Here is a 56,628-nt window from a genome sequence, read left to right as displayed (position 1 = left end):
TGGTGCCGTGGTCTTTCATCTCTATTCCGCCCTGGTTGGTCTGGCGCGCCAGTCTGCCAACACCTATCAGGTAGCCGGTGCCGACCACTTGTTCAGCCTGGCTGCCCTGGTTCAGGCATTCCGCGATTCTGAAGTGGAAGCCCCGGAAATGGCCATCCTCGGCCAGGCCCTGGCCGACCGCGCGGACCTGATCGCCTGGCTGGACGGGGAAATGCAGGGTGCCATGGGTGCCGCTGGCCTGGCCCGTCGGCCAGCACCGCCCAGCGATGCCAACGCTCTCAACCTGATGGCAGAAGACCGCTATGCCCCCCTGGCAGAAGGCGACCTGGAGCGCCTGAGCAATGCCATCCAGCGGGTCAGCGAGCTGGTGGAGCATTGTGTGGGGTATCTGGAGGAGTGGTGAAGGTAGTTGACAGTTGATAGTGGACAGTTGACAGCTCGCGTACAGGGCAATGCTTTAACTTCCAACGTATGAGGCCGCGCCCAGAGCGTGGGCGCGGCCTCATACGTTAAAAACTCAGACTGTATTCAATCGCGTAGCTGTCAACTGTCCACTATCAACTGTCAACTAATTTTGGCCCCTTCAGCATTCCCCTTTCCGCTATCCTCCCTATCATGGTAAACACACTGTTACCCATAACGGTGTGATCAACAACCAACCAAACCGAGGTTTATCATGAAAGTACGCCTGCTGCTGGCCGGTCTGGCTCTGGCCTGTGCCGTTCCTGTTCTCCATGCCCAGACGCCGGAAGAGAAAGGTCTGGAAATCGCCCGCGAAGCGGATCGCCGCGGGGCGGGTTTTGGTGACTTTCAGGCGGACATGCGCATGGTGCTGATCACCGGGCGTGGCGATACCTCGGAGCGCGAGTTGCGGGTCAGTACCCTGGAAGGCACCGGCGAGGAGGGGGACAAGAGCCTGACCATTTTCGATACGCCCCGGGATGTGCGTGGCACCGCCTTGCTGACCTACAGCTACAAGACCCGCGATGATGACCAGTGGCTCTATCTGCCGGCCCTGCGTCGGGTGAAGACCATTGCCTCGCGGAACAAGTCTGGCCCCTTTATGGGCAGTGAATTCAGTTTCGAGGACATGCGTGGCCAGGAAGTGGAGAAATACACTTACAAATACCTGCGCGACGAAGCCTGCGGTGAGCTCACCTGCTTTGTGATGGAACGCTACCCCACCGACGAGAACTCCGGCTACACCAAGCAGGTGGCCTGGATTGATCAGCAGGAATACCGCACCTGGAAGGTGGATTACTACGACCGCAAGGAATCCCTGCTGAAAACCCTCACCATGAGCGACTTCGCCCAGTACCAGGACCGGTTCTGGCAGCCCGGCAAGATGGCCATGGTCAATCATCAGACCGGCAAGGCCACCGACCTGTTCTGGAGCAACTATCGCTATGACACCGGCCTGACGGAAGCGGACTTCAACCAGAACAGTCTGAAACGGGCCCGTTGATCATGGTATGGCGACACAGTCTGGCTGCGCTGCTGGTGCTGCCATCCCTGGCGGTTGCCTGGGAGTTTCGTGGCGAGGCGGGCCTGGAAGGGCGTTACTTTACCCAGTCATCGCCCTATGAGGCGGCGGATTATTCCACCAATGGCTCCCTGTACCTGAAGGGCGAGGTCTTCCACGAGTGGAATAACCGGGATGATCTGTTCACCTTCATTCCCTATTTGCGGGTGGACGAGAACGATAGCGAGCGCACCCACGCCGATATTCGTGAGCTGTCATGGATTCATGTGGGCCGCGGCTGGGAATCCCGGGTGGGGATTCGCAAGGTGTTCTGGGGCGTGACGGAAGGACGGCACCTGGTGGATATCATCAACCAGACCGATCTGGTGGATCAGGTGGATGGCGAGGAAAAGCTCGGTCAGCCCATGCTCAATCTTTCCACGGTGCGGGACTGGGGCATTTTGGACCTGTTCCTGTTGCCCGGATTCCGTGAGCGCACTTATGCCGGAGAAGAGGGGCGACCGCGCACGCCGTTGCCGGTGTCTGACCAGGCCCGTTACGAATCCGGTGCCGAAGACAAACGGGTGGATGTGGCGTTGCGCTACCAGCAGTATTTCAATAATGGCCTGGAACTGGCGCTGTCCCATTTCTCCGGGACCAGCCGTGAACCCTTGCTGCTCCCGGAGGCCCTCAGCCCGCAACAACTGCAGGCCCTGCTGCTCACCGGCAGCCTGCCGGCCGGCAGCGATCCGCAGCTGGTGCCATTGTATAACGTGATTGACCAAACCGGCCTGGAGCTCCAGTACCTGAACAACGGCTGGCTATGGAAGCTGGAGGCCATTACCCGATCCGGCCAAGGCGACCGCTTTACCGCCCTGGATGGTGGCTTCGAATATACCCAGGTGGGAGTGTTCGACGGCCCGGCGGATCTGGGCTGGCTGCTGGAGTACCTGTGGGAGGATCGGGATGAGGCGCTGGCATCGCCTTTCCAGGATGACGTTCTGCTGGCTACCCGGTTTACGTTCAACGATGTGGCGTCCACAGAGATTCTTGCCGGCGTGATTTACGACCTGGAAAACGACGAGAAAGCCATCAATCTGGAATCCAGTCGTCGTTTCGGCAACAACCTCAAGGCCTCCCTGGAAGCGCGTTTCTACACCGACACCGGCAAACCGCTCACTGCCTCGGAGTTGTATCTGTCGGCCCTGCAGGGCCGGGCAGAGAACCCGGGTCTGAGTCCGGTCAGCCGCTCCGACTTCATTCAGGCGGAAGTGGTGTATTACTTCTAAGTTTTCCGTAGGAGCGTCGCTGACGGCGCGATTTGCCAGGCTGGGTTAAAAGCACATTTTCACCACAGAGGACACAGAGCCCACTGAGTAAAAACAGGATTGCTCCGTGGGCTTTGTGTCCTCTGTGGGAAACCGATCTTTTCAGAGCTTGGGCTATCGCGCCGCCAGCGACGCTCCTACAACGGGTTTTTGAATCCCCCCTTGACCCCCTACACACCCAAACGTATGTTTGAAACGTATGTTTTGAACACAGGGCGGGGCGCATGGCACAGGCGGGCACGGTTGACCGGATTCTGGATACCGCAGAGGTACTGTTTGCCCAGAAGGGCTTTGCGGAAACCAGTCTGCGTGCCATCACCAGCAAGGCCGGGGTCAACCTGGCGGCGGTGAACTATCATTTCGGTTCCAAGGAAGCGCTGATACAAGCGGTATTCGAACGCTTTCTGACGCCGTTCAGTGCGGCACTCGGGGCCAAGCTGGATGAAATGGAAGCGACCGGCACGCCGGATACGCCGGAAAATGTGCTCGGCATCGTGTTTCGCCTGGCCCTGGGTACCCACCCGGAAGACCCCCAGCGCGCGGCCATTTTCTTTCGTCTCTCCGGGCAGGCCTACAGCCAGCCTCAAGGGCACTTGCGTGACTACCTGCACAAACACTACGGCGCTGTCTTTAAACGCCTGCAGGAGCATTTGCAGCGAGCGGTGCCGAGCGTACCGCCCATGGAGCTGTTCTGGCGGGTTCAGTTCAGTCTGGGCGCCGTGATCTTTACCCTGTCCGGCATGCAGTCCCTGCAGGCTATCAGCAAGGCCGACTTCAACCTGGATGTGAGCGCTGCAGATATCACCCGGCGCCTGTTGCCGTTCCTGGTCGGAGGCATCCAGGCCGACGTGCCTGAGTGACCTGCCTTGCTGCTGGAACGTAGCGAATAACGTTGCTGGCGGCGGGATAACCTCAACAGTGGCGAGTCACGAGAAGCGAGTATCGAAAATCAAAATCTGAAATAAGGGAAAATCAGGTTTTCGCTTCTCGTAACTCGTCATTCGTGCCTCGTTTATCACGCCGCCAGCGGCGCTCCTGCGGATTGGTCGGTGGCCGTGGGCGCTTACGCAATTGCTTGGTCAGTGCGGTTCGCGGCTGCAAGCGGCCCCGTTGGGTGGTTCAATATGCAGGCTTTCATTGCCTGAAAAGGATGGTATGGAACTGATCATTAACCTTTCGGAACAATGGCTGGAACTGCGCGGCGAGCGTACGGAACGGTTCCCCGTATCCACCGCCCGCAACGGGGCCGGCCAGGCCATGGGGAGTGAAGCCACGCCCCTGGGCCGGCATCTGGTGCGGGCTCGCTTCGGTGAGGGTCTGCCGGAAGGCGCGGTGCTGGCCGGGCGTAAATTCTCCGGGGAAATCTGCGATGCGACCAAGGTTCAGGAGCATCCCCAGCGCGATTGGGTTCTTACCCGTATTCTCTGGCTGGGAGGCATGGAGCCCGGCCATAATCTGGGCGGTGACGTGGATAGTTTTCGTCGCTTTATTTATATTCACGGCACACCGGACAGCGAACCCATGGGGGCGCCCGCGTCCCACGGCTGCATTCGGATGCGTAACGCGGACATAATTCGCGTTTTCGATCAGGTGCCGGTGGGTGCCGCTGTCACCATCACGGAATAACGATCACCAATCAGGATTGCCATGCCATCCGTTTCCCCCCTGCTGATGCTCGATCTGGAAGGACTCCAGGTCAGTGATGTGGAAAAAGACCTGCTGACCCACCCGGGGACGGGCGGGTTGATTCTCTTTACCCGTAATTATCAGGATCGGCAGCAGCTGGCGGAGCTGGTTCGCCAGATTCGTGCCGTGCGCCCGGAAATACTGATCGCCGTGGACCAGGAGGGAGGGCGCGTGCAGCGTTTCCGGGACGGCTTCGTGCGTCTACCGCCCATGGCCGCACTGGGACGTCGTTATGATCAGGCCCCGCAAGCTGCGGTGGCGGATGCCGCCTTGCTGGGTGAGCTGATGGCTTCGGAGCTGACCGAGCTGGATATCGATGTGAGCTTTGCCCCGGTACTGGATCTGGATTACGGCACCAGCACGGTGATCGGCGATCGCAGCTTTCATGGTGATGCGGATGCCATGATCGCCCTGGCCAGCGCGTTTATCGACGGCATGAGCGCCGCCGGCATGGCTGCCACCGGCAAGCATTTTCCCGGCCACGGCCATGTGGTGGCGGACTCCCATCTGGAGTTGCCGGTGGACCCGCGGCCGCTGGCCGAGATTGAAGCGGCGGACCTGCGTCCTTTTGTGGCGCTGGCACAAAAGCTGGACGGCATCATGCCCGCCCACGTGATTTACAGTGCAGTGGAAAACCAGACCGCCGGTTTTTCCCGTTACTGGCTGCAGACCCGATTGCGCGAGCAGATGGGCTTTCGCGGCGTGATCTTCTCCGATGACCTGTCCATGGCCGGGGCCCATGGTGTCGGCGATTATCCGGAGCGGGCGAGGGCAGCCCTGGAGGCAGGCTGTGACATGGTGCTCGCCTGCAACAACCGCGCCGGGGCGGAACAGGTGCTGGACTTCCTCGCCGCTACCCGTTTCAGCGGTCAGGTGCCGGCCAGCGGCCTGCGTGCCCGCCCGCGTCGCCCGATGGAAAATACCAAACGCCGTGCTGCCACGGAGCTGGCGGCGGCATTGACTGAACTTCGCTAAGGACTCTCATGAACTGGGACTGGAACCAACTGTTGCAATGGCCGAACGTGGAGACCCCCACGGATATCTGGCTGACTCAACTGTTCATCATCGTGCTGTGCACGGTGTCGGTGAACTTTATCATGATGCGCGTCATCGACGTGCTCGACCGGCTCATCAACAAGACGGAAACCCTGTGGGACGACGCCCTGCTGGAAGCGGCGCGGATTCCGCTGCGGCTGGTGTTCTGGGTCGTGGGGCTGTCCGTATCGGTGGAACTGCTGCAAGCGGTAACCGAACAAGCCAATGAGTTGTTCGATCTTGCCCCCAAGGTGCGTCAGATCGCCTTTATCGTGATCATCGCCATGTTTCTCAATCGGTTTATCTCCTACACGGAGAAAAACCTGATCGACCCGTCGCGCATGCGCAAACCCATGGACCAGTCCACGGCGGCGGCCATTGCCAAGCTGTTGCGGGTGTCAGTAATCATTACCGCCCTGCTGATCGTGTTGCAGACCCTGGGCTACAGCATCTCCGGGGTGTTGGCCTTTGGCGGCATCGGGGGCATGGCGGTGGCCTTTGCGGCCAAGGATCTGCTGGCCAACTTCTTCGGCGGCATGATGGTGTATCTGGACAAGCCGTTCCGGGTGGGGGACTGGGTACGTTCGCCGGATCGTTCCATCGAGGGCACGGTGGAGAACATCGGCTGGCGACTGACCTGCATCCGCACCTTCGACCAGCGCCCGCTGTATATCCCCAATGCCATGTTCACGACCGTGGTGCTGGAAAATCCATCGCGCATGCTCAACCGCCGCATCAACGAGAAAATCGGTATCCGCTACGAGGACTGGCAGAAAATGCCGGCTATCGTGGCGGAGGTGAAACAGATGCTGATTGATCACGAGGAGCTGGAAACTGACAGCCGTACCCTGATCGTGAATTTCGACAGTTACGGCGCCTCGCATCTGGAATTCTTTATCTATACCTTCACCAAGACCACCCAGTGGGTGCGTTACCATGAGATCAAGCAGGATGTGCTCATGAAGATCATGGCCATCGTCAACGAGCACGGGGCAGAGTTTGCCTTCCCCACCCGTACCCTGCATCTTGTCAGCCACAACGACGATCATCCCGCCACGGGCCTGGAAGACGACAACACCGAGGAAGCACAGCATGTCCATCGCTGAGGAGCTGCAACAGGAACTGATGCGGGTGCGCCGCGACGCTATCGAGCTGCATTCCGCCGATCAGGTTCAGGAAGCCATTGCCAAGCTGGCCTTCGAGGTGACCGAGGCCTACTCCGGCAAGGTGCCGGTGATGCTGACCATCATGAATGGCGGCATGATCTTTGCTGCCGAGCTGGTCAAGCGCCTGGATATTCCTCTGGAAATGGATTACCTGCATGCCAGTCGTTATCTCGGCGAAACCACTGGCGGTGCGGTGGAGTGGATCGTGACTCCCAATGCCAGCCTGGCCGGCAGGGACGTGCTGATCGTCGATGACATTCTCGACGTGGGCTCCACCCTGTTGTCCATTATCGATGCCTGCAAGGCCCAGGGGGCGGCGTCGGTAAAGACCTGTGTGCTGGTGGACAAGCAGCATGACCGCAAGGCACAACCCGGCCTCAAGGCTGATTTCACTGCGCTGGAAGCCGCGGATTATTACCTGTTCGGCATGGGCATGGACTACAAGGGTTTCTGGCGCAATGCGCCCGGCATTTACGCGGTAAAGGAAAGCTGAGCATGTTGGCGTTTATCGGAGGCACCGGCCTCACACGCATGGAAAACCTGCGCATTATCGACAGCCACACCCGTTCTACCCGTTTCGGGGCGCCTTCGGCCCCGATTGTGGAAGGCGAGCTGAACGGCAACAAGGTACTGTTCCTGGCCCGCCACGGGGACCCTCATGTGCTGCTGCCTCATCAGGTGAACTACCGGGCCAACCTGTCGGCCCTGAAAGAGGTTGGCGCGACGGCCATTGTGGCGGTGAATGCGGTGGGCGGCATTACCGCCCAGGCGCCCACCGGTGGTCTGGTGCTGCCCGACCAGATTATCGACTACACCTGGGGGCGCGAGATGACCCTGTTCGATGATCCGGCGGAGCCACTGGTGCACGTGGATTTCAGCTGGCCGTTTGATAGCGTCTTGCGGAACGGACTCAAGGAAACGCTGGCGGCGTCCGGACTCAAGTGGAATGACGGGGGCTGCTATGCCGCTACCCAGGGGCCTCGACTGGAAACCGCTGCAGAAATTGCCCGCCTGGAACGAGATGGCTGCGATATTGTCGGCATGACCGGCATGCCCGAAGCGGTACTGGCCCGGGAGCTCGAGCTGCCCTATGCCATGCTGTCACTGGTGGTAAACCCGGCAGCGGGCAAATCCAGCCACGAGATCACCATGGCGGAAATCGAAGCGGTCATTCACGATGGCATGGCCAATGTGTGCCGGGTGCTGGCAGATTTTGCCGGTAGCTACACTGCCTGATTATTTGGACCGCTGCCTGACAGCGGCTTTCGGAAGGAGCTTCACACAGTGACCCTGCTGATTATCTTCGCGGCCGTTTCCATCGGCTTCTCCTTTCTCTGCTCGATTCTTGAGGCAGCATTATTGTCGATCACGCCGAGCTTCATCGCCGGCCTGCGAGAAACACGGCCCAAGCTCTACGAGACGCTGCGTACCTATAAAGATGATATCGACAAGCCCCTGTCCGCTATTCTTACTCTTAATACGGTGGCTCATACCGTAGGCGCCACCGGAGTCGGCGCCCAGGTGGCGGTGGTGTTTGGCGAAGCCTGGCTGGGGGCGGCCTCTGCGGTGATGACACTGGCGATTCTGGTGTTGTCTGAAATTATCCCCAAGACCATTGGTGCCAAGTACTGGCGCGCCCTGGCGCCCATTCTCCCGCCCATTCTGCAATTCATTATTATCGCCCTGATGCCGTTTGTGTGGTTGTCGAAACTGATCACCAGCCGCATTGGTGGCGGCGAGCATGACGTGGAAGTGCGGGCGGAAATTCGCGCTTTGGCCGATATGGGCAAGGACCAGGATGCGCTAGATGACAACGAGTTTCAGGTGATCCAGAACATCCTGCGTCTGCATGACATCAAGGTCGGCACCATCATGACTCCGCGCACCGTATGTCGCACGGTGACCCCGGAAATGACCGTGGCCGACTTTCTGGAAAAGGAGAAGGACCAGCCGTTTTCCCGTTTTCCGGTGATGACGGAGCAGGGCGAGGGCAAGGGCTATATTCACAAATCCGACCTGCTCGGCTGCAACCCGGACCAGACCATGAGCGCCCTGGCTCACGAGGTCCCTCTGGTCCACACCAGTATGGGCATCGACAAGCTGTTCCATGCCATGCTGGCCCAACGTCAGCACATGGCGGTGGTCTATGATGAGCACGGCACCTGGGTGGGACTGATTACCCTGGAGGATATTCTGGAAAGTATTCTCGGCCGTGAGATCATGGACGAAACCGATCACGTGGCGGATTTGCGACTTTACGCCCGTCAGCGCTGGAGCCGACGGTTGAAAAAGCAGGAAAAGCCGCAATAGGAATCAACGAGAGATTCAGGAGAGGCAACCATGACCGAGATCTACAAGGACAACAGCGAAACCATTGGCAAAACACCGCTGGTGCGCATCAACCGTATCAGCCAGGGCAAGATTCTCGCGAAGCTGGAATCACGCAATCCGGCGGGCAGTGTGAAGTGCCGTATCGGTTCCTCCATGATCTGGGACGCGGAAAAAAGTGGCCAACTGAAACCCGGCATGACCCTGGTGGAACCCACCAGCGGCAACACCGGTATCGCCCTGGCCTATGTGGCGGCGGCGCGGGGCTATGACCTGACCCTGACCATGCCGGATACCATGAGCCTGGAGCGTCGCAAGATCCTCAAGGCGCTGGGTGCCAAGCTGGTGCTGACTCCCGGGGCCAAAGGCATGCCCGGGGCTATCGCCAAGGCGGAAGAACTGGTCAGCGAAAACCCGGAAAAATTCCTGATGCTGCAGCAGTTCAACAACCCGGCCAATCCGGCAATTCACGAAAAAACCACCGGCCCGGAAATCTGGGAGGCCACCGGTGGTGATATCGACGTTCTGGTCAGTGGCGTGGGGACCGGTGGCACCATCACCGGGGTATCCCGCTACATCAAGAACCAGAAAGGCAAGGCCATCACTTCCATCGCCGTGGAGCCGGATTCCTCCACCATGATTACCGCTGCCTTGAAAGGCGAGGAGCCTACCCATGGCCCCCACAAGATTCAGGGGATCGGTGCCGGCTTTGTGCCGAAGAATCTGGACCTGTCGGTGGTGGATCGTTGTGAGCAAGTGAGCAATGACGACGCCATGGCATGGGCCCACAAACTGATGCAGGAAGAGGGTATTCTTGCCGGCATCTCCTGCGGGGCCGCCATGTGCGTGGCGGATCGCATCAGTCAGTTGCCAGAGTTCGAGGGAAAAACCATCGTTGTGGTGTTGCCGGATTCCGGCGAACGCTACCTCAGTTCTCCGCTGTTCGCCGACATGTTCAGTGAACAGGAACTGAACCAGTAATTTCACACGCCCCGCTCTGCGGGGCTTGTTCCTCTTGGCCGCCGCAAATCACGGCTACCGCTGGACCTTATGCTATCCTTGCCGCCCAATCAGGAGGTGGTATGGCAGCAGTGGCAGAGGTGGATGTCGTGGTGATCGGTGCGGGTGCGGCCGGACTGATGTGTGCCGCCACGGCTGCCTATCAGGGTCATCGGGTCAGGGTGCTTGACCACGCCAACAAGGCGGGCAAGAAAATCCTCATGTCCGGTGGCGGGCGGTGCAATTTCACCAACCTGAATACCACCCCGGATCATTTCGTCTCCGCCAACCCCCATTTCTGTAAATCCGCGCTCAAGCGTTACAGCCCCTGGCACTTCGTCGAGCTGGTTGAGCGCCACGGCATTGAGCATGTGGAAAAGGCGCCGGGGCAGCTGTTCTGTTCAGAATCCTCCAGAGAGATTCTCGATATCCTGCTCACTGAATGTGAATGGGCCGGTGCAGAGATTTGCTTGAAAACCGCCATCAGACGGGTGGAACGGGCAGGGGATGGGTTTGTGCTTTCCACCACGGCTGGGGCCGTAAAGTGCCGCAAACTGGTGGTGGCCTGCGGGGGGCTGTCCATTCCCACCATGGGGGCGACCGGCTTCGGCTATCAGCTTGCCGAGCAATTCGGACTCAGTGTGCTGCCCACCCGTGCCGGACTGGTGCCGTTTACGTTGCAGCCGGATGACAAGGCCTGGCTGTCCGCCTTGTCCGGGATCAGCACCGAGGTGGTGGCCGAGGCGGGTGGCGCCCGGTTTGCCGAGCCCATGCTGATTACCCACCGGGGCCTGTCCGGCCCGGCCATGCTGCAGGTGTCCAGTTTCTGGACGCCAGGCCACCCGGTGACTGTGGACTGGCTGCCGGCTGTTGCCGATCCGTTCGCCGATCTGGTCGCCGAGCGCAACCAACATCCCAATCGGGGCATGGAGCGATGGTTGCGCCAATACTTCTCGCAACGGCTGGCCGGGGCACTGGTGGAACGGTTCGGTTGGCAGGGCAACCTGCAGCAGTTCAGTAACGAGCGGTTGGCCGCTGTGGCGGCCACCCTCAAGGGCTGGCAGTTCAAACCCTCCGGCACCGAAGGCTATCGTACCGCGGAAGTGACCCTGGGCGGTGTGGATACCGATGCCATCTCCTCCAAGACGTTTGAGGTCAATACCGTGCCCGGCCTGCACTTCATTGGTGAAGTCCTGGATGTTACCGGCCAGCTCGGGGGTTTCAATTTCCAGTGGGCCTGGGCCAGCGGCTGGTGCACCGGGTTGGCGTTGTAGCATTATTCTGGTGTCAGAGGGGCTGGCAGCTGAGGCTACGCAAACAGGTTTGCCCGTCAGCTGCGGGGCCGGGTCGAATGAATGCCCCCGGTCACCCGGTAGCCCACCCGTCCATTCCCTGACACAATGAGCTCCAACACCTCAGGCAAAACAAGGATGCACGATGAACCTCGAGAAGGTGGTTTTTGGCTTTTTCATTCTGCTTGCGCTGACTCTCAACTTTGGGTTCTTTTACGGCGAGATTGATAACCCGGAACACCATGACGTTTACGAGTTGTTTGCTGCCCTGGTCGTGAGCCTGATCGCCACTGTGCTGAAATTTGGCGAACGCACACAGATTGGCGCCGTGTTACTGGCCTCCAGCCTGGTGGCGGACTTGCAGCTGATTGTCGCGGCGATTGTCTGGGCGGTGGCAGTGCATGTGACGGAAGTGGGACTGACGCCAGCGGTGATGGCGTCCATTGTCTCCCTGTCCGGTGGCGCCCTGCTGGCGAACCTGTTATCCGCCGTGCTTCTGACGGTGGAAACCATCACCCTGCAGCGGTAACTGACATGCCCTCGGTCGTCCCCATGATCCTGCGGCGCATGCGTGTGCCGCTGGTGGTGCTGATAGTCGCCTACAGTATTGCCACGGTAGGCTTCACTCTGATTCCGGGGGTGGATGATCAGGGAAACCCCTGGCGCATGAGCTTTTTTGAAGCTTTCTATGTGGTCAGTTATACCGGCAGTACCATTGGCTTTGGTGAAGTCCCCTACGACTTCTCCGGCGGCCAGCGCATGTGGACTATGGTCAGTATTTATCTGACCGTGTTTTCCTGGCTGTATTCCGTGGGGATTATCATTTCCCTGCTTCAGGACAAGAGTTTCCGTCAGGAGCTTAGCCGGGTGCAGTTGCAGCGGAGCCTGCGCCGGTTTCGAGAACCTTTTTATGTGATTTGCGGTTATGGCGACACAGGCAAACTGCTGACCCGCTCGTTGCTGAGCCGTGGCATGCGGGTGGTCATTGTGGACAAGGATCCGGAAGCCATTGACTCCCTTCGCGTGAAGGATCAGGGGCTGTATGTGCCAGGTTTTACCGTGGATGCGGAAATTCCCGGAAATCTGGTCAAGGCCGGACTCAAGCATCCGCTATGTCGTGGTGTACTGGCGGTGACCGACAACAATCACACCAATCTGAAAATTGCCACCACGGTAAAGTTGTTGAACAAGCACAGCCAGGTGTTCTGCCGTGCCGGCAGCGAAGAGAATGCCAATAACATGTTGTCCTTTGGCACCGATCTGGTGGTCAATCCCTATCAGGATTTTGCCCGCCGATTGTTGTTGGGTATTCGCCAGCCGGATACGCATCGGGTTTACGACTGGCTTACCTCTTTGCCCGGTGCCGCCTTGCCGGAGCGCCCCATGCCGCCCCAGGGGCGCTGGATATTGTGTGGCTTCGGTCCTTTCGGACGTGCCGTCTACGAAGCGCTCAGCAAGGAGGCAGGTATCGAACTGGTGGTGGTTACCCCGCATCCGAAGCAACCGGATGTACCCGCGGGGAGTGTGGAAGGCAAGGGCACCGAGGCGGTGACCTTGCGTGAAGCCGGTATCGACAAGGCGGTAGCCCTGGTGGTGGCCACGCCGGACGATGCTGACAACCTGTCGGTGATGATGACCGCCCGGGAGCTCAATAGCAGTATCTACATGGTGGCCTTGCAGAATCGGCTGCACAATCGTCTGCTGTTTCAGGCGGTCAACCCGGAATTGCCGGTCCAGACCAGCTTCCTTGTGGCCAGCCGTTTTCTCTCCGTCCTCAATGCGCCGTTGTTGAAAGAATTTCTTCAGGAAGCGGAGAAGCAGGGCAATGCCTGGAATGAGCAACTGCTGGCAAGAATGGGGAGCATCACGTCTACGATTACCCCGGAAAGCTGGCACGTGCAGATAGGCGATGAAGAAACCCCCGCAGTGACCCTGGCTCTGCGTCTGGGGGAGCCGGTGACCCTGGGCAATCTGTGTCGCAGTCCCCGCCATCGGCTAACGTGCCTGGATACGATTCCCCTGATGCTGCGTCGTAATGGCCGCAATACTCTCCTGCCCGATGAAAAGGAAAATCTTGAGCCCGGTGACCGGGTGCTCTTTTGCGGCACGGACAAGGCCAATAACCAGATGCAATGGAGCCTGCGGCATCTGAACGCGTTGCGTTATGTCCAGACCGGACACCAGCGCCCGGACGGACTGGTCTGGCGCTGGCTGGCCAAGCGTCGGGCGGCGCCGGCAGACGTACGGGAATAGCGGCCGGCTGTCACCTGCCTGCTTGCCGTGTTTCCCGGCTCTTCCTATGATTGGCTGTGCTCTCTGTGGACAGGATCTTGTGGAAGACGATAACAATCATGATGCGTTGATCGGCAAGATCTACGAAACCGCACTGTCCCCCGGTGACTGGGTAGAATTGCTGGATACTATCGCCGGCTGGACGGATAGCCAGCCACAGGCCAACGGCACAGATTCCTCCCTGGCTCCCCGGCAAAGCGCCCGGGAAGTGGACCGGCTGATTGATCACCTGGAACGGGCGGTACGCAGCAGTGCGTACATGCATGCCCTGGAAGACCGCACCCAGGTGCTCAATGCCATGTACAACCAGATGCCCTGGCCCATGCTGATGCTGGACGACAGCATGCAGGTGCTGGAATGCAATCCGGTGGCCAGACAGGTGCTGGCGGACGGCCCGGTGCAGCTGCGCGAGGACGGCGGCCTGCTTTTTGCCGACCGGGCCTTGAAACTGGCGCTGGATCGCATCAATCGTCTGGCTGAAGGCCGGGAACCCCGGTTGATCAGTTCTCCCGGTGACGGGGTATCCCTGTTATGTCTGCCGGTACAGAAGTCGGATGCACCCGGCACTCTTTCCCAGCTTCGCACCATCGTCTGGGTACTGGCGGGCCACAGTGTGGTGACGCCTTCTCCGGAAATGCTGCGCTCCCTGTTCAATATCACCCAGGCTGAATCGCGGCTGCTGCATCTGCTATGCAAAATCGGCAATCTGAATCAGAGCGCCAGGCTGTTGAATGTGAGTGTTCATACTGCGCGCACCCAGCTCAAATCCACCATGGCCAAATTGAAGGCCAACAGTCAGGTACAGCTGGTCAGCCACGCCATGGGCCATGCACTGGTGCAAGCGGCAAAACTTCCGCAACTCCACACGCAACGGGAATACACCCTGAGCCTGCCGGATCGCCGTGTGCTGAGCTGGTATGAGTATGGTGATCCCGATGGTCGCCCGGTATTAACCCTGGATAATCTGGGAGCATCGCTGCCGGATCATAGCTACTTTGAGGAATGGTATCGGGAAAAAGGGCTGCGCATGATCATGATCGTGCGACCCGGCTACGGCATCTCCACCTACAAATCTGATCTGGAATTCCGTTCTTTTGCGCCGGATATCATGGCGCTGTGCGGGCATCTTGAACTGGATAGGCCGCCAATGGCTGCGTATTGCGGGGGAGGGCCTTATGCATTGTGCGCTGCTGCCCTGTATCCGGATATCTTCGACCGGCTCGGTTTGCTTGCCAGCACCGTTCCCATTGAACACTTTGAACTGGACAAGCTTGATCCACTCCACAATATGTTCCTGCGTTTGTTCCGGCGAGATCCGCGCCTGTTCGTGCTGGTCGGGCGTTTGGGCATTCGTGGAGTACAGAAGGCACCGGAGAAGTTTTTTGCCATGATTGCCAAGGGATTGTGCGATCAGGACAAAGCCGTGCTGGCAAACCCGGACCTGCTACAACGAACCATTACATGTATGCGCCGCAGCCATTTCCAGGGGGCGCGCATCATGATCGACGAGTACCTGCGCATGCAGCACCCCTGGCAGGTGGATTTGAGCAAGATCACCATGCCGGTCATGCAGTGGCACGGTGAGGATGACCGGATTATTTCCATCGGCAGTGCCCGTGGCCTGGCGAATGAGCTTCCCGGAGTACGGTTTCGCAGTTTTCCCGGGCTGGGGCGCTTTATGGTTTACCCGATGTGGAAGGAATTTCTGACCGAGTTGCTGGAGCTGGCTTGAGTCTGGTTGTCGTATAGACCTTTGCAACCGTCGTCGATACTCATTGCAGGTTGGGAAAGCGTTCACGGAATGCAGCAGGCATGGGCATCACCCCGTGCTTCAGGTGATCGAAAAACACAAACCCCTGCTTGGCCAGTACCACCCGTTGCCCGGAGGGCTGTTTGGTCACCCGGAAAATCAGATCGGCCCCGTACTTGTTGAAATCCATCAATCCGACTTCGAATTGCAGATCATCCTGGGCGAAACTCTCTGCCATGTAGGTGGCAACAAGGTCGGTTACGACAATACTTTGTTTGTCGCTATCGAATTGATCAAAACCGATATGGCAGAAAAACCGGTAACGGGCCTCGGAGAGCAGGGAAATCATCTGGTCATTACCCACATGCTTACCGGTATTCAGGTCCGTCATGCGGACGTTGATCGTGTGGGTGTAGAGGAATTGTTCGGGCAGATCCAGTTGAACACGAGCCATACAGCGGTCTCAGAAAATCGCAGAGAAGGCCCGGCAGTGTAGCAACAGGGTGGGACAGATGGGAAACCCGGCTCCTCAGGCGGAAGCCCGTCCCCGTCAGACATGACAGGACAGCACAAGCCAGGCTGAATGGCCGGGCGAAGGTGCGTTACCGCACGGTTGAATAACAACCTGGAGCGGTATTGGCTACCGCTCCAGGGGCCCGCGTTAGACTGTCAGCGAGGTTTCTACTTGCTGGCAGTTGCGGCGCGCCAGGGCCAGGTTGGATTTGGCTTTGTCCAGCACCAGGTACATGAACAGCCCCTCATTCTTCGCGACCGGACGAATGATGTGATACTGGCTGCCAAGCGTAATGAGGATATCCTCAATCGCGTCGTTAAGACCCAGGGATTTCATGGTCTTCATTTTGGCGCGCACCACTTCGGTATTGCCGGCGGCGGCCAGTTCCAGATCGAGCCCTGTGCCTTCATGGCCCAGCATCATGCCACTGTTGGCGTCCACAATAGCAGCGCACATGGCGCCATCGGCCTGCAGCAGGGTTTTCAAACTTTCGTTAACGTTGCCCATTTCATACTCCTAATTTATATTTTTTCCCTTTTTCCAGGGAGTTAACTCACTTTTTTAACTTTTTTGATAACGCTGCACAGCAGTGTTTGGCGCCCCAGAGCAGTTGCCCCAGTCTGGAGGCATCATTGGCCACAACGGCCAATACCAGAGGAGGAGAGCTGTCCGGCACTGTCATGACAGCCACGACACCTTCCTCGGATTCCACGATAAGACGGCGACATTCGGAGATGCCTGCTTCCTTGGCAATGGCAGAGCTGATCGCTGCCAGAGAGCTGCCCATGGCAGCAAGTCGACTGGCCTTGCCCTTGTCCGTTTCCAGAGAGGTCACTTCAAATCCGTCGCTGCTCAACAACACTGCGGAGGTGATTCCGGTGGTGGTTGCCCGCAACTTCTGCAGTTGTTGTTGCGCTATCTCTGTCGCTGCCTGACCCAGGGGGTTCTTGTTAGTCATACTTCCATTAATTCCATCTCGTGAGCTTCGATCTGGCAGAGAAGGGTCTCCACCAGCAGCAATACGTCTTCTTTTTCCCTGACATCGACGGAAATCACGGGAACGAAGAGGCCCATGTTCGCCAGTCTTTCCGTTACCAGATCAACACAGCTGAAATCGTTGGCCGCCAGCCGGCCAATTCCCACCACCAGTGGTGTTTCGCCGTTGTTGGCAAAGGCGTCGGCGTAGATGGCCAGGTGTTTCTCAAGATCCGGGTGCTCACCGTTCAGAAGCAGAATCACGCCCGCCGCATTGCTGGCCAGAATGGGCCACATGAAGCGGAAACGCTCCTGTCCCGGGGTGCCGTATAGCCGAACCCCGAAACCATCCGCCAGGCTGATATAGCCGTAATCCAGTCCGGCCGTGGTCATTTCCTTGTTGCATTGCTCCAGGTCCGTATTCACCACATCGGTGGATACGCATTCATCGTCGCTTAACTGGGCGATGGCAGTGGTTTTTCCCGCGCCCATTGGCCCGGTAAAGAGGATCTTGAATTCGTCATGCGTCATGCTGTCAGCTCAATCCCAGGCGAGTTCTGAGGCCTCGTATCAAGCCTCCAAAACGTTGTGATTCCATCGCAACAGCCGTCGGTTGTGCCGTTGAACGACGGCGTTCACTGACCAGAAGCCCGCTAATTTCACAGGCATTGAGGAAGTGATTGAAGGTGGCTTCATCGCATTTCGACAAAATCTGTAATTGCGCTCGGCCCAACGCGCGTCGGGTCATCAATGCACACAGGGAAAGCAGGGGCCGTGATTTGTTGAGGGCAGCAGCACTGGGCCAGCGGCTTAACTGGAACTGGCTGTCCGGGTCCAGCCAGGGGAGCAAGCCATCGCTGTGTTTGGCGCCCGTCATCCAGGCCAGCTCGAACAGGGGGCGAGCAGCCATCCCTTCGGGAACCGACTCCGAGAACGGTCTCAGTGGTGACAAGGTCACCGTCCCGGCGTTGAGTGCATGGAGAAGGGCGGGGCGGGCATAAAAACGATGGCTTGCGGGTTTTACCAGCAACAGGCCCTCATCGCTGTGACTGCAATATAGCTCGCTGCGTTGTCCGTCTTTGGCGTTGATCACATGATGCAACGACGCGCAGAAGTCCGTTGTTGAATCCGGCGTGGTGGACGTCACTGTTGCGCTGGTGTGGCGCGGGGTTGTGTCCGTGGTCAAGGTCCGTACCACATCGTCAAGCACATCAAGCAGCTGCATGACCCGAAATGGATGAGGCAAGCTAAACGTGGAGGCGGGCCTGTCATAGGTGTTCGGATAAACCACGATGCAGGGTTTGTCAGACAGGTCGGAGCGCCGGGTCTGTTCCTGCTTGTCGCACGCGACCATCAACACATCCGCATCATCGGGGATGCTCTGATCCCAGTGAACCGAGGAGCGCCCGTCGATGATTTTCAGCATCGAAAGGCAGGCACTGACCGTGTCTTCTTCTAATCCGACAAATCCTAGTCGTTGTGTTCGCATTTGTGCCTTCCTGGGTCCGGGGGGGCCGGTCATCGCAGTGGTAACTAAGCCATTGGTGCACTCTCAGTTAGTGAACCATGTCTCACTTATTATTAGTTTCGGCACGGCGGACAGGGCAAAGGGATCGCGACAGGCGGAGAGTTTGAAGGGATGAACAGATTTTGCGATCACGCCGCGTTGACTGTCTTTATGGCCTGAAGATCGAATGACGATTAGCCAGCTTTTATAAAGGTTTGATTATTGGAGATATTATGACCGTCGGGCAACGCGGGCTCAGTTGCCACGCAGGTCATCCCCTGACGTAAGATTTATCTTACAGGCAGGGGCTACTTTGTAGGCAATGGCGTACAACAGCACGGGTAAAGACTTATTTTGCTCAGGCTAGGCCCCGCCCAGTCCGCTATAGCGAACCCCCGCCAGGCTGGCCATGTCCCGATCAAAGGTGGCGAGATCATCCAATCGGAACTGATTCAGATGGTCGTGTCCGCAGGCGCGGGCCATCACTTGCATCAGTTCTGTGGAAGCATGGAAAAAGTTGGCCAGGCGTTGGGCGGCGTGGTCCACGTCCAGTCGTTTTCGCAACGCTTCGTTCTGGGTGGCAATCCCTGCAGGACACTGATTGGTGTTGCACATGCGGGCACCGACACAACCAATGGCCTGCATGGCGCTGTTGGAAAGAGCGATGCCGTCGGCGCCAAGAGCCAGGGCCTTGATAAAATCCATGGGCATGCGCAGGCCGCCGGTGATCAGCAGGGTGACGTTGCCACTGGCGCCTTTGTCATCCAGGAATCGGCGGGCCCGGGCCAGGGCAGGGATAGTGGGCACGCTGATGTGATCACGGAAAATGGTCGGGGCGGCGCCGGTGCCGCCACCCCGGCCATCCAGAATGATGTAGTCGGCGCTGGCATCCAGGGCGAACTGTATGTCCCTTTCGATATGGTTCGCGCTCAGCTTGAATCCCACCGGAATACCGCCGGATACTTCCCGTACCCGATCCGCAAAACGTTTGAAATCATCGCTGCTGTGCAGCTCCCTGAAGGTGGCAGGGGAAATGGCCGGCTGTCCTTCGGGAATCTGGCGTACCTGGGAAATCTTGCCCACGTTCTTGTTGGCGGGCAGATGGCCGCCGGTACCGGTCTTGGCACCCTGGCCTCCCTTGAAGTGGAACGCCTGCACCTTCTTAAGATGGTCTTCGCTATAGCCAAACATGGCGCTGGCCAATTCGTAGAAGTAACGAGAGTTGGCGGCCTGCTCTTCGGGCAGCATGCCCCCCTCTCCGGAGCAGATGCCGGTGCCGGCCAGTTCTGCGCCACGGGCCAGCGACACCTTGGCTTCTTCAGAGAGGGCGCCGAAGCTCATGTCCGAGACCATCAGGGGAATATCCAGGGTTAACGGTTTGTCTGCCCGGGGGCCGATAACCAGCTCGGTACCCACCGGTTGATCGTCCAGCAATGGTTGTGTGGCCATCTGTGCCACCATGATCTGAATATCATCCCACTTGGGAAGGCGGTCCCGGGGCACCCCCATGGCACTCATGGGACCATGATGGCCCATTTTGGCCAGGCCATTTTCCGCCAGCGCATGGATCAACTCCACATTCGGTTCTTCTGCAGTGGCTTTGGGGCTGGGCATGCCGTCCCGGGAGATGGCATCCGGCCCGGGTCCTTCCTTGCCGACCTGATCCTTGTCAAAGCGCGCGTGGGTTCCATCGCAATACGGGAAAGAGGCGCTGTGCTTGCACATGCACAGGTAGCCTTCGTCCTTGTCCGCTTCAAAGCCGAGAGGGGTGATATCCGTGCCCGCATGGGAGCCATCACAGAAAGGTTGGTTGGCAGAACGGCCGCAGCGGCAGAAGTAGTAGGTTTCCCCCGGCTTGAGTTCGGTTTTATGCGGTTTGATATCGGCAATCACGGGTTTGGACATGGTGACTCCTGGCTGGCACTGCGGGCTGGGATAGGTTGATCATGCCAGTGGTGGTGGGGGAGTCAAAGCTTGAAAAGTCAGGGCAGGGGTAGCGCCCGGCCCGCGACACTTCCTGCCGTATAGGAAGTGGCAGGAAATGCCGCGAGGTGGTCTTGCTAGCGATTCGATTCGATATCGCGCACCAGGCGGTGAATTTTATCGCTTCGCGCCAGTAGCGCATCGCTGAGGGGGCTCATCACCCCGCGCAACATGGACAAGGGTTTCCAGCGGGCCGGGGCAATGATGGCGGCGGAACGGGTTGCCAGGCCGGCAACCAGGGCAGTGGCAATTTCCTCGGGTTGCACCTGCTTTCTCAGTACGGCAGGAAAGGCGCTTTCAATCAACTCGGAGGCGGTGGCATGCCCCCCGAAGGCGAGATCGGTGATCGGTGTTGCGGTCCAACCCGGATAGAGCACGCTGGCGCTGGCGCCGGTACCCGCCAGCTCAGCCCGCAAGGCCCTGCCGAGCATTTCCACAGCGGCCTTGGAGGCGGCGTAGGGGGCATTGACCATGCCGTTGACGAACGAATAGATGGAGGAGGTAATGACAATCTGGCCATGATTCCGCTGCACTTCCGGCAGGGCTGCACGCAGGGTGCGCCAGACGCCGAACAGATCCACGTCGATAATTTTCTCGAACTCGTCCTCATCGCAGCTGGCGATGGTTGCGGGATTGTTCCGCCAGGCAATGCCGGCGTTGGCAAAGGCGATATCGAGACGGCCAAAGTGCGCGACGGCTTGCTTAACGACAGCTTTTGAGGCGGCAGCATCAGTGACGTCGAGGGGCACGGCGAGTACCCGGGTGACATCAAATTCTGCGGCGAGCAAATCCAGGGACTGCTGGGATAAATCCGTCAGCACCAGATTCGCGCCTTTCGAATAAAGCGCTCGCGCGCTGGCAGCACCAATGCCGCCGGTTGCGCCGGTGATGAGAACCACCTTGCCATTCAGGTCATACTTCTTGCCCACGTGTTGATCTCCCAGTCAATCGTTGTGCCCGGTGATCATCACAGCCATCACCGGTGGGTCAAAACAAGCACAGAACCATACCACTGATGCTCAGTCAGGGTCTTGTGGATTCACCAGTTGCCGATCTCAGGCTTTCCCTTTGGTGTCACACGATTGGCCCAGCAGGAAGGGGTGGCGATAGCCGCTGCCGTGCACAATCATTTTCATCACAACGACAGGAGAGGTTCTCGTATGGGCAAATCCAGCTGGCGGCCGGAGATGATTCCAGATCTTTCCGGCAAGACGATTCTGGTCACTGGCGCCAACAGCGGTATCGGCCTGGAAGCGGTGAAGTTGTTCGCCGGCCGGGGCGCGGAAGTGATCATGGCCTGTCGAAATGCGGACAAGGCCAACGCGGCGGCGCAGGCGGTGAAAGCGGTAGCCCCCGGGGCCCGACTGTCAATCATGGCGCTGGATCTGGCGGATCTGGCCTCGGTGAAGGCCTTTGCCGAGGCGGTAAAGCAGCGCTTTGCCACCCTGGATGTGTTGCTCAACAACGCGGGTTTGATGGCTCCACCGTTGCAGCGAACCCGGGATGGTTTCGAAATGCAGTTTGGCACCAACCACCTGGGGCATTTTGCGTTGACCGGTCAGTTAATTGAGCGTCTGGAATCCGCCGATGATCCGCGAATTGTGCAGATATCCAGCCTGGCCCATCGGGGCGGGAAATTGATGTGGGGGAATCTCAATGCGGAGAAACGTTATTCCCGCTGGCCCTTCTATTGTCAGAGCAAGCTGGCCAACCTGATTTTCGCCAAGGACCTGCAGCGTCGCTTGCAGGCATCCGGCTCGCGCATCCGGGTCATGGCCGCCCATCCCGGCTATTCCGCAACCCACCTTCAGGATACGGTGCCCGGCGGGGGCCTGTTCAACAAGATCATGGCGCAGTCTGCACAGATGGGGTGCCTGCCCGGTGTCATGGCTGCCACCAGCGATGCGGTAGAGGCGGGTGGCTATTACGGTCCGGATGGCAAACTGATGGAGTTACGCGGCTATCCGGCCCCGGCCTTTGCCCGCAAGATCACTGACAACCAGGCCGTTGCACAGCGGTTGTGGGAGGAATCGGAGCGGTTGACCGGGGTGCGCTATCTGAATGATTAGCTGTCAGGGGGGCATGGCGAGGAGAGGATGCGTCGGTCGTAGGTAATTTCCGGGTTTTCCCCTAGAATCTGCGGCTGACTATCACTCTCGGAGCAAGTATCCCATGGGCCGCGCCTACCAGAACCGAAAAGAATCCATGGCGAAAACCTCGGACATGAAAGCCAAGGTTTATAGCCGCTATGGTCGTGAAATCTATGTCTGTGCCAAGGCAGGTGGCCTGGACCCATCCGCCAATCTGGCCCTGCGTAGTTTGATCGACCGGGCCAAGAAGGATCAGGTGCCGGGCCATGTGATCGAGAAAGCCATCGACAAGGCCAAAGGCGGTGGCGGCGAAGATTTTGCGCCGGCCCGTTACGAGGGCTATGGCCCCGGCGGTTGCATGGCGATCATCGAATGCCTGACGGACAACCCCAACCGCACCTTCGGGGATGTACGGGTGGCGTTTACCAAGACCAAATGCAAGATCGGCACCCAGGGCACCGTGGCCCACATGTTCGATCACGCGGCCATTTTCGTGTTCCGCCACGATGATGAAGAGGCGGTGCTGGAAGCGCTGATGGAAGCGGATGTGGATGTCACCGATCTGGAAAACGAAGACGGAATGCTGACCGTGTTCACCCCGAACACCGAATATGCCAAGGCCCGCCAGGCGTTAACCGCGGCTTTCGAAGGGATCGATTTCGAGGTGGACGAGATCCAGTTTATCCCGCAGAGCTATACCACGGTGAGTGGTGATGATCGGGAGTTGTTCGATAAATTCCTGGCCATGCTCAACGATCTGGACGATGTGCAGAACGTCTATCACAACGTGGATCTGGCTGAATAAAACGGCCCGTGCAGGTGCCGTCAGCAAAGATGGCACCTGCAGCAAGGCTGTTAATGACCCAGGTCAGCCAGTAGCGCGGCCAGAAAACGGGCTGCCTGGCCGCCGTTCAGAGCACGATGGTCAAAGGTGAGACTGACCGGCAGTTGCCAATCCTCGAACCACTCCCCGTTGCGAATACCCGGCTGAGCAAAACGTTTGCCGGCACCCACAATGGCCACCTGGGGAGGCACTACAACCGGGGTGGCATAACGACCGGCCAAGGTACCGAAGTTGCTCAGGGTCAGGGTGGCGCCTTGCAGTTCCCTGGCGGGAATTTTTCGCTGCTCCACATCCCGGCGCAGGCGGTTGAGGCCTTGCCGAAGGTCAGAGGGTTCCCGGTTGGCCACGTCCCGCAATACCGGTACAAAAAGACCGTCCGGGGTATCCACGGCAATCCCCAGGTCCACTTTCTCCACCAATCGCATGCTTAGCTGCTCGCCGTCGAACCAGGCGTTCACCCTTGGCTCTGCCTGGCAGCCGGCGACGATGGCACGGATCAGGCGCAGGGTAATATCCGTGTCCTGCGACCAGTGGCTGACGCTGACCTGGTCGAACAGGCTCACCGGCACCACCTGTTGCCCGGCGCTGGCCATGGCCTTTGCCATGGTGCGGGCCACGCCTTTCAGCGGCGTGCTGTCGCCGTGGCTGTGTTTCAGGTTGGCGTGTTGCTGCACATCCTCGAGGGTAATGCTGCCCGCCGGGCCGCTGCCCTTGATCTGGTCCAGGTTGACGCCCAGGTGGCGGGCCAGGGCGCGGATGGCGGGAGTGGTGCCGCCGGAAGGGCGGGAGTCGGGGACGGCGCCGATCACGAAGCTGTCCGGGTTGTCCGCATCCTCCTGGCTCTGCAGATTGCCCACCACGGTCTGGCTGCCGCTGCCCTCGTCACCGGCAAAGGCCAGCAGCGGTTCGCCGGTATGCACCAGATCGCCGTTGGCCACGAACAGGGTGGCGATGATGCCGTCCCGGGGAGCGGGGATATCGACAATGGCCTTGGCGGTTTCCACGCTGAGCAGCAGGTCATCCACCTTCACGGTGTCACCTTCTTTCACGTGCCATTCGACGACTTCCGCTTCCTGCAAACCTTCGCCCAGATCGGGCAGGGTGAAGTAGGGCATGTTTCGCTCCTTGGTCACTCGCTGGCATGCAACACGCTTGACGCCGACACGCCGGAGACGGTGTCTTTCCGTAGGAGCGTCGCTGGCGGCGCGATAACCCAACAGGAACGAGTTGCGAGAAGCGAGTTTCGAAAATCAAAACCCTGTATCTGGGAAAGCCAGGTTTTCGCTTCTCGTTCCTCGTATCTCGAGACTGGGTTATCGCGCCGCGAGCGACGCTCCTACGGAGGCTCTGTTCCGTGCCAGCCTTCCCTCAATACTTCAACGTCTCCTTCGCCGCCGCCACGATACGTTCCACGCTCGGCATGTAATGCTGCTCCATGGCGAAGTAGGGCATGGGGCAGTCGTAGCCGGTGACCCGCTCTATGGGGGCGAGCAGATGCATGAGCGCGTCGCTGGCCAGGGTGGCGGCAATCTCGGCACTGAAGCCACCGTTGAGGGGCGCTTCGTGGACGATAACCACGCGGCCGGTCTTGCTGGCGGTGGCGATCAGGGTGTCCCTGTCCAGCGGGTTGAGGCTGGCCACGTCGATCACTTCCGCCTTGATGCCTTCGGCGGCCAATTGCTCCGCCGCGGCCAGGGCTTCATGAATCATGGCGCCCCAGCTGATCAGGCTCACGTCCTCGCCGGCACGCAAGGTAAAAGAGCGATCCAGTGGTAGCGGATCATCATCCAGTTCCACCGGTAGCCGTTGCAGGCGGTAGAGCCGTTTCGGTTCCAGAAACAGCACCGGGTCCGGGCAGGCGATGGCGGCGCGCAGCAGGCCATAGGCCCTTGCCGGCGAAGAAGGAATCACTACCCGCAGGCCCGGGATATGGGCAAACAGGGCCTCGGTGCTTTCGCTGTGGTGTTCCGGGGCATGGATGCCGCCGCCGAAGGGCGCGCGGATCACCAGCGGGCAGCTCAGCCGGCCCCGGGTGCGGTTGCGCAGGCGGGCGGCGTGGCTGATCAGTTGCTCCAGGGCGGCGTAGATAAAGCCCATGAACTGGATCTCGGCCACTGGTTTCAGGCCCTGGCTGGCCATGCCCACCGCCAGCCCCGCGATCAGGTTTTCCGCCAGCGGGGTATCCATGACCCGACGGAAGCCGAATGTCTCTTTCAGCCCTTCGGTGGCACGGAAAACGCCGCCGTTGGTGGCGATGTCCTCGCCCAGTATCACCACGTTTTCATCGGCCTCCATGGCGTGGCGGAGGGCCTGGTTGACCGCTTCCAGCAGATTGAGCGGAACGCTGGTGTCCGGGTGTGGTTGGGCGCTATGCATGGTGGTCTCCCGGTTGTTGTTGCAGCAGACGTTGCCGTTGTGGCTTGAGGGCCTCGGGCAGCTCGGCATAGAGGTAGTCGAGCATGTCGGTGGGGGCCTGCGGCGGTTGGTTCAGGTAAGTCTCCACCGCGGTATCCACCCGTTGCTGACACTCGGCCAGCCACTGCGTTTCCTGCTCTGCATCCCAGTGACCGGCGTCTGCCAGGGCCTGGCGCAGCCGTGCCACCGGTTCCCGTTGCCAGGCGGCATGGAGGTCGCTGGCCTTGCGGTAACGGCCGGCGTCGTCGGCGGTGGTGTGGTCGCTGAGCCGGTAACTCACCGCTTCGATCAGGGTGGCGCCCTTGCCGTGGCGGGCCTTGTCCAGGGCGTAATCCACCGCTTCCAGCAGGGCGGGCAGGTCGTTGCCGTCCACCTGGAAGCCTTCGATGCCAGCGGCCACGGCTTTCTGGGCGATGGTGTCGCTGGCGGTCTGCAGGCTGCGTGGCACGGAGATGGCCCATTGGTTGTTGTTGACCATCACCACCAGCGGCAGCTGCCAGACGCCGGCCACATTGAGGGCTTCATGGAAGTCACCCCGGGAGGTGGCGCCATCGCCGCAGGTGGCCAGCACGGCGGCTTTTGCGTGGTCCAGTTTGGCCTTGGTGGCGATGCCGGCGGCCTGGGTGAGCTGGCTGGCGATGGGGACGCAGTTGGGCAGGTCGCGGGCGGCGGGGGTATCCGCCGGAAAGGCGTTGCCGCGCTCGTCGCCGCCCCAGTACTGCAGGATCAGATGCAACGGTACGCCGCGCAGGTATTGGGTGGCGTGGTCCCGGTAGTATGGCACGAAGACATCATCATCTTGCAGGGCCATGCCGCCGGCGGTGGCGATGGCTTCGGCGCCCAGGCAGGAGGCATAGGTGCCCAGCTTGCCGGTGCGTTGCAGATTTACCGCCTTCTTGTCGAAGGTGCGAATCAGCGTCATATGGCGGTAGCCGTCCACCAGCCGTGGCCAGTCCGTGTTCTCCGGCAGGTCCGGTAGTCGATGGTGCATGTCGTAGGGCGTAGACGTGAACATGGCATCCTCCTTGGCGGCGTTCAGGCGGCTTCCCAGGCGTGCTTGCCGGTGTCGTCGTGAAGGCGCTGTTCGGCCTGTCTGTCGGCCATCTGTGCCGGACTGAGATGGTGCTGGTCCGCCTGGTCCAGTAGCTGGCTGAGGGTGCGGCCAATGCCGAGCACTTTCTGCCGGATGGTGCTGCGGTCTTCCTGCCGGTGGCCCAACGCCAGCGATATCAGACCGCCAGCGTTATTGAGGTAGTCCGGTGTGTAGAGGATGTCGCGCTGGCGTAGTCGTTGCGCATCGTCGTCGCTGGCCAGCTGGTTATTGGCGGCGCCCACAATCAACGCGGCGTGCAGGCGGGGGATGGTATCGGCGTTCAGCACGCCGCCCAGGGCGCAGGGCATGAAGATATCGCAGGCCACGTCGTAGAGGCTGTCGGCGGGTACCCACCGGGTATTCAGGCGGTCTGCCAGCCGCTGGGCCCGTCGCGGGTCAAGGTCCGCCAGGGTGAGTCTGGCGCCGGCCCGGGCCAGCATCAGAGCGAGCTGGCTGCCCACATGGCCCAGGCCCTGAATGGCGATGTGCAGGCCCTTGGCCCCGTGGCGCTGGAAGCGGTGGCGGATACCCGCATCCAGGGCGGCGAATACGCCCAGAGCGGTATAGGGTGACGGGTCCATGCCGTCGCCGGAAAAGCCCCACACATGGCGGGTTCGGGTGGCTACCTGGTCGAGATCGGTGATTTCCGTGCCGGCGTCCATGGCGGTGATATAGCGCCCGCCCAGGCGGTTAACGGCGTCGCCGAAGGCACGGTAAAGGGCAGCCCGGTCGTAGGGTTTGTCTGGTTCCATGATTACCGCTTTGCCGCCGCCCAGTGGCAGGCCTGCCAGGGCGGCCTTGTAGCTCATTCCGCGGGCAAGACGGCAGACGTCATTCAGGGCGGTGTGTTCATCGGGGTAGGGAAGACAGCGACAGCCACCGAGGGCAGGGCCCAAGCGGGTGGAGTGCAGGGCGATCAGGGCGCGCAGACCGGTTGCCGGATCCCGGAATTGGTGGAGTTCGGCGGCGTCGGTCTGTTCGAGGGTAACGAACATGGCAACGGCTCCTTTCCCGGTGGGGCGGGTAGGCCCGTACGGGAGCGTATTGTGGGGGCCGGGTAAGGCCCTTGGGTTTACTTTAGCGCGGGAAACGGCGGTGCGCCTGTACGGATCTGTTATTTCTGACAAGCGGTGTTATGGGGTGGGGGAATAAGGTGGCACGGTGCGGGACAGTGGTGAATGGCCACCGTAGGAGCGTCGCTGGCGGCGCGATAGTTCAATCCAGTTGCGAGTGACGAGAGACGAGGAGCGAAGACCGGGCTTTCCCTGCCCCTGGGTTTTGATTTTCGAAACTCGCTTCTCGCAACTCGTCACTGTTGCGTTATCGCGCCGCCAGCGACGCTCCTAGGGCTGGGCCGGGGTTCTAGCGGGTAATTCGCACCAGCATGCCGAACATGGGATGGTCGAAGTAGTAGACTTCGTGGCCGGTGAGGCGGCGGCTTTCATCAATTTTCACATAAAAGCGCTGGCCATGACTCTGGGTATTGAACCAGATGCGGGGCTCCACATGCACGTAGCGGGACTGGTGGAATTGCAGGGTGCCTTCCAGTTCCGGAACCTGGCCGTCATCGGTGCTGAGGATCTGGCCGCCGCGCAGGTAGACCGGCACCGTCTCGCTCTTGTTGCCGATGGGCTGACGCCAGGCCTTGTGGTAAAGCTGGCGATACTCGCCGGTGCCGGCCATGCGCTCCATCATGTACTGCAGCACCGTCTGATCCTCCGGTAAAGGCTGCCAGGCTCCCTGGGACAGAGCATCCGGGTCCGCGTATTCACTGACTTGTGGTTCGCCAATGGTGACCGAGTGAGAGGCATAGCGGGGCTGCAGATCCGCGGGCCAGATTTCGTCGCTGCCGCCGTGATCGCGGGCAAACACCAGCACTTCGATGTTGTACCAGCTCTGGGCAATGGCGGCGTTGGCCACGAGGGCCAGCACGACCAGAAAGAATGCGCGAAGCATCGGAAACTCTCCTTTGATGGCCCGTGCGCAGGCCTTATCGTGATGCTGACGTGGGAGCGGGCCTTTCCTGTTGCCTGTGGAACCCGGCTTGGCGGCAGAGAGTTCCGGTGCCTTCCTGGTGCTGGTCGCCTCATCCGGATCAAGGCGTTTCCCCTTACGCACCCACATCGTTTGTTATTGCAAAGACTATAACCAGTTCACACTCCCGGTTCACGACCAACAGTCTGACCGGTCGGTTTTCACGGGTTAGCTGCCCGTATCCTGTTTGATACTCTGGGCGGACAGGCGCTTGAGCAGGGCGTCGACCACCTGAATGCGTTCCTCGGCACTGTCACTGCCCTCTACAAAACGCAGCGCATTGGCCCCTTCCAGCTTGAAGCGGTTGGGCCCGGACTGGACCAGTTTGACAATGGTCAGCGGGTCCACCGGTGTACGCTCGCCAAACTCCAGCTTGCCGCCGCCGGCGTGAGCATCCAGTCGAGTGATGCCCAGTCGTTCTGCCTGCTGACGCAGCTCGGTCACCGCAAACAGATTTTTTACCGGTTCCGGCAGCAGGCCGAAGCGGTCGATCATCTCTACCTGCAGCTCTTTCAGGCCATCGCGGGTCTTGCAGCCGGCAATGCGCTTGTAGAGTGTCAATCGGCCGAACACGTCGGGCAGGTAATCCTCGGGAATCAGTGCGGGAATTCGCAGGTTCAGCTCCGGGCCGCCGCTGAGGGGCTTTTCCACGTCCGGTTGTTCGCCCCGTTTCAGGGCTTCCACCGCCTGTTCCAGCATCTCCATGTAGAGACTGAAGCCGATGGTTTCGATGTTGCCATGCTGCTCTTCGCCCAACAGTTCCCCGGCGCCACGAATTTCCAGATCCTGGCTGGCGAGCATGAAGCCGGCCCCCAGGTCGGTGGCCTGTTCGATGGCCTCCAGTCGTTTGAGGGCGTCCTTGGTCATTGCCTTGGGGCTTGGCGTGATCAGATACGCGTAGGCCTGGTGATGGCTGCGGCCAACCCGGCCACGCAACTGGTGCAGCTGAGCCAGCCCCAGCTTGTCCGCCCGATCAATGATGATGGTGTTGGCGCTGGGCACATCGATACCGGTTTCGATGATGGTGGAGCAAACCAGCACATTGAAGCGACGGTGGTAGAAGTCGCTCATCACCGCTTCCAGTTCCCGCTCGCGCATCTGCCCGTGGGCAATCCCTACCCGGGCGTCGGGGACCAGCTTGCGGATGTCCTCGGCGGTCCGCTCCATGGTGTCGATGTCGTTGTGCAGGTAATACACCTGACCCCCCCGGAGCAGCTCACGGAGCAGGGCCTCCTTGATGGTGGTGTCGTTGTGCTGCTGCACGAAGGTTTTTACGGACAGGCGTTTCTGCGGCGGGGTGGCGATGATGGAGATGTCGCGCATGCCGCTGAAGGCCATGTTCAGGGTGCGGGGGATCGGCGTGGCGGTGAGGGTGAGAATATCGCACTCGGCGCGCATCTGCTTGAGCCGTTCCTTGTGGCGTACCCCGAAACGGTGTTCCTCGTCCACGATGATCAGCCCCAGGTCGCTGAACGACACGGTTTCCTGCAGCAACTGATGGGTGCCCACCAGGATATCCACTTTGCCTTCTTTCAGGCGTTTGAGGACCTGGGTCTTGTCCTTGGCGCTGCGGAACCGTGACAACACTTCGATATTCACCGGCCAGTCGGCAAAGCGGTCGGTGAAGGATTCGTAATGCTGCTGGGCGAGCAGGGTGGTGGGCACCAGCACCGCTACCTGGGTCTGGTTTTCCACCGCCACAAAGGCGGCGCGCATGGCCACTTCGGTCTTGCCGAAGCCCACATCGCCGCACACCAGCCGGTCCATGGGCTGGCTGGATTGCATGTCGGCAATCACCGAGGCAATGGCGGCCTGCTGGTCCGGGGTTTCCTCAAAGGGGAAGCCGGCGCTGAAGCGCTCGTAATCGCTCATGTCCACGTCGAACTGCTTGCCCTGGCGGGCCTCGCGGCGGGCGTAGGTGTTGAGCAGTTCCGCGGCCACATCGTGGATTTTTTCCGCCGCCTTCTGCCGGGCCTTGCTCCACTGCTCGGTGCCCAGCCGGTTGAGCGGGGCAGTATCGCCGCCGCCGTAGCGGCTGATCAGATGCAGAGAAGAGACCGGCACGTAGAGTTTGTCGCCGCCGGCATATTCCAGCAGCAGGAATTCGTGTTGCTGGCGGTCCACTTCCATGTGGATCAGGCCCAGATAGCGGCCCACGCCGTGTTCCAGATGCACCACCGGGGAGCCTTCCGTGAGCTCGCCCAGGGAGCGGAAAGCCTGCTCGGCGGCGCCATCGTCGCTGCTGGATTTACGGCGCCGGCGTTGCAGGACGCGCTCCCCGTAAAGGTCGTTTTCGGTGACCACCAAGAGTTCATGTTCGGGGGCGTAAAAGCCCGCATCCAGCTCGCCACGGGTCAGGCTCCAGCGCTCCGGCCGGGCGATAAAGTCCGGCCAGTTGTCTTTCAGCGATGGCTGGATGCCGATTTTCTGCATTAGCTCCAGCAGGGCCTCCCGGCGGCCGGCGGTTTCCGCACAGAGCAGAATGCGGGTGTCCGGATGGGCGTCGGCGAAGGTATGCAACAGGGCCAGCGGATTGCTGGCGCGCACGTCGGCGGTGAGTGCCGGCATGGCTGCCACGTCGAACTGGATGGCATGTTTCCTGTCGGCATCACTGCCGGTCTGCCTTGCCCGGGGATGTTGCTTGAGGGAGGCGCCCAGCTCCTCCGGACGCAGGTACAGTTTCCAGGGTGCCAGAATGGGCCGGTGGATATCGTGGCGGCGGGATTCATAGCGCTGTTCCACGTCAGCCCAGAAATGCTCCACGGCACCTTGGCTGCCGGCCATTTCCACCAGCCGTACATCGTCGGGCAGGTAGTCAAACAGGGTGGCCATGTGCTCGAAGAACAAGGGCAGGTAGTACTCCAGCCCCGGCGCCGACAGGCCATCGGACACATCCTGATAGAGCGGTACGCCGCGGGTGTCCACGTCAAAGGTATCGCGGAAAGCCGTGCGAAAGCGGCTGATGCCGTCAGCGCTTAGCGGGTATTCCGCCGCCGGCAACAGGGTGATCTCTTCCACCTTGCCGGTGGAGCGCTGGCTTTCCGCGTCGAACAGGCGCAGGGATTCGATCTCGTCGTCGAATAGCTCAATGCGGAAGGGTTGATCCGCGCCCATGGGAAAGATATCCATGATGGCGCCGCGTACGGCGAATTCACCATGTTCGTAGACGTTATCCCGCTGTCGATAGCCACAGGCCACCAGCCGTTGGCGGGTCGCTTCCATGTCAAAGGTGTCGCCCACCTTGAGCAGGAAGCTGTTGCCGGTGATGTGCAGTGGTGGCGCCAGCCTCTGCATCAGGGTATTCACGGGGACGACCAGGATGCCCTTGTGGCTGGTGGGCAGCTGGTGAAGCACGCGGATACGGTCGCTGATAATGTCCTGATGGGGGCTGAACAGGTCGTAGGGCAGGGTCTCCCAGTCCGGAAACAGCATCACCGGCGTCTGGCTGCCCGCCAGGTAAAAATCCAGTGAGTCGGCCAGGTGCTGGGCACGGCTGCTGTTGGGGGCCAACACCACAAACAGATGGTCCTGGCTTCGGGCCAGCTCGGCCAGCACCGCAGCCAGGCTACCGCTGTCCAGCCCGGCCCAGTCTTTGTAGTGCTCGGGGCCGGTGGGGAAAAGAGGGCTGTCAGGGAGTAACTTCATTAAGACCCGTTTCCTGCGTGTTCGGTGGGGTATCAGGCGGCGTATTGTAGCGGTGAGGGGCTTCCCCGGCCATTGCAGCGTCAACCGGGGCGCCTGCAGGGTGGGGGCTGAACATGCGGGCTGACAGCGGTTAAGATGCGTTTTTGTTTTTTGCGCTGAGGATTGGCTATGAATGCATCGGTTCGGGAACTGATGGCGCTGTTTGACCTGGAGCAGCTGGAAAATAATTTGTTCAGGGGGCAAAGCCAGGCCAACGGCCAGCAAAGTGTGTTTGGGGGGCTGGTGGCAGGGCAGGCGTTGCTGGCGGCGTCGAAAACCGTCCCAGCTGATCGTTCCGTGCACTCCTTGCACGCCTATTTCCTGCGGGCCGGAGATTTCACCAAGCCCATTGTCTACGATGTGGACCGCATTCGGGACGGCAGGAGCTTTACTACCCGCCGGGTCAACGCCATCCAGCATGGCCGGCCGATTTTCTCGCTGGCGGCGTCGTACCAGGTCGAAGAGGAGGGCGTTGCCCATCAGGCGCCCATGCCGGAGGTGGCCGGCCCGGAGGGCCTGGAGAATGACGAGGCGGCCCGGCAGAAGCTGGTGGCCCGGTTGCCGGAACAGTACCGCGAAGCCTTTCTCCAGGATCGGCCGGTGGAATTCCGCCCGGTCACGCCCCGTGACCCGATTTCTTCCCAACCGGAACCGCCGCTGCGGGAGGTGTGGTTCAAGGTGGTCGATTCGGTGGAGGCAGACCCCATGACCCAGCGGGCGCTGCTGGCCTACTGCTCGGATTTCGGGCTGATGGGGACCGCCATGCTGCCCCACGGCATGAACTTCTGGCAGCCCCATGTGCAGTGCGCGAGCATCGACCACGCTATGTGGTTCCACGGGGATTTCCGTATTGATGAATGGCTGCTGTATCGCAGCGAGAGCCCTTTTGCCGGAGGCTCCCGGGGGATGAATTTCGGTTCCATCTATCGCCAGGACGGCACCCTGGTGGCATCGGTGGCGCAGGAAGGGCTGATGCGTCTGCACCGTTCGGACAGCCCGGTGGCATGAGTTCACTGATTTCTTTATTGGAGGAGGTCCGGGCCTGCCGGTTGTGTGAGGCCCATCTGCCTTTGGGGCCGAACCCCGTGGTGCGGGCAGGGCAGAGCGCCCGGTTGCTGATCGTGGGGCAGGCACCGGGCACCCGGGTCCATGAAACCGGCATTCCCTGGAATGATCCATCCGGGGACCGTCTGCGTGACTGGCTGCAGATGGACCGGGAAGTCTTTTATGACGAAAACCAGATTGCCATTATTCCCATGGGGTTCTGTTACCCGGGCCGCGGCAAGGGGGGCGACCTGCCGCCCAGGCCGGAATGTGCTCCCCAGTGGCATGAACGGTTGCTGGCGGAGCTGCCGGATCTGCAGCTGACCCTGCTGGTGGGGCAGTATGCGCAGAAATACTACCTGCCGTCGCCGGGCAAGACCCTGTCGGACAATGTCCGGGATTTCGACCGGGCCCTGCAGTCTGGCTACTTCCCGCTGCCTCATCCGAGCCCGCGAAACCGGCTATGGCTGCGCCAGCGGCCCTGGTTCGAGGAAGCGGTTTTACCGGTGTTGCGTGAACGTGTGAAAGCATTGTTCGTGAAACCGTAATATCCCCGCCATTTGGGTGGATAAACGTGGCGTTTGGCGATATTATTCGCGCCCCAAACTCCACCGCCGGTGAACGCAGAAACCGGGCATTTCGGTGCCAGCCACGGTTTTCTTCACCCGAACCCAACCTGAGAGGGGCATCTCCGTGAACAAACTGGAAGACCACTTCGGACGCTGGAAGAACCGCGAAGAAATCGCAGAAGCCATGATCCCGATGATTGGCAAGCTGCATCGCGAAAAGAACGTCACCACCACTGTTTACAGCCGTTCCCTGGTCAACAAGTCTGTTATCCAGATCCTGAAAGCCCACCGTTTCGTCAAGCAGGTCGAAGATTCCGAGCTGTCTGTGGTGGATTCCTTCCCGATTCTGCAGGAAGTGAACAAGCTGGACCTGGGCCCCTGCCGCATTGATATCGGCAAACTGGCGGTAGAGTACAAGAAAGACAACCGCGGCCTGTCCGTTGAGGACTATGTGCGAGAAGAGCTGGCGGAAGCGGTCAATAACAAGGGGCCGGTGCCCAGCTCCACGGACGTGGTGCTGTACGGTTTTGGTCGTATTGGCCGTATTCTGGCCCGTCTGCTGATCGAGAAAGCCGGTTCCGGTGACGGCCTGCGCCTGAAAGCCATCGTAGTGCGTGAGTCCGGCAAGGGTGACCTGCAGAAGCGCGCCAGCCTGCTGCGTCGTGACTCCGTGCACGGCCCGTTCGCCGGCACCATCGCCGTGGATGAAGAAGAAAATGCCATCATCGCCAACGGCAACTTCATCAAGGTGATCTACTCCAGTGATCCGTCTGCCATCGATTACACCGAGTACGGCATCAATAATGCCGTGGTGATCGATAACACCGGTAAGTGGCGCGATGCGGAAGGTCTCTCCCAGCACCTTCAGTGCAAGGGCGTTGCCCGTGTCATGCTGACCGCGCCGGGCAAAGGTGATATGAAAAACATTGTTCATGGCGTGAATAACGACATGATCGAGGACAGCGACAAGATCATCTCCGCTGCCAGCTGCACCACCAATGCCATCGTGCCGCCGCTGAAGGCGCTGGAAGACAAGTTCGGCATCGAATACGGCCACGTGGAAACCGTGCATTCCTACACCAACGACCAGAACCTGCTGGATAACTTCCATAAAGGTCCTCGTCGCGGTCGCTCTGCTCCCCTGAACATGGTGCTGACCGAAACCGGTGCGGCGACGGCTGCTGCCAAGGCGCTGCCGTCCCTGAAAGGCAAGCTCACCGGCAACTCCATCCGGGTACCGACCCCGAACGTGTCCATGGCGATCCTGAACCTGACCCTGGGCAAGGAAACCACCCTGGAAGAACTCAACGAGTACCTGCGTTGGGTGAGCCTGCATTCTCCGCTGCAGCGTCAGGTGGATTTCGTCAGCAGCCCGGATGCGGTCTCCACCGACTTCGTGGGTTCCCGTCACGCTTCCGTGATTGATGCGGAGGCTACCATTGTCAGTGGGCGCCATTGCGTACTGTACGTGTGGTACGACAACGAGTTCGGTTACAGCTGTCAGGTGTTGCGCATCCTGCAGCAGATCTCCGGGGTGGAATACCCGGCGTATCCGAAGGACTGAACGGCGTTTGAATAAAAAGCCCGCGCTGCGGGCTTTTTTTCGGTGCATGACCGGCTTTTCTTTTGCACCAAAGCAGTTCTGTGCGACGAAAGACGGGTCGGACGGTGCTGGCGAATGGGCAGGTGCGTCTTTATAATGGCGCCGCTGGCAGCTGCCGGCTCCGTGCAGGCTGTTGAAAAGCCCGTTGCATGCTCAGGCTTTCAGGCTGGTTCACAATCTAGGCGCAATTTTGAAGGTGTATGTCGATCCATTGAGAAATTGCAACAACGAGTGTGGGCCAGCCTGAAAGCCCCGGAGGGCGCGGCCTGAAGGGCACATCTGCTGCGTTTTGTCGCTAGGAAAGGGAACCACCCTGTCCGTCGCGACAAAACACAACAGCTGCACCCTTCAGGCCACGCTGAGTACGCAACGGGCTTTTCAGCAGCCTGCCTAGCAAATTCCGGTTTTAGCGAACATCCTCGGCATTTTCCCCGCTTTTCGGGGCTTGCAGGCGGATGTGCCTCGACTTCAGCAACACGCAACGTGGGCGAGAAACTATGATTAAAGTCAGGAAGGGCCTGGATCTGCCCATCGCTGGTGCGCCGCGCCAGACGATTGAGGAAGGCCACCAGGTTCGTTCTGTTGCCGTGCTCGGCGGTGACTATGTGGGCATGAAACCCACCATGGAGGTCCGCGAAGGCGATGTGGTCAAAAAAGGCCAGTTGATCTTCACGGACAAGAAAACCGAGGGTGTGAAATACACCGCTCCTGCAGCGGGCAAGGTGGTGGCGATCAATCGTGGCCACAAGCGCGTGCTTCAATCGGTGGTGATTGAAGTGGCCGAGCAGGAAGACGAAGTCACTTTTGATTCCTACAGTGCCGACCAGATTGGCGGTTTGGACCGTGAAACGGTCCAGCGTCAGCTGGTTGACTCCGGCGAGTGGACCTTGTTGCGGACTCGCCCCTTCGGCAAGGTACCAGCGCCGGGCAGTATTCCGAACTCCATCTTCGTTTCCGTACTCGATACCAACCCGCTGGCCCAGGAGCCTGCGCTGGTTATCAAGGAAAACGAGCAGGCTTTCCGTCATGGTCTTGCCGTGCTGAGCCGTCTCACCGATGGCCCGGTGTGGGTATGTCGTGGCCCCAACACCGATTTGCCAAGCTTTGCCGGCGGTCAGGTCCGTGAAGAAGCCTTTGCCGGCAAGCACCCGGCAGGCAATGTGGGTACACACATTCATCACCTGGACCCGGTTAGCCTGAAGAAGACGGTATGGTCGATCGGTTATCAGGACGTGATTGCCATCGCCAAGTTGTTTACCGAAGGCAAGATCTATTCCCAGCGGGTGGTGGCACTGGCCGGCCCGCAGGTGAAAACACCGCGTTCCTTGCGTACCCGCGTGGGCGCCAGCACCGATGACTTCGTTCAGGGTGAGCTGAAAGAGGGCGATAACCGCCTGATCAGCGGCTCTGTGTTCGGCGGTCATAATGCTCAGGGGCCGGTGGCCTTCCTGAACCGCACCGTGAATCAGGTGACAGTGTTGTCTGAAGGCCATGAACGTCAACTGCTGGGGTATATCTCCCCGGGCGTGAACCGCTTCTCGGTCATGAACATCTACTTGTCCAAGCTGATGCCGGGTAAGCGCTTCAACTTTACCACCACCACCAACGGTTCCGAGCGGGCCATGGTGCCGGTGGGCGCCTACGAGGAAGTGATGCCGCTGGATATCCTGCCAACCCAGTTGCTGCGTGCTCTGATTGTTGGCGATACCGACAGTGCCACGGCACTGGGCGCGCTTGAGCTGGTGGAAGAAGACCTGGCCCTCTGCACCTTTGTGTGCCCGGGCAAGTACGAATACGGTCCGATTCTGCGCGACAATCTCACCACCATTGAAGCGGAGAGCTGAGCATGGGCATGAGAAGTTTTCTGGACGACAAGGTTGCCCCGCATTTTCACGAGGGCGGCAAGTTCGAGAAGTATTACACCTTCTACGAAATGTTCGACACCATGCTGTACACCCCGGATTCGGTGACCCGGTCCTCCGCGCATGTACGTGATGGTATCGATCTCAAGCGGATCATGATGACGGTGTGGTTCTGCGCCTTCCCGGCAATTCTGTTCGGGCTGTGGAACACCGGTTATCAGGCCAACCTGCAGATTGCTGAAGGCTTCAGCCCGATTCCCGGCTGGCGTAGCGATCTGGTCATGGCGCTGGCCGGCTTTGATGCCTCCAGTCTGTGGTCGAACCTGCTGCACGGCATGGTTTACTACGTGCCGATTCTGATTGTGGTCTATCTGGGTGGTTTCATCTGGGAAGGCCTGTTTGCCTGGAAACGCGGTCACGAGGTGAACGAGGGTTTCTTCGTTACCGGGATCCTGTTTACCCTGATTCTGCCTCCAGCCATCCCGTTGTGGCAGGTGTTCCTGGGGATTTCCTTTGGCGTGGTTATCGGCAAGGAAGTATTTGGCGGTACCGGCAAGAACTTCCTCAACCCGGCGTTGGTCGGGCGGGCATTCCTGTTCTTCGCTTATCCGGCAGAAATGTCCGGTGACGCGGTATGGACGGCGGTGGATAACTTCTCCGGTGCGACGCCGTTGGCGCTGGCCGCTGCCGGGCAGCTGGATTTCGCCAGCAACCTGACCGCCGATGCCGGTGCCAACATCTCCTGGATGCAAACCTTCCTGGGCGGTATTCAGGGCTCCATCGGTGAAACGTCCACCCTGGCGATTCTGATCGGTGGTGCGGCACTGTTGCTGACCAAGGTGGCCTCCTGGCGCATCGTGCTGGGCGTATTCCTGGGCATGGTGGCACTGAGCACCCTGCTGAATGCGGTGGGTTCCGCCACTAACCCCATGTTTGCCATGCCCTGGTATTGGCACCTGACCGTGGGCAGCTTTGCCTTCGGCATGATCTACATGGCAACCGATCCGGTATCGGCTTCCATGACCAATACCGGCAAGTACATCTTTGGCGCGCTGATCGGTGTCATGGTTGTTCTGATCCGGGTGGTGAATCCGGCGTTCCCGGAGGGTGTGATGATGGCCATCCTGTTCTCCAACCTCTGTGCGCCGTTAATCGACCACTTTGTTGTACAGGCGAACGTTCGTCGTCGTCTGCGCCGGACCGGGGGAGAAGTGTAAATGTCAGCGAATAAAGAAAGTGTAGGCAAGACGCTGCTGGTTGCCTTTCTGGTCTGTGTGGTATGCGGTGTGGTGGTTGCCACCGCAGCGGTAAGCCTGCGGCCGGTACAGAGCAAGAACCAGCTGCTGGACAAGCGCATGAACATCCTGCAGGCCGCTGGCCTGTACCAGCCCGGCGTGGATGTGAACACGGTGTTCAAAAGTATTGAACGTCGTTTTGTCGATATCGATACCGGTGAATACGTCGAGATGCCGGAATCCTATGACCAGCGTAAGGCTGCCAAGGATCCCCAGCGTTCCGAGCGACTCAGCGGTAAAGAGGATATCGCCGGCATCAAGTCCCAGGCGAAGGTAGCGGAAGTGTTCCTGGCCCGTGGTGATGACGGCGAGCTGAGTCGCATCATTCTGCCGGTTCACGGCTATGGCCTGTGGTCCACCCTGTATGGTTTCCTGGCACTTGAGCCGGATGCCAACACCGTGTCCGGTCTGGGTTTCTACGAGCACGGTGAGACTCCGGGCCTCGGTGGTGAAGTGGACAATCCGAAATGGAAAGCCCTGTGGGAAGGCAAAAAGCTTTACGGTGAGCAGGGTGAAGTGGAAATCCAGGTGGTCAAGGGTTCCGTTGACAGCAAAACGCCGAATGCCGAGCACAAGGTGGATGGTCTTGCCGGTGCAACCCTGACCAGTAATGGTGTCAGCAACCTGCTGCGCTTCTGGGTCGGCGAAAACGGTTTCGGTCCCTACCTGAAGCGCATGCAGAACGGTGAAGCGGTCGTACAGCAGGAAGGAGACGCGTAATGGCGGAGAAAACCAAGGACATTCTTTTTGGTCCGATTTTCGACAACAACCCCATCGCGTTGCAGATCCTGGGTATCTGCTCCGCCCTGGCGGTAACCAGTAACCTGAGCACCACTCTGACCATGTGTATCGCACTGACCGTGGTGGTGGCGTTCTCCAACTTTTTTGTGAGCTGCATCCGTAACTCGATTCCCTCGAGCATCCGGATCATCGTGCAGATGACCATTATTGCCTCGCTGGTAATCGTGGTGGACCAGTTCCTCAAGGCCTACGCCTACAGCATTTCCAAGCAGCTGTCCGTGTTCGTGGGGCTGATCATCACCAACTGTATCGTGATGGGGCGTGCGGAAGCCTTCGCCATGAAGAATCCGCCGATCCCGTCCTTCCTGGATGGTGTGGGCAATGGCCTGGGTTACTCCGTGATCCTGCTGGGTCTGGGCTTCATCCGTGAACTGCTGGGTGCCGGCAGCCTGTTTGGTCAGCAGATCCTGACCAAGGCTGCAGATGGTGGCTGGTTCGTGACCAACGGCATGATGCTGTTGCCGCCGAGTGCCTTCTTCCTGATCGGCCTGTTCATCTGGGCGATCCGGGTATGGAAGCCGGAACAGGTGGAAGAAGATACCTTCAAGATGAAGCCACACACCCGTGTCAGCGACGCGTTTTAACGGAGACGAGGAATGTTTGAACATTATCTGAGCCTGTTCGTCCGCGCCGTCTTTGTTGAAAACATGGCGTTGGCCTTCTTCCTGGGCATGTGTACCTTTATTGCCGTGTCCAAGAAGATCCAGACCGCAATTGGTCTGGGGGTTGCGGTGGTAGTGGTACTGACCATTACCGTGCCCGTGAACAACCTGATCCTTACCTACCTGCTGGACGAGAACGCCCTGGCCTGGACCGGGATTGAGTCCCTGGCCAGCCTGGACCTGCGTTTCCTGGGCCTGCTGAGCTATATCGGCGTTATCGCCGCACTGGTGCAGATCCTGGAAATGACGCTCGACAAGTATGTACCCAGTCTCTACAACGCTCTGGGCATCTTCCTGCCGCTGATCACCGTGAACTGCGCCATTCTGGGTGCGTCCCTGTTCATGGTGGAACGTGACTACACCTTTGGTGAATCCATGGTCTACGGTGTCGGTGCCGGGGTTGGCTGGGCACTGGCGATCACGCTGCTGGCCGGTATTCGCGAGAAGCTGAAATACAGTGATGTGCCGGACGGCCTGAAGGGTCTGGGTATCACCTTCATCACCGTGGGGCTGATGTCTCTGGGCTTCATGTCTTTTTCCGGCGTGCAGCTGTAAGCGAAGGGGTTGAATCATGAGTTTTGAGATTATTCTCGGTGTGGTCATGTTCACCGCCATTGTGCTGGCACTGGTGGCAGTGATCCTGATGGCCCGTTCCCGGCTGGTGGCCAGCGGGGATGTGCACATCAACATCAACAGCGATGAAGAGAAATCCATCGATGCCCCTGCCGGTGGCAAGTTGCTGGGAACCCTGGCCAATCAGGGTATCTTCCTGTCTTCTGCCTGTGGTGGCGGTGGTACCTGTGCCCAGTGCAAGTGCAAGGTGCTGGACGGCGGTGGCGATATTCTGCCCACCGAAGAAGGCCACTTCACCAAGGGCGAAATTCGCGACGGCTGGCGCCTGAGCTGCCAGGTGAACGTGAAGCAGGACATGAAGATCGAAGTGCCGGAAGAGTTCTTCGGTGTGAAAAAATGGGAGTGCGAGGTTATCGCCAACGATAACGTGGCCACTTTCATTAAAGAGCTGACCCTCAAATTGCCGGAAGGCGAGAACGTGGACTTCCGCGCGGGTGGCTATGTGCAGCTGGAAGCGCCGCCGTTCGACGTGAAATTCTCCGATTTCGATATTGGCGAAGAGTACCGGGGTGACTGGGAGCGTTTTAACTTCTTCGATCTGAGCTGCAAGAACAATGAGGAAGTGATCCGCGCCTACTCCATGGCCAACTACCCGGAAGAGAAGGGCATTCTCAAGTTCAATATCCGGATTGCCACGCCGCCTCCGGGTTCCAAGGACATTTCTCCGGGCATCATGAGTTCCTACGTGTTCAGCCTGAAGCCGGGTGACAAAATTACCGTATTCGGGCCCTTCGGTGAGTTCTTTGCCAAGAAGACCGATGCGGAAATGGTGTTCATCGGTGGTGGTGCCGGCATGGCCCCCATGCGCAGTCATATTTTCGATCAGCTGAAGCGTCTCAATTCCAAGCGCAAGATCAGCTTCTGGTACGGTGCCCGAAGCTGGCGTGAGACCTTCTACAACGATGAATATGACATCCTGGCCGAAGAAAACGACAACTTCGAATGGCATCTGGCGTTGTCCGATCCCCAGCCGGAAGACAACTGGACCGGGCTCACCGGCTTTATCCATAACGTGTTGTACGAGCAGTACCTGAAGGACCATCCGGCGCCGGAAGACTGCGAGTACTACATGTGTGGGCCGCCGATGATGAACGCCTCGGTGATCAAGATGCTGGATGACCTGGGTGTGGAACCGGAAAACATCCTGCTGGATGACTTCGGCGGATAACACCGAAAGCGCCGACCAATGGTCGGCGCTTTGTCGTTTAGCCCCGGTTTTATGTAGGAGCTATGCTTGCATGGCGAAAGGGGCGGCAAGTTTCGAGTCACGAGGTTCGAGTTACGAAAAGCAAAACCGGCAGCCCCTACAGGTTTTCGTGACTCGTTACTCGCGCCTCGCTGACCTTCGCCAGCATGGCTCCTGCAGTACGTTGAACCCTCTGGATCATGAGTATGTCCCGTCTCGTCGCCGTTTTTCTTGTTCTCTCCGTTGCGCTGCTGTCCGCCTGTGACGACAGCAAAAACCGCCTGTCCGTTCTCAGCGGCCCGACCATGGGCACTACCTGGAGTGTGAAGTTCAGCGGCACGCCCAAGGAAGGCGTAGACGATCTGAAAGCGGATATCGAGGCGGCGCTGGAGCAGGTCAACGCGGAAATGAGTACATACCGGCCGGAGTCCGATCTGAGCCGGTTCAATGCAGCGGATGCGGGTACATTGATGGCGTTGCCGGCGGATACGGTCAAGGTACTGTCTGCGGCGTTTGCCATTTCTTCCATGACCGACGGCGCCTATGACGTCACCGTGGGACCGCTGGTAAACCTGTGGGGATTCGGCCCGGACCCGGATCGTTTCGAGCCTCCCTCGGAAGACGAGATCACCGCGGCGATGGCGCGGGTTGGTTGGCAACAGCTGCTGCTCAACGACAATGAGCTTCTGCAGCCCGGCGATGTGTATGTGGACCTGTCATCCATTGCCAAGGGGTTTGCCGTGGACAAGGTGGCCGAGTTGCTGGAAAGTCAGGGCTTGAAAAACTACCTGGTGGAAGTCGGGGGCGAGTTGCGCGGTAGCGGCAAAAAGCCCTACGGTCAGCCCTGGCGGGTGGCAGTCGAGCGACCGATTGCCGGTGTCCGTGAGGTGGAAAAAGTGGTGGCCCTCACCGATATGGCGGTGGCTACCAGCGGCGATTACCGCAACTTCTTCGAGTCTGATGGGCAACTGTATTCACATACCCTGGACCCCAGAACCGGGTATCCTGTTAACCATACGCTGGCATCCGTGTCAGTACTGCATGAAAGCGCCATGATGGCGGATGGGCTGTCCACGGCCATGACCGTGCTGGGGCCCGAAGCCGGTATGGCGTTTGCCAAGCAGCATGAACTGGCGGTGTTTTTTATTGTCAGAAAAGGTGAGGGCGTAGAAGAGCTTTCCACGCCCGCCTTCGATGCAATCCTGGAGGAGAAATAGCATGTTGATGACCATTATGGCCGCAGTGATTTTTATCGGCCTGCTCTTCACGGCCATGGCCGTCGGCGTGATTCTCTCCAACAAGCCGATCAAGGGTTCCTGTGGTGGGCTGGCGACACTGGGCATGAAGGAAGGCTGCGAAATCTGCGGTGGTGACCGGGGCAAGTGTGAGGAAAATACCCAGAAAGTTGACGCTGAAAAAGTGGCTGCTCTGGGCAAGGACGTGATGAAGATGTAATGCCACGCCCGCCCAATAAAAAGCCCGCCTTGCGCGGGCTTTTTTGTGTCTGGCCTATCCGTAGGAACGTCGCTGGCGGGGCGACAGACAGCAGTTGCGAGGTACGAGTAGCGAGAAGCGAAAACCTGGCTTTCGCAAATTTCAGGTTTTGATTTTCGATACTCGCTTCTCGTGACTCGTCACTATTGAGGTTATCGCGCCGCTAGCGGCGCTCCTACAGATAGGTGTTGTCTGGGGCTCCCAGAACCACCGCCGTGCGCAACTTGGCCTGGCCGTACTTGCGCATCTGGTCGAACTTTTCCCGGGTGATGGGCACATGTTGGCAGTCCAGCGGAACCTGGTCTTCCCCCGGGTCCGGATCGTGGATGTAGAAGCATTCTTCATCGCTGCCACTGATAGCCACCCAGTGAGGAGCCTTGCGCCCGTCCAGGCGCCAGGTGCTGATCAGAACCAGCACGATGCTGCCAGCAGCGATGGCATCGTCCAGATCCGCAGCGCTGAAATCCTCGTAACAGACCGGCAGGGATTGTGCCTTGCAGGTTTCCACGAAATAGTTGTGCAGGGTGGTGATCACGGCTTTCTTTTCCGTGTCCCGTACCGAGTCGACAAACAAGGGGCCGGTCTGGTTGCACCAGACGCGGGCTTCCAGGCCCCGTTGGCGAGCGGCAAGTGCCAGCCCCATGGGGTGGCAGCCGCCGTGACCAGCCGTCATGAAAATGGTGGTGGCCTCCCGCCACAGCAGCAACTCTTCGGTGGTGCTGGGCGGTTGCTGCTTGAGCGCGGCCAGGGCCATCATCAGGCAGGCCGGACCACAGGTGAACGGTGTGGTCTGCTGAACCCAGGGCAGATGCAGCCGTTCCGCGTTGTCCGGCAGGAAAAGGAGGCGCTTCTGGTACCGCAGGGCGTCCTGGTGGTCTTCGTAGTAATCCGGTGTCTGCGCAAACAGGCGGTAACCGCGCTTTTCATAAAGGGCAATAGCGGCCGGGTTGTCCTTGCGCACTTCCAGACGCAGGTAGGGACGGCGTTGCTGAAGCGCATACTCTTCGGCGGCTTCCATAAGCTTTTCCCCCAGATTCCGACCCCGTTGCTGAGGGTCTACGGCAATGGAATAGAGGCGTGCCAGGCGGGTGCCCGGTTGCAACAGCACCAGGGTATAGCCGGCCAGGGCATCGTCATCATCAACGGCGACGATCAGGCCACTGTGCTGGCGCTTCAGCCATTTGCGAAAGCTGCGTCGGGAAAGACGGTCCGATGAAAAGCAGCGCTGTTCCAGGGCGGTGAGCGCGTCCAGGTCATCGGAGGTGGCGGGTCGGAGCTGAAAGCGGTACATAAACGCGGGTTCCAGAAGATACCCCAGCATACGGCAGGCAAGCGGCAGATCGCCAGTGGTATTGCGGCTGTGGTGACAGAATGTCAGTCACGGCATACTGGTGTAAATTTGGAGGGTGGAAATGCAGAAACAGGACCCGGTTCGCGGGTTGATCTTGTCCGGTGGCGGCGCTCGCGGCGCTTATCAGGTCGGTGTACTGGCTGCCATAGCCGAGTTATTACCCCGTGGGGAGCCCAATCCGTTTCCGATTATCTGCGGTACCTCTGCGGGCGCAATCAACGCGGCATCCCTGGCTGCCAATGCCGGTAATTTTCGCTCGGCCATTCGGGGGCTGGAACGGGTCTGGTCCAATATTACCGCCGAGCAGGTTTACCGCACCGATACCTACGCGTTGCTGAAAGCGATTGTTCGCTGGCTGTTTTCCGGTGTCACCACCGGCAAGACGCCGGAACGCAGCGCGCTACTGGATAACATGCCGCTGCAACGCCTGCTTACCCTGGTGATCAATTTTCGTCGTATTCGCGACAACCTGGATCAGGGCCATTTGCGCGCCTTGGCAATCACCGCTTCCGGCTATGCCAGTGGTGAGTCGGTGAGCTTTTTCCAGGGCGACAGCGCGCTGCCGGAGTGGGTGCGGGCACGCCGCAAGGGCAAGCGCTCGGAAATCGGGGTGCAACATCTGCTGGGGTCGGCGGCCATTCCCATCCTGTTTCCTGCCAGCAAGGTGGATGGCGCCTATTATGGCGACGGCGCGCTGCGGCAACTGGCGCCTTTGAGTCCGGCGTTGCATCTTGGCGCTTCCCGGTTACTGGTCATTGGTGTGTCCGGCAACATGAGCGCCGGCCATCAGCGCCAGTTAAGCGGCTACCCGTCCATGGCCCAGGTGCTGGGCCATGTGCTCAACAGTGTGTTTGTGGACACCCTGGAGGGGGATGTGGAGCGGCTGGAGCGGATCAACCGGACCCTCTCTGCCATGAGTGAGCGCGCCCGGCGCAAGCATGGCATCCAGTTGCGGCAGGTGGATGTGCTGAAGATCTACCCGTCCCGCCCCATTGATGAAATTGCCGCCGAACATATCCGCGAATTGCCGCGGGCCCTGCGTTTTTTCCTGCGGGGGTCGGGTGCCACGCGGTCGCCGGGGGCCAGTGCCATGAGCTACCTGTTGTTCGAGCCGGGTTTCACCCGCACGCTGATTGAGATGGGTCGCAAGGATGCCATGGCCCGCAAGGAAGAAATCCTGGCGTTCTTCGCCGATCAGCCGCTCACAGCAGCCGTTTCCGAGGACGAGTAGCGAGGGCTGCGTCGGAAGTGGCTGACAAAACTGGTGGGGTAGTCCGTGATAATGCCATCCACCTGCAGTTGGGCCAGCCGATCCGCTTCGGTGAGGTCATTCACCGTCCACACCGACACTTTCAGGCCACGTTTGCGGGCCCGGCGCATTAACGCCGGGGTCACCAGCGAGTAATGAGGCATCAGCCAGCTGCAGCCCAGGCCATGGGCCCGGCGGGTGGGTTGCAGGTAGCGGTACTGGCACACATAACCCCGTTCCACATCCGGCGCCATGGTACCGATCATGCGCAGGAAACCGGTATGACTGGAGGTCACCACCACCCGGGATTGCAGGTGCTGTTCATGGATCATATGCGTGAGGTGATGCGCCAGCTGATGCAGCACCACCCGATCCGCTCCCTTCACTTCGAACTGGAAGCGCATGGCCGGGCCGCACAGCTCCACCACTTCCTGCAGGGACGGGATGCCCGTGGGGCTATGCCAGCCGGGGGTATTGCGGCGAGCATCCATGGTGCCCAATTGGGAGCGGGTATATTGGCGCACATTGCCACGCATGCCGGTGGTGCGTGTGACGTCGCTATCGTGCAACACGATCAGATGGCCGTCGGCGGATAGCCTGACATCCAGTTCCATTTCCGTGACACCGGCCTCCAGTGCCACCTGAAAACTGGCCAGGGTATTTTCCGGGGCTTCGCCTCGGGCGCCCCGGTGGCCGACCAGTGTCGGGTGACGAGGCGCTGTGCTGGGTGCTGTCATTGCGATAGTCATGCCGCCATTGTTTTCGAGAAAGATGACAGTGCTGTGACCTGGACACAAGAGGCAAAATTGTCATTTTTATGACATGGGCGGGGCGTAGCGTGCACGCTGCATGGGAATAGCCGGGAGAACGGTTTGGCAGTACTGAAACGCTATCTGCAGTTTTTTCTGATGAGCTGGTTGCCGGTCTACGATGGCCGGGCAGGGCGGTTTTCGCTGCAACGATGGCTGGTGATGGCGTTGTTCTGGCCTGTGTTTCTGCTGGTGCAGGCCATCAATGGTTTGGGGCTGCTGCTGGATTATCTGTTGTTCCCTGATTTTCAGCGGGTTCAGGTTCGTGAGCCTCTCTTTGTGGTCGGGGTGCCGCGCAGTGGTACCACCTTTCTGCACCGTCTGCTGGCCAGGGATGAGCGGTTTACCACCACGGCCCTGTGGGAACTGCTGTTCGCCCCGTCGATTAGCCAGCGGTATTTCTGGACCGCTGTTGCGCGCCTTGATGACATGATCGGCCGACCCGCGGGGCGGGTGTTGCTATGGATAGAGCGGCGCCTGCTCGGCGGTCTGGACGGGGTCCACAAGACCGGGCTGCTGGACCCGGAGGAAGATTACCTGGCATTGATTCCCGTGTGGGGCTGCTTCCTGCTGGTACTCGCCGTGCCGGTGCCAGCCCTGTGGCGTCTCACCTATCTGGACCGGGATGGCACCGACAAGGAAAAGCAGAGGCTGATCGCGGCCTACCGGCGCTTTGTGCAGCGGCATCTCTATTTCCACGGCAGCCACAAGCAACTGCTCTCCAAGAATCCGTCCTTTACGCCCTGGATGGCGACTCTGGCAGAGGCCTTCCCGGATGCCCGCTTTATCGGCTGTATTCGTAATCCCAGCGCGGCGGTGCCATCCCAGATCAATTCCATTTTGATCGGCGCCCGCCTGTTTGATGGCCGTGACACAACCGGTTATTGGCGGCAGGGCTTTATGGCCATGCTCGATTATTACTACCGCCATGTGCTTGAGGTGCTGGAAAGCCTGCCGCGGGAACGTCAGGCGCTTTCGGTGATGGAGCAATTGGCATCGGCCTCGGCGGCGACGGTGCAGGCGTTCTACCGGCGGTTTGGTTGGCAGCCTGGAGCGGTTTTCCTGCAGCGGTTGGAAGCACAAGACCGCCAGGCAAAACAGTACCGCAGCGGCCATCACTACAACCCGGACGAACTGGGTGTTAGCCCCGATGAACTCGCTGATGTCTTCGGCTGGGTCTATGACCGTTTCGAATACCCACTTCCCAACATCGATTAAAAACTGTTCCAGGAGCGCCGCTTGAGGCGCGAATCTGCTTGCGATACCTGTTGCGAGTCACGAGAAGCGAGTTCCGAAAACCGAAACCTGAAACCCACGAATGATTTTTTGGTTTTCGGAACTCGCTTCTCGCAACTTGAAACTGTTTGGGTTCGCGCCTCAAGCGGTGCTCCTACAGCGGCGTTGCAGATGTTACGGAATCGCGCCGCCAGCGACGCTCATGCGGCGCGTTCTGGGTTCGTTACATCTTGTCGCAATTTCACCGTCATGGTGCGGCAATGCTGTCACATTATCGACATGAGGGGCGCTGATACTGGCGCCCATGGATACCAAAGAGCTACGCATACTGTTTGTGGTGGATGCGATCAAGGGTCGGAATGGCGTCGGCGCCTACTTCCAGGATCTGGTCTCGCATCTCAAGGACCATGTGGCCCAGGTGGAACTGGTGCAGCCCTGCATGGAGGAACCGCATCCCTGTCAGGGTGCGTCCATGCCGATCCCCGGTGACCCCACCCAGCGACTTTTCTTCCCCAAGGTCCGTGAACTCAGCGCCCTGGTCTGGGAAATGAAACCCCACGTTATCGTCATTCCCGGCCCCGGTATTTTTTCCATGATCGGGTACTGGATCGCCCGCAAGTGGGGTATCCCGGTCTGCGTGACATTCCAGACGGACTACAACCGCCTGGTGGAGCTGTACTGGGGACGCCGCCTGGCAAGGCTGGCCGGTGGACTGCTTAACTGGGTCAACCGCACCCTGTTCCGGGGCAGTGATACCGCTGCCACTATCTGTGAATCCATGATCGCCCAGGCCCGTGCCGCCGGCGCCCGTAACCCGCAGTTGGTGGGCACGCCGCTGGCCCGGGAGTTTGTTAATACGCCGGTCACGCGGCTGCATGACAGCGTCAGGCGGGTTTGCTATGTGGGGCGGCTGGCGGCGGAAAAGAATATCGAATCCTTCCTGGCCCTGGCGGCTTCGCGACCGGATCTGCAGTTCGAGATAGCCGGCGACGGGCCGCTTCGCAACAAGGTGGAGCAGGCCTGCAAGGCATCCGCCAACCTGACCTTCCATGGCTGGTGTCGCCGACAGCAGGTGGTGGAAATTCTCGATCGCTGCCAGGTGCTGGTGCTGCCTTCTTCGGTGGAAGCCTTCGGCACCGTGGCTCTGGAAGCCATGGCTCGTGAGCGGCTGGTAATCACCACACCGGCCTGCGGCATCAATGAATGGCCGGCCCTGGCGTCAGGACTGTGGATCATGGAACCCCGGGAAAGCCTGAAGCAGACCCTGGATCGCTTGCAGTCATTGAGCCCGGTGGTCCGCGACCTGAAGGCGAAGCAGGCCAGGCAGGCAGCGCTGACCATGAATCGGGATGCCATTGAGCATTGGGCCGCCGTGCTGGGGCAGTGTGCCCAGATGGTGCCGGCAGCCAACCGTTCACTGCCTTCCCCGACCCTGGCGCTGTTGCGTCGCCTGAGCAGTAACTATGCCCGCAGCGCCCTCTGAGTCGTTAGTCGCACCTCGGGCACTGGTTTCCATCCACGATGTGATGCCGGAAACTCGCGAGCAGGTCAGTCGGATTCTGGCGCTGCTACCGCAGCCCCCCCAGGCGGTGACCTTGCTGGTGGTACCGGGGCGGAATTGGCAAACGGCGGATCTGGACTGGCTGCACCAGCTCCAGCAGCAGGGCTACCCGCTGGCCGGCCATGGCTGGTTGCATCGCTGTGACCCCCCGATCAGTCTGTATCACCGCGTGCATAGTCTGCTGCTGTCACGGCGTGTGGCGGAGCACCTCTCCCTGTCGGCCAGTGGTATCGACGCCTTGATACGCAATTGCCACCAATGGTTTCTGGACCAGGGGCTGCAACCCTGCGAGCTGTACGTGCCGCCGGCCTGGGCCATGGGAGCAATCAGTCGCACCCAGCTGGCGGATATGCCTTTTCGCCTGTTCGAGACACTGACGGGCGTCTTTGATGCCAGAGCACAACGGATGCACTCTCTCCCCCTGGCAGGGTTCGAGGCGGATACGCCGCTGAGAGAGTGGTTTTTACGGGGCGTTAATCACGTCAACTGGCGCAGAGGCTGCCACACCGGGCAGCCTCTGCGGTTGGGCATTCACCCGGATGATCTGTCATTGCGGCTGGGTCACCGGGTGATCCCCATGGCAGAGGCGGTCTCGGCCAGCCTGACCTACACGGATATGGCTCGGGGTTACCCGGCGGTCACAGCAAGCGGATAAATACCGGCCGACCGGCGGATGTGGTCTATTGCTGGGGTTGCTGCGCCTTGGCCGTGCACTGGAAGGTCGTGCTCAGGGTCCAGGCGATGCAGTCGCCGTCCTGGGTTTCTGTCTTGCAGGATTTGCTGGGTTTGTCGGAGGGCAGGGCGCCGTTATAACCCCAGCTCAGGCACTGAGCGCTGGCTTTCTGCAGCCCCTCTTGCCAATCCACTTTGGGGCTCTGCATCAGGCTGTAGTCATAGGACAGGACCACGGTACCTTCGGATTGGTTGCCATCGCTGACTACCATGGCGGAAGGGGCCGCGCAGCCGGCGAGCAAGGTGGCGGCAAGAAGCATGGATAGGCGTGTCATTGTGGGCTCCATCTGAGATCGCGGGAAAACGGGCAAGGTACTTTCCGGCAACGTTGCCCTCAAGGGGCTTTCTGTAATGTTGTCGAGCAGGTCAATCCCGGTAGCGCTTGGTCAGGTCGCCGTAGGCATCCACTCGCCGGTCACGCAGGTAGGGCCAGATGCGGCGCACGGACTCGCTGCGCTGCATGTCCACGTCGGCCAGTAGCACCTGTTCGTTGTCATTGTCTGCCTGGGCCAGGAATTCTCCCTGGGGGCCGCAGACGAAACTGTTACCCCAGAACTGGATACCGCTGTCATCCACCGGGCTTTGCTCGAAACCGGTACGGTTGGCCACCAGTACCGGCAGGCCGTTGGCGATGCCGTGGGCGCGCTGAATGGTGATCCAGGCGTTGAGCTGGCGCTGTTTTTCCCCGTCGTCGTCACTGGGATCCCAACCAATCGCGGTGGGGTAGAGCAACAGGTCGGCGCCGGCCAGGGCCATCAGGCGCGCCGCTTCCGGGTACCATTGGTCCCAGCAGACCAGCAGGCCCAGTTTGCCGACACTGGTTTCAATGGGGCTGAAGCCGCTGCGACCCCCGTTGAAGTCTGCATCCCCCGGAGTGAAGTAGAACTTTTCGTAGAAGCCCGGATCATCGGGAATGTGCATCTTGCGATAGATGCCGGCCAGGCTGCCGTCTTTTTCCATTACCACGGCGGTGTTGTGGTAAAGACCGGCGGCCCGCTTTTCGAACAGACTGCCGACAATGACAATGCCCAGCTCCCTGGCCAGTTTGCCCAGGGTATCGGTGCTGGGGCCGGGGATGGTTTCCGCCAGATCGAAAACGGCGGTGTCCTCGGTCTGGCAAAAATACAGGCTGCGGTGCAGTTCCTGCAGGAGCACCAGCTCGGCGCCCTGGTCCGCCGCTTCACGAATCAGAGAGAGGGAGTGCTCCAGATTCGCTTGCAGATCAGACTGGTTTTTCTGCTGGATCACGGCCACGCGCATGAATGTCTCCTTTAATTCTTTCAACCCTTCCAACCCTTTTCAGACCGCGCCACGGGGCAATTGCATGGTTACACAATGCAGGCTGCCGTGTTGTTCGATCAATACCCGGCAATTTACCGGTGCCACGGTGCGGTTGCCGCACACGGCTCGCAGGGCATCAATGGCGGCCTCATCCGTGTTACAACCATAAACCGGCAGCAGGATCTTCTCGTTGGTGATAAGAAAGTTGGCATAGGTGGCCGGCAGCCGCTCGCCTTCCCGGTTGAATTGCGGGGTGGGCAGGGGCAGGGGAACCAGGGTCAGATTGTGCGCCAGCGCCAGTGCCTGCAGCTCCTTTTCCATGGCGGCCAGACCGGAATAGTGACTGTCTTCCCGGTCCCGGCATTGCACGTAGGCGATGGTGCGGGCATCCACGAAACGGGCCAGGGTATCTACGTGGGCGTCGGTATCGTCGCCTTCCAGTTCCCCATGGTCCAGCCACCAGATATCGGTTACCCCCAGCTGTTCCTTGAGCAGTGCGCTCAGCTCCGCTTCACTCAGGTCCGGATTGCGATTGGGGTTACGCAGACAATGGCGGGTGGTCAGCAGGTTGCCCTGACCGTCCGTGTCGATGGCGCCACCCTCCAGCACCAGTGACGGGCTGTGCAGAGGCAGCTGCCAGGGCAGGCGGCGGTTCAGGGTGTTGTCCTTGTCGGCATCAAATTTGCCGCCCCAGCCAGTAAAGGTGTAGTCCAGCAGTTCCACGCTGCCGTTGTCTTCCACGGCGATGGGGCCGAAGTCCCGGGCCCAGGTATCGTTGTAGTCGGCAATGATCAGTTGCAGGCGGGCCGCCTCCAGCCCACGTTCGGCCACCAGGGTCTTGATCCGTTGCTCGCAGTGGCTATCACGGCAGACCAGCCGCACCTGCTGATGGTCCAGCAGGGCGGCAAGTAGATCCAGATAACACTGTTCGGCGTCGGCGAGATGATCCGCCCAATCAGTGTGGGCGTCGGGCCAGGCCAGCAGCACCCCCCATTGGGGGTGCCATTCAGGGAGAAGTCGGCGCATGCTCATGGAGTCCGCTGGAGGGGGCAATGCGCGCGAGTGTGCTATCGGCGGGCATCCCAGTCAATAGAGAAACCGCCCTGGGATTCTTCCTCTGCCTGTTCAGCCCTCTGCTCCGCCTCGTCAGTCTTTTCCTGCACCTCGGCGTCCACGTTTTGTTCGGCTTCGCTGACCTTTTGCTGGGCATCAGCGGTGGCCCGCTCAGCCTGCTGTTCGGCGTCTGTGGTCGCGTCGGAGACGGATGTTTTCACCTGTTTCACATCGGCTTGGACTGACTCGCCGGCGTCTTCGGCCTGCTGCTTCACCGTTTGCTGTTTTTCGGCGGCAGCCTGTTTCGGGGCTGGCTCACCGGAAATGATGATGCGACCTGTCACCGGGTCAAACCGGAACTCGCCGTCGGCAGGGGGCGGTTCCGAGGATTCCGCATCGGCGGCGGGTTCGGCAACGGCTTCAGGCGTTTGCTCGGCAGTGCTGGCTGGTGGCTGGGGCGCCGGTTCAGGTTCGGGCGCCGGCTCGGCGGCCTGTTCCGGCGCCTTCGGTTCAGGGCTCTCGGTGGCAGCGGGGGCTTCCGGGCTGGGAGCTTCTTGTTTCGTTTCCGCACCGACAAAACTGCCGGTCACCGGATCGAACATGGGCGGGGCGGTGCTTTCCGGCGCCGCTTGCGGCTCCTGCTCGGCCTCGGCTGTCGTTTCCTCAATGGCGGGTAATTCCTGGGTGCCTGACACCACATCCGGTGCGGCGGTGGCCGGGCGATCGACCACAGTATGCAGGCTGATGCCGTTTTCGAAGTAGACGGTGAAACCGTCATAATTCCAGCGGGTAATGGCCGGTGAGCCCACCGGGCCGCGGACGGAGGAGGGTGAACCGAAGTCTGCCCGTACCCGTGCTTCAGACATACCGCGTTGGGGAACCTCGGCGGCCACGACCGCAGCAGGCATGGCCAGCGCTGCAGAGGCCAGCAGCGTCATTATTCTTATCTTCATTTCTTCCCCCGGCGAGAATGTATTTTCTTTCGATATTAGAAAGTTAGGGACGCTTATTCAACCACTTTGCCAGATCCTGAACGCGGACGTTGTTCACAAAGCAGCACTCATAATGTAGCAGTTTTCCAGACCCGTGGTATTTGTCCCGGGTTTCGGGTTAAATGCGCTCCATGTTTCGACCACTATCCTTTTATGTGGGGCTGCGCTACACCGGTGCTCGCGCCCGCAACAGTTTTATCTCCGTGATTACGTTGATTTCCGCATTGGGTCTGATGCTGGGGGTTGCCGTACTGATCACGGTCCTTTCCGTTATGAACGGGTTCGACCGGGAATTGCAGACCCGCATCCTGGGCATGGTCACCCATTTGTCCGTCCAGGGGCGCGAGCCGGTCCAGGACTGGCAGGCGCTGGCCAATCGGCTGGGTCACCACGATGAGATTACCGCGGTGGCGCCCTTCGTGGAGCTGGAAGGCATGCTCAGCCATCGTGGCAATGTGGCTGGCGCCATGATCAACGGCATTGAGCCTCAGGCCGAGCGCAAGGTGTCCATCGTGGGTGACTACATGGAGCAGGGTGAGCTGGAGAAACTGGCCCCGGGCGAGTTTGGTATGGTGCTCGGCTATGGCCTGGCCCGTCGTCTGGGGGCGGAACTGGGAGACAAGGTTACCCTGGTACTGCCGGAAGCCACCATTTCCCCTGCCGGCGTGATGCCCCGTTTCAAGCGTTTCACCGTCACCGGTATTTTCCGCGTGCGAGCGGAAGTGGATTCCCTGTATGCCTATATCAATGTGCAGGATGCCGCCAAGCTGGCCCGTCAGGCGGGGACCGTGCAAGGGGTGCGGCTGAAGCTGGATGATCTGTTCAGTGCCCCGGCCATGGGGTGGACGTTGCAGCAGGAGCTGGGCCCGAATTACTACACCCGGGACTGGACTCGCAGCCACGGCAATCTGTTCCAGGCCATCAAGATGGAAAAGACCATGATGACGCTGTTGCTCAGCTTCATTGTGGCGGTGGCGGCATTCAATATTATTTCCAGCCAGGTGATGCTGGTTACCGAGAAGCGCGCCAATATTGCCGTGTTGCGAACCCTGGGAGCCTCGCCGGGGACCATCATGCGTATCTTCATGGTGCAGGGTACCGTGATTGGTTTTGCCGGCACCCTGCTGGGTACCGGTCTCGGTGTACTGATGGCCACCAATGTGAGCAATCTTGCCGAATGGGTGGAGCGGACCTTCAACACCCGGCTGTTTGATGCCTATTTTGTTAACTATCTTCCCTCGGAGCTGCAGTGGTCCGACGTGATCACCATCGTTTCCATCGCCCTGGTAATCAGTTTTTCGGCCACCCTTTACCCTTCCTGGCGTGCCAGCCGGGTGCAACCGGCGGAGGCCCTGCGCTATGAATGATTCCCGCAATGCTGCCGGCACCGGTATCGTGCTTCAGGCCGAAAAACTGGTGAAGTGCTACGAGGAAGGCAATAACGAGCTGGAAGTGCTGAGTGGTGTGGATCTGACCGTGACCCAGGGCGATATCCTGGCGATCATCGGTACCTCCGGCTCGGGCAAGTCTACCTTGCTGAATTTGCTGGGCGGGCTGGACCGGGCAACCCGGGGTAGCGTTTCCATTGCCGGGAATGCTCTGGCCAGCATGAGTGATCGTGACACCGGCAAGCTGCGCAACCGCTATCTGGGCTTCGTCTATCAGTTCCATCACCTGTTGCCGGAATTCACCGCGCTGGAAAACGTGGCCATGCCACTGCTGATTCGTGGTGAGACCCCGGCTGTCTGCCAGGAGAAGGCGGCAGCGACGCTGAAGAAGGTGGGGCTGGATCATCGTCTGTCGCACAAACCCTCAACACTGAGTGGCGGTGAGCGTCAGCGGGTAGCCATTGCCCGGGCCCTGGTGACTGAACCTGCGCTGGTGATGGCGGACGAACCCACGGGGAATCTGGATGAGCGCACCGCGGCCCAGGTCCAGTCACTGATGCTGGAGCTGAACGAAACGCTGGGTACCGCGTTTATGATCGTCACCCACGACCGGGAGTTCGCCTCCCGTTGCCCGCAGCAATACGAGCTGCATGATGGGCTATTGCGGCGGCTGGGGAGCCTCTGAATAATTCCTTGCATGCTCAGTCTTTCAGGCTGGCTCGCAATCTAGGCGCAATGTCGAAAGTGTGTGTCCACCCATCGAGACATTGCAACAACGAGTGCGGGCTAGCCTGGAAGGCCCGGAGGGCGTGGCCTGAAGGGCCCATCTGCTGCGCTTTGCCGCTAGGAAAGGGAGCCACCCTGCCCGTCGCGACAAAACGCAACAGCTGCACCCTTCAGGCCACGCTGAGCACGCAAGGAATTATTTAGAGGCTCCCTAGACTGAGTCGTCGTCCTCGTTGTTTTCCTGTTTTTCCTGTTTGCGGACTTCCCGTCGTATTGCTCTGGCGCGACGGTGGGCGCGCAGGTTCCAGCTGCGAACAACGGCTAGCCGCCAGGCGACTTTGACGGCCGCGTAGGCCATCCCGCCAAACACCAATGCGCAGAGCATGGATCCCAGCCACAACGGCACCAGCTGCTCCACAAACCAGGCCACGGTGATGCCTTCGCCGGTCTGGGGTGGCATGCCCAGTATCCAGGCGCCAATCCGGTAGGTGAAATAGAAAATCGGCACATAGGTGACCGGGTTGGAAATCCATACCAGCACCACGGAGAGGGGAAGATTGCAGTGAAAGCGCACGGCGAGCAGGGCAGCCAGGCCCATCTGCAGGGGGATGGGTAGCAGGGCGG

General features: G+C 59.9%; 54 protein-coding genes (2 of these 54 running past the window's edge). 34 read left to right on the top strand and 20 right to left on the bottom strand.

Translation table 11 applies throughout. The features are described 5' to 3' along the window. The 15 genes from C4S63_RS00490 to C4S63_RS00420 form a co-directional block, all read left to right on the top strand. On the top strand, window positions 1–403 hold the 3' portion of the coding sequence (locus tag C4S63_RS00490; protein WP_063509345.1) for a hypothetical protein. Its footprint begins 128 nt before the window's first position; the window shows 403 of its 531 coding nt (coding positions 129–531); its start codon lies off the left edge, out of view; it ends in the stop codon at window positions 401–403. Between the two features lie 273 nt (window positions 404–676). Then, on the top strand, window positions 677–1,465 hold the full coding sequence (locus C4S63_RS00485) for an outer membrane lipoprotein-sorting protein (RefSeq protein ID WP_103916369.1): 789 nt from the start codon (window positions 677–679) through the stop codon (window positions 1,463–1,465). 2 nt (window positions 1,466–1,467) lie between these two features. Next, on the top strand, window positions 1,468–2,751 hold the full coding sequence (locus tag C4S63_RS00480; protein WP_103916368.1) for a hypothetical protein: 1,284 nt from the start codon (window positions 1,468–1,470) through the stop codon (window positions 2,749–2,751). A 263-nt stretch (window positions 2,752–3,014) separates the two neighbouring features. Next, window positions 3,015–3,650: a TetR/AcrR family transcriptional regulator gene (locus C4S63_RS00475; RefSeq protein WP_062816513.1), complete on the top strand. Its 636-nt coding sequence runs from the start codon at window positions 3,015–3,017 to the stop codon at window positions 3,648–3,650. 295 nt (window positions 3,651–3,945) lie between these two features. After that, window positions 3,946–4,416: a L,D-transpeptidase gene (locus C4S63_RS00470; RefSeq protein WP_103916367.1), complete on the top strand. Its 471-nt coding sequence runs from the start codon at window positions 3,946–3,948 to the stop codon at window positions 4,414–4,416. A gap of 21 nt (window positions 4,417–4,437) precedes the next feature. Continuing rightward, window positions 4,438–5,451 (top strand): beta-N-acetylhexosaminidase, encoded by a 1,014-nt coding sequence (gene nagZ, locus C4S63_RS00465; protein WP_234999896.1) that lies wholly within the window; start codon window positions 4,438–4,440, stop codon window positions 5,449–5,451. Window positions 5,452–5,459: 8 nt separating this feature from the next. After that, window positions 5,460–6,617, top strand: a complete 1,158-nt coding sequence (locus C4S63_RS00460; protein ID WP_062816515.1) for a mechanosensitive ion channel family protein — start codon at window positions 5,460–5,462, stop codon at window positions 6,615–6,617. Continuing rightward, complete coding sequence (locus C4S63_RS00455) at window positions 6,604–7,170, top strand: hypoxanthine-guanine phosphoribosyltransferase (RefSeq protein WP_062816516.1); 567 nt, start codon at window positions 6,604–6,606, stop codon at window positions 7,168–7,170. The genes C4S63_RS00460 and C4S63_RS00455 overlap by 14 nt, the downstream gene beginning before the upstream one ends. A gap of 2 nt (window positions 7,171–7,172) precedes the next feature. Next, the gene (locus tag C4S63_RS00450; protein ID WP_103916366.1) at window positions 7,173–7,913 is read left to right on the top strand and encodes an S-methyl-5'-thioinosine phosphorylase; all 741 of its coding nucleotides are present in this window, start codon (window positions 7,173–7,175) and stop codon (window positions 7,911–7,913) included. 48 nt (window positions 7,914–7,961) lie between these two features. Then, a complete protein-coding gene (locus tag C4S63_RS00445) occupies window positions 7,962–8,987 on the top strand; it encodes a CNNM domain-containing protein (protein ID WP_062816518.1) in 1,026 nt (341 codons plus the stop codon). 30 nt (window positions 8,988–9,017) lie between these two features. Next, entirely contained in the window at window positions 9,018–9,986 is a 969-nt protein-coding gene (gene cysK, locus C4S63_RS00440) for a cysteine synthase A (protein WP_063509724.1), read from the top strand. 101 nt (window positions 9,987–10,087) lie between these two features. After that, the gene (locus C4S63_RS00435; protein WP_062816520.1) at window positions 10,088–11,278 is read left to right on the top strand and encodes an NAD(P)/FAD-dependent oxidoreductase; all 1,191 of its coding nucleotides are present in this window, start codon (window positions 10,088–10,090) and stop codon (window positions 11,276–11,278) included. A gap of 163 nt (window positions 11,279–11,441) precedes the next feature. After that, a complete protein-coding gene (locus C4S63_RS00430) occupies window positions 11,442–11,825 on the top strand; it encodes a DUF6394 family protein (protein WP_062816521.1) in 384 nt (127 codons plus the stop codon). A 5-nt stretch (window positions 11,826–11,830) separates the two neighbouring features. Then, window positions 11,831–13,549, top strand: a complete 1,719-nt coding sequence (locus C4S63_RS00425) for a TrkA family potassium uptake protein (RefSeq protein ID WP_103916365.1) — start codon at window positions 11,831–11,833, stop codon at window positions 13,547–13,549. A gap of 79 nt (window positions 13,550–13,628) precedes the next feature. Next, window positions 13,629–15,320, top strand: a complete 1,692-nt coding sequence (locus C4S63_RS00420) for an alpha/beta hydrolase (RefSeq protein ID WP_234999895.1) — start codon at window positions 13,629–13,631, stop codon at window positions 15,318–15,320. Window positions 15,321–15,360: 40 nt separating this feature from the next. Here C4S63_RS00420 and C4S63_RS00415 read toward each other — a convergent pair whose 3' ends face one another. From C4S63_RS00415 to C4S63_RS00385, 7 genes are all read right to left on the bottom strand, one after another. Then, window positions 15,361–15,792 carry a thioesterase family protein gene (locus C4S63_RS00415; protein ID WP_062816524.1) on the bottom strand — a complete coding sequence of 144 codons (432 nt, stop codon included), beginning with the start codon at window positions 15,790–15,792 and terminating at the stop codon, window positions 15,361–15,363. Window positions 15,793–15,999: 207 nt separating this feature from the next. Then, entirely contained in the window at window positions 16,000–16,359 is a 360-nt protein-coding gene (locus C4S63_RS00410; protein WP_062816525.1) for a hypothetical protein, read from the bottom strand. Between the two features lie 46 nt (window positions 16,360–16,405). After that, on the bottom strand, window positions 16,406–16,810 hold the full coding sequence (locus C4S63_RS00405) for a roadblock/LC7 domain-containing protein (protein WP_062816526.1): 405 nt from the start codon (window positions 16,808–16,810) through the stop codon (window positions 16,406–16,408). Further along, window positions 16,807–17,358 carry an ATP/GTP-binding protein gene (locus C4S63_RS00400; RefSeq protein WP_103916363.1) on the bottom strand — a complete coding sequence of 184 codons (552 nt, stop codon included), beginning with the start codon at window positions 17,356–17,358 and terminating at the stop codon, window positions 16,807–16,809. Before C4S63_RS00400 ends, C4S63_RS00405 begins: the two co-directional genes overlap by 4 nt. A 4-nt stretch (window positions 17,359–17,362) precedes the next feature. After that, entirely contained in the window at window positions 17,363–18,316 is a 954-nt protein-coding gene (locus C4S63_RS00395; RefSeq protein ID WP_103916362.1) for a hypothetical protein, read from the bottom strand. A 381-nt stretch (window positions 18,317–18,697) separates the two neighbouring features. Continuing rightward, window positions 18,698–20,239 (bottom strand): glutamate synthase-related protein, encoded by a 1,542-nt coding sequence (locus tag C4S63_RS00390; RefSeq protein ID WP_103916361.1) that lies wholly within the window; start codon window positions 20,237–20,239, stop codon window positions 18,698–18,700. Window positions 20,240–20,394: 155 nt separating this feature from the next. Then, the gene (locus tag C4S63_RS00385) at window positions 20,395–21,246 is read right to left on the bottom strand and encodes an SDR family NAD(P)-dependent oxidoreductase (RefSeq protein WP_103916360.1); all 852 of its coding nucleotides are present in this window, start codon (window positions 21,244–21,246) and stop codon (window positions 20,395–20,397) included. 231 nt (window positions 21,247–21,477) lie between these two features. Here C4S63_RS00385 and C4S63_RS00380 point away from each other — a divergent pair, with 231 nt between their 5' ends. Together C4S63_RS00380 and C4S63_RS00375 are read left to right on the top strand one after the other, a co-directional pair. Further along, window positions 21,478–22,386 carry an oxidoreductase gene (locus C4S63_RS00380; protein ID WP_103916359.1) on the top strand — a complete coding sequence of 303 codons (909 nt, stop codon included), beginning with the start codon at window positions 21,478–21,480 and terminating at the stop codon, window positions 22,384–22,386. Window positions 22,387–22,489: 103 nt separating this feature from the next. Further along, window positions 22,490–23,212 carry a YebC/PmpR family DNA-binding transcriptional regulator gene (locus C4S63_RS00375; protein WP_062816532.1) on the top strand — a complete coding sequence of 241 codons (723 nt, stop codon included), beginning with the start codon at window positions 22,490–22,492 and terminating at the stop codon, window positions 23,210–23,212. Between the two features lie 50 nt (window positions 23,213–23,262). On the opposite strand, the gene C4S63_RS00370 is transcribed toward C4S63_RS00375, so the two are convergent. The 6 genes from C4S63_RS00370 to mfd all read right to left on the bottom strand — a co-directional run bounded on the left by C4S63_RS00370 (window position 23,263) and on the right by mfd (window position 32,438). Then, the gene (locus C4S63_RS00370) at window positions 23,263–24,366 is read right to left on the bottom strand and encodes a dihydrolipoamide acetyltransferase family protein (RefSeq protein WP_103916358.1); all 1,104 of its coding nucleotides are present in this window, start codon (window positions 24,364–24,366) and stop codon (window positions 23,263–23,265) included. A 253-nt stretch (window positions 24,367–24,619) separates the two neighbouring features. Further along, on the bottom strand, window positions 24,620–25,627 hold the full coding sequence (locus C4S63_RS00365) for an alpha-ketoacid dehydrogenase subunit beta (protein WP_103916357.1): 1,008 nt from the start codon (window positions 25,625–25,627) through the stop codon (window positions 24,620–24,622). After that, window positions 25,620–26,681: a pyruvate dehydrogenase (acetyl-transferring) E1 component subunit alpha gene (gene pdhA / locus C4S63_RS00360; protein WP_234999894.1), complete on the bottom strand. Its 1,062-nt coding sequence runs from the start codon at window positions 26,679–26,681 to the stop codon at window positions 25,620–25,622. The genes C4S63_RS00365 and pdhA overlap by 8 nt, the downstream gene beginning before the upstream one ends. A 20-nt stretch (window positions 26,682–26,701) precedes the next feature. Next, window positions 26,702–27,754 (bottom strand): Glu/Leu/Phe/Val dehydrogenase dimerization domain-containing protein, encoded by a 1,053-nt coding sequence (locus tag C4S63_RS00355; protein WP_063509074.1) that lies wholly within the window; start codon window positions 27,752–27,754, stop codon window positions 26,702–26,704. Between the two features lie 367 nt (window positions 27,755–28,121). Further along, on the bottom strand, window positions 28,122–28,715 hold the full coding sequence (locus tag C4S63_RS00350) for a peptidoglycan binding protein CsiV (RefSeq protein WP_063509075.1): 594 nt from the start codon (window positions 28,713–28,715) through the stop codon (window positions 28,122–28,124). 246 nt (window positions 28,716–28,961) lie between these two features. Beyond that, complete coding sequence (gene mfd / locus C4S63_RS00345) at window positions 28,962–32,438, bottom strand: transcription-repair coupling factor (RefSeq protein WP_103916356.1); 3,477 nt, start codon at window positions 32,436–32,438, stop codon at window positions 28,962–28,964. Between the two features lie 168 nt (window positions 32,439–32,606). Between mfd and tesB the strand changes: the two genes are divergently transcribed. The 11 genes from tesB (at window position 32,607) to nqrM (ending at window position 43,587) form a co-directional block, all read left to right on the top strand. After that, window positions 32,607–33,485 (top strand): acyl-CoA thioesterase II, encoded by an 879-nt coding sequence (gene tesB, locus C4S63_RS00340; RefSeq protein WP_062816538.1) that lies wholly within the window; start codon window positions 32,607–32,609, stop codon window positions 33,483–33,485. Continuing rightward, window positions 33,482–34,069: a uracil-DNA glycosylase family protein gene (locus C4S63_RS00335; RefSeq protein WP_103916355.1), complete on the top strand. Its 588-nt coding sequence runs from the start codon at window positions 33,482–33,484 to the stop codon at window positions 34,067–34,069. Before tesB ends, C4S63_RS00335 begins: the two co-directional genes overlap by 4 nt. A gap of 145 nt (window positions 34,070–34,214) precedes the next feature. After that, window positions 34,215–35,654: a glyceraldehyde-3-phosphate dehydrogenase gene (locus C4S63_RS00330; RefSeq protein ID WP_103916354.1), complete on the top strand. Its 1,440-nt coding sequence runs from the start codon at window positions 34,215–34,217 to the stop codon at window positions 35,652–35,654. Window positions 35,655–36,190: 536 nt separating this feature from the next. Continuing rightward, a complete protein-coding gene (locus tag C4S63_RS00325) occupies window positions 36,191–37,537 on the top strand; it encodes a Na(+)-translocating NADH-quinone reductase subunit A (RefSeq protein WP_103916353.1) in 1,347 nt (448 codons plus the stop codon). 2 nt (window positions 37,538–37,539) lie between these two features. Beyond that, window positions 37,540–38,772, top strand: a complete 1,233-nt coding sequence (locus C4S63_RS00320) for an NADH:ubiquinone reductase (Na(+)-transporting) subunit B (RefSeq protein WP_062816541.1) — start codon at window positions 37,540–37,542, stop codon at window positions 38,770–38,772. After that, a complete protein-coding gene (locus C4S63_RS00315; protein ID WP_062816542.1) occupies window positions 38,773–39,570 on the top strand; it encodes a Na(+)-translocating NADH-quinone reductase subunit C in 798 nt (265 codons plus the stop codon). Then, window positions 39,570–40,235 (top strand): NADH:ubiquinone reductase (Na(+)-transporting) subunit D, encoded by a 666-nt coding sequence (locus C4S63_RS00310; RefSeq protein WP_062816543.1) that lies wholly within the window; start codon window positions 39,570–39,572, stop codon window positions 40,233–40,235. The genes C4S63_RS00315 and C4S63_RS00310 overlap by 1 nt, the downstream gene beginning before the upstream one ends. 12 nt (window positions 40,236–40,247) lie before the next feature. Further along, window positions 40,248–40,868 carry an NADH:ubiquinone reductase (Na(+)-transporting) subunit E gene (gene nqrE, locus C4S63_RS00305; protein WP_062816544.1) on the top strand — a complete coding sequence of 207 codons (621 nt, stop codon included), beginning with the start codon at window positions 40,248–40,250 and terminating at the stop codon, window positions 40,866–40,868. Between the two features lie 16 nt (window positions 40,869–40,884). Continuing rightward, complete coding sequence (nqrF, locus tag C4S63_RS00300; protein WP_062816545.1) at window positions 40,885–42,114, top strand: NADH:ubiquinone reductase (Na(+)-transporting) subunit F; 1,230 nt, start codon at window positions 40,885–40,887, stop codon at window positions 42,112–42,114. Window positions 42,115–42,338: 224 nt separating this feature from the next. After that, the gene (locus C4S63_RS00295) at window positions 42,339–43,349 is read left to right on the top strand and encodes an FAD:protein FMN transferase (RefSeq protein ID WP_103916352.1); all 1,011 of its coding nucleotides are present in this window, start codon (window positions 42,339–42,341) and stop codon (window positions 43,347–43,349) included. A 1-nt stretch (window position 43,350) separates the two neighbouring features. Further along, complete coding sequence (nqrM, locus tag C4S63_RS00290) at window positions 43,351–43,587, top strand: (Na+)-NQR maturation NqrM (protein WP_200819488.1); 237 nt, start codon at window positions 43,351–43,353, stop codon at window positions 43,585–43,587. Window positions 43,588–43,801: 214 nt separating this feature from the next. On the opposite strand, the gene C4S63_RS00285 is transcribed toward nqrM, so the two are convergent. Beyond that, entirely contained in the window at window positions 43,802–44,917 is a 1,116-nt protein-coding gene (locus C4S63_RS00285; protein ID WP_103916708.1) for a GNAT family N-acetyltransferase/peptidase C39 family protein, read from the bottom strand. 121 nt (window positions 44,918–45,038) lie between these two features. On the opposite strand from C4S63_RS00285, the gene C4S63_RS00280 reads away from it, so the two are divergent. Further along, entirely contained in the window at window positions 45,039–46,208 is a 1,170-nt protein-coding gene (locus tag C4S63_RS00280; RefSeq protein ID WP_103916351.1) for a patatin-like phospholipase family protein, read from the top strand. On the opposite strand, the gene C4S63_RS00275 is transcribed toward C4S63_RS00280, so the two are convergent. Then, window positions 46,172–46,963: a glycerophosphodiester phosphodiesterase gene (locus tag C4S63_RS00275; protein ID WP_103916350.1), complete on the bottom strand. Its 792-nt coding sequence runs from the start codon at window positions 46,961–46,963 to the stop codon at window positions 46,172–46,174. The genes C4S63_RS00280 and C4S63_RS00275 overlap by 37 nt on opposite strands. A gap of 135 nt (window positions 46,964–47,098) precedes the next feature. Between C4S63_RS00275 and C4S63_RS00270 the strand changes: the two genes are divergently transcribed. The 3 genes from C4S63_RS00270 to C4S63_RS00260 all read left to right on the top strand — a co-directional run bounded on the left by C4S63_RS00270 (window position 47,099) and on the right by C4S63_RS00260 (window position 50,487). Further along, the gene (locus C4S63_RS00270; protein WP_234999893.1) at window positions 47,099–48,253 is read left to right on the top strand and encodes a sulfotransferase; all 1,155 of its coding nucleotides are present in this window, start codon (window positions 47,099–47,101) and stop codon (window positions 48,251–48,253) included. Window positions 48,254–48,575: 322 nt separating this feature from the next. Further along, a complete protein-coding gene (locus C4S63_RS00265) occupies window positions 48,576–49,754 on the top strand; it encodes a glycosyltransferase (RefSeq protein WP_062816549.1) in 1,179 nt (392 codons plus the stop codon). Further along, complete coding sequence (locus C4S63_RS00260) at window positions 49,735–50,487, top strand: polysaccharide deacetylase family protein (RefSeq protein ID WP_103916349.1); 753 nt, start codon at window positions 49,735–49,737, stop codon at window positions 50,485–50,487. The genes C4S63_RS00265 and C4S63_RS00260 overlap by 20 nt, the downstream gene beginning before the upstream one ends. A 25-nt stretch (window positions 50,488–50,512) precedes the next feature. Here C4S63_RS00260 and yecR read toward each other — a convergent pair whose 3' ends face one another. The 4 genes from yecR to C4S63_RS00240 form a co-directional block, all read right to left on the bottom strand. Continuing rightward, window positions 50,513–50,839, bottom strand: coding sequence for a YecR family lipoprotein (gene yecR, locus C4S63_RS00255; protein WP_103916348.1), 327 nt, complete (start codon window positions 50,837–50,839; stop codon window positions 50,513–50,515). A 91-nt stretch (window positions 50,840–50,930) separates the two neighbouring features. Then, entirely contained in the window at window positions 50,931–51,824 is an 894-nt protein-coding gene (locus tag C4S63_RS00250) for a carbon-nitrogen hydrolase (RefSeq protein ID WP_062816551.1), read from the bottom strand. Between the two features lie 39 nt (window positions 51,825–51,863). Next, window positions 51,864–52,871, bottom strand: a complete 1,008-nt coding sequence (locus tag C4S63_RS00245; RefSeq protein ID WP_103916706.1) for an agmatine/peptidylarginine deiminase — start codon at window positions 52,869–52,871, stop codon at window positions 51,864–51,866. Between the two features lie 41 nt (window positions 52,872–52,912). Continuing rightward, a complete protein-coding gene (locus C4S63_RS00240; protein WP_103916347.1) occupies window positions 52,913–53,851 on the bottom strand; it encodes a hypothetical protein in 939 nt (312 codons plus the stop codon). 170 nt (window positions 53,852–54,021) lie between these two features. On the opposite strand from C4S63_RS00240, the gene C4S63_RS00235 reads away from it, so the two are divergent. Both C4S63_RS00235 and lolD read left to right on the top strand, forming a co-directional pair. Further along, window positions 54,022–55,257 (top strand): lipoprotein-releasing ABC transporter permease subunit, encoded by a 1,236-nt coding sequence (locus C4S63_RS00235; protein ID WP_063509079.1) that lies wholly within the window; start codon window positions 54,022–54,024, stop codon window positions 55,255–55,257. Continuing rightward, a complete protein-coding gene (lolD, locus tag C4S63_RS00230) occupies window positions 55,250–55,963 on the top strand; it encodes a lipoprotein-releasing ABC transporter ATP-binding protein LolD (RefSeq protein WP_103916346.1) in 714 nt (237 codons plus the stop codon). The genes C4S63_RS00235 and lolD overlap by 8 nt, the downstream gene beginning before the upstream one ends. Window positions 55,964–56,215: 252 nt before the next feature. Here the strand turns inward: lolD and C4S63_RS00225 are convergent, their stop codons facing one another. Continuing rightward, on the bottom strand, window positions 56,216–56,628 hold the 3' portion of the coding sequence (locus tag C4S63_RS00225) for a DUF2062 domain-containing protein (RefSeq protein WP_062816615.1). 154 nt of this gene lie beyond the right edge of the window; 413 of the gene's 567 nt are visible here — the last part of the coding sequence; its start codon lies off the right edge, out of view; its stop codon occupies window positions 56,216–56,218.

The sequence above is a fragment of the Alcanivorax sp. DSM 26293 genome (genome assembly GCF_900107995.1).
Lineage (GTDB): Bacteria > Pseudomonadota > Gammaproteobacteria > Pseudomonadales > Alcanivoracaceae > Alcanivorax.
This window is presented reverse-complemented; position numbering and strand designations above follow the sequence as displayed.

What these genes read in the sequence shown, in the direction of transcription:
- C4S63_RS00485 (WP_103916369.1), top strand. Translation starts at nt 677, where the DNA reads ATGAAAGTACGCCTGCTGCTGGCCGGTCTGGCTCTGGCCTGTGCCGTT.
- C4S63_RS00480 (WP_103916368.1), top strand. Translation starts at nt 1,468, where the DNA reads ATGGTATGGCGACACAGTCTGGCTGCGCTGCTGGTGCTGCCATCCCTG.
- C4S63_RS00475 (WP_062816513.1), top strand. Translation starts at nt 3,015, where the DNA reads ATGGCACAGGCGGGCACGGTTGACCGGATTCTGGATACCGCAGAGGTA.
- C4S63_RS00470 (WP_103916367.1), top strand. Translation starts at nt 3,946, where the DNA reads ATGGAACTGATCATTAACCTTTCGGAACAATGGCTGGAACTGCGCGGC.
- nagZ (WP_234999896.1), top strand. Translation starts at nt 4,438, where the DNA reads ATGCCATCCGTTTCCCCCCTGCTGATGCTCGATCTGGAAGGACTCCAG.
- C4S63_RS00460 (WP_062816515.1), top strand. Translation starts at nt 5,460, where the DNA reads ATGAACTGGGACTGGAACCAACTGTTGCAATGGCCGAACGTGGAGACC.
- C4S63_RS00455 (WP_062816516.1), top strand. Translation starts at nt 6,604, where the DNA reads ATGTCCATCGCTGAGGAGCTGCAACAGGAACTGATGCGGGTGCGCCGC.
- C4S63_RS00450 (WP_103916366.1), top strand. Translation starts at nt 7,173, where the DNA reads ATGTTGGCGTTTATCGGAGGCACCGGCCTCACACGCATGGAAAACCTG.
- cysK (WP_063509724.1), top strand. Translation starts at nt 9,018, where the DNA reads ATGACCGAGATCTACAAGGACAACAGCGAAACCATTGGCAAAACACCG.
- C4S63_RS00435 (WP_062816520.1), top strand. Translation starts at nt 10,088, where the DNA reads ATGGCAGCAGTGGCAGAGGTGGATGTCGTGGTGATCGGTGCGGGTGCG.
- C4S63_RS00430 (WP_062816521.1), top strand. Translation starts at nt 11,442, where the DNA reads ATGAACCTCGAGAAGGTGGTTTTTGGCTTTTTCATTCTGCTTGCGCTG.
- C4S63_RS00425 (WP_103916365.1), top strand. Translation starts at nt 11,831, where the DNA reads ATGCCCTCGGTCGTCCCCATGATCCTGCGGCGCATGCGTGTGCCGCTG.
- C4S63_RS00415 (WP_062816524.1), bottom strand. Translation starts at nt 15,792, where the DNA reads ATGGCTCGTGTTCAACTGGATCTGCCCGAACAATTCCTCTACACCCAC.
- C4S63_RS00410 (WP_062816525.1), bottom strand. Translation starts at nt 16,359, where the DNA reads ATGGGCAACGTTAACGAAAGTTTGAAAACCCTGCTGCAGGCCGATGGC.
- C4S63_RS00405 (WP_062816526.1), bottom strand. Translation starts at nt 16,810, where the DNA reads ATGACTAACAAGAACCCCCTGGGTCAGGCAGCGACAGAGATAGCGCAA.
- C4S63_RS00400 (WP_103916363.1), bottom strand. Translation starts at nt 17,358, where the DNA reads ATGACGCATGACGAATTCAAGATCCTCTTTACCGGGCCAATGGGCGCG.
- C4S63_RS00395 (WP_103916362.1), bottom strand. Translation starts at nt 18,316, where the DNA reads ATGCGAACACAACGACTAGGATTTGTCGGATTAGAAGAAGACACGGTC.
- C4S63_RS00390 (WP_103916361.1), bottom strand. Translation starts at nt 20,239, where the DNA reads ATGTCCAAACCCGTGATTGCCGATATCAAACCGCATAAAACCGAACTC.
- C4S63_RS00380 (WP_103916359.1), top strand. Translation starts at nt 21,478, where the DNA reads ATGGGCAAATCCAGCTGGCGGCCGGAGATGATTCCAGATCTTTCCGGC.
- C4S63_RS00375 (WP_062816532.1), top strand. Translation starts at nt 22,490, where the DNA reads ATGGGCCGCGCCTACCAGAACCGAAAAGAATCCATGGCGAAAACCTCG.
- C4S63_RS00370 (WP_103916358.1), bottom strand. Translation starts at nt 24,366, where the DNA reads ATGCCCTACTTCACCCTGCCCGATCTGGGCGAAGGTTTGCAGGAAGCG.
- C4S63_RS00365 (WP_103916357.1), bottom strand. Translation starts at nt 25,627, where the DNA reads ATGCATAGCGCCCAACCACACCCGGACACCAGCGTTCCGCTCAATCTG.
- pdhA (WP_234999894.1), bottom strand. Translation starts at nt 26,681, where the DNA reads ATGTTCACGTCTACGCCCTACGACATGCACCATCGACTACCGGACCTG.
- C4S63_RS00355 (WP_063509074.1), bottom strand. Translation starts at nt 27,754, where the DNA reads ATGTTCGTTACCCTCGAACAGACCGACGCCGCCGAACTCCACCAATTC.
- C4S63_RS00350 (WP_063509075.1), bottom strand. Translation starts at nt 28,715, where the DNA reads ATGCTTCGCGCATTCTTTCTGGTCGTGCTGGCCCTCGTGGCCAACGCC.
- mfd (WP_103916356.1), bottom strand. Translation starts at nt 32,438, where the DNA reads ATGAAGTTACTCCCTGACAGCCCTCTTTTCCCCACCGGCCCCGAGCAC.
- tesB (WP_062816538.1), top strand. Translation starts at nt 32,607, where the DNA reads ATGAATGCATCGGTTCGGGAACTGATGGCGCTGTTTGACCTGGAGCAG.
- C4S63_RS00335 (WP_103916355.1), top strand. Translation starts at nt 33,482, where the DNA reads ATGAGTTCACTGATTTCTTTATTGGAGGAGGTCCGGGCCTGCCGGTTG.
- C4S63_RS00325 (WP_103916353.1), top strand. Translation starts at nt 36,191, where the DNA reads ATGATTAAAGTCAGGAAGGGCCTGGATCTGCCCATCGCTGGTGCGCCG.
- C4S63_RS00320 (WP_062816541.1), top strand. Translation starts at nt 37,540, where the DNA reads ATGGGCATGAGAAGTTTTCTGGACGACAAGGTTGCCCCGCATTTTCAC.
- C4S63_RS00315 (WP_062816542.1), top strand. Translation starts at nt 38,773, where the DNA reads ATGTCAGCGAATAAAGAAAGTGTAGGCAAGACGCTGCTGGTTGCCTTT.
- C4S63_RS00310 (WP_062816543.1), top strand. Translation starts at nt 39,570, where the DNA reads ATGGCGGAGAAAACCAAGGACATTCTTTTTGGTCCGATTTTCGACAAC.
- nqrE (WP_062816544.1), top strand. Translation starts at nt 40,248, where the DNA reads ATGTTTGAACATTATCTGAGCCTGTTCGTCCGCGCCGTCTTTGTTGAA.
- nqrF (WP_062816545.1), top strand. Translation starts at nt 40,885, where the DNA reads ATGAGTTTTGAGATTATTCTCGGTGTGGTCATGTTCACCGCCATTGTG.
- C4S63_RS00295 (WP_103916352.1), top strand. Translation starts at nt 42,339, where the DNA reads ATGTCCCGTCTCGTCGCCGTTTTTCTTGTTCTCTCCGTTGCGCTGCTG.
- nqrM (WP_200819488.1), top strand. Translation starts at nt 43,351, where the DNA reads ATGTTGATGACCATTATGGCCGCAGTGATTTTTATCGGCCTGCTCTTC.
- C4S63_RS00285 (WP_103916708.1), bottom strand. Translation starts at nt 44,917, where the DNA reads ATGTACCGCTTTCAGCTCCGACCCGCCACCTCCGATGACCTGGACGCG.
- C4S63_RS00280 (WP_103916351.1), top strand. Translation starts at nt 45,039, where the DNA reads ATGCAGAAACAGGACCCGGTTCGCGGGTTGATCTTGTCCGGTGGCGGC.
- C4S63_RS00275 (WP_103916350.1), bottom strand. Translation starts at nt 46,963, where the DNA reads ATGACAGCACCCAGCACAGCGCCTCGTCACCCGACACTGGTCGGCCAC.
- C4S63_RS00265 (WP_062816549.1), top strand. Translation starts at nt 48,576, where the DNA reads ATGGATACCAAAGAGCTACGCATACTGTTTGTGGTGGATGCGATCAAG.
- C4S63_RS00260 (WP_103916349.1), top strand. Translation starts at nt 49,735, where the DNA reads ATGCCCGCAGCGCCCTCTGAGTCGTTAGTCGCACCTCGGGCACTGGTT.
- yecR (WP_103916348.1), bottom strand. Translation starts at nt 50,839, where the DNA reads ATGACACGCCTATCCATGCTTCTTGCCGCCACCTTGCTCGCCGGCTGC.
- C4S63_RS00250 (WP_062816551.1), bottom strand. Translation starts at nt 51,824, where the DNA reads ATGCGCGTGGCCGTGATCCAGCAGAAAAACCAGTCTGATCTGCAAGCG.
- C4S63_RS00245 (WP_103916706.1), bottom strand. Translation starts at nt 52,871, where the DNA reads ATGCGCCGACTTCTCCCTGAATGGCACCCCCAATGGGGGGTGCTGCTG.
- C4S63_RS00240 (WP_103916347.1), bottom strand. Translation starts at nt 53,851, where the DNA reads ATGAAGATAAGAATAATGACGCTGCTGGCCTCTGCAGCGCTGGCCATG.
- C4S63_RS00235 (WP_063509079.1), top strand. Translation starts at nt 54,022, where the DNA reads ATGTTTCGACCACTATCCTTTTATGTGGGGCTGCGCTACACCGGTGCT.
- lolD (WP_103916346.1), top strand. Translation starts at nt 55,250, where the DNA reads ATGAATGATTCCCGCAATGCTGCCGGCACCGGTATCGTGCTTCAGGCC.